This is a genomic window from Streptomyces sp. BK239 (genome assembly GCF_004217285.1).
In the GTDB taxonomy this organism is placed as follows: Bacteria; Actinomycetota; Actinomycetes; order Streptomycetales; family Streptomycetaceae; genus Streptomyces.
In genome coordinates this window covers 339,961-397,631 of record NZ_SHKS01000004.1, presented here as the reverse complement: position 1 = coordinate 397,631, position 57,671 = coordinate 339,961, and the positions used below count along the sequence as shown (strand labels likewise).

The 57,671-nt window shown below is 71.3% G+C and carries 44 protein-coding genes and 3 pseudogenes (2 of these 47 only partly in view); 24 read left to right on the top strand and 23 right to left on the bottom strand.

The genetic code is table 11. The annotated features are described in order from the left end of the window. Positions 1 to 258, top strand: the final stretch of a protein-coding gene (locus tag EV567_RS15185; RefSeq protein WP_130440210.1) for an acyl-CoA thioesterase II. It extends 609 nt beyond the left edge of the window; only the last 258 of its 867 coding nucleotides appear in the window; its start codon lies off the left edge, out of view; it ends in the stop codon at positions 256 to 258. 84 nt (positions 259 to 342) lie between these two features. Here the strand turns inward: EV567_RS15185 and EV567_RS15180 are convergent, their stop codons facing one another. Together EV567_RS15180 and EV567_RS15175 are read right to left on the bottom strand one after the other, a co-directional pair. Continuing rightward, complete coding sequence (locus EV567_RS15180) at positions 343 to 1,341, bottom strand: DUF6397 family protein (protein WP_130440208.1); 999 nt, start codon at positions 1,339 to 1,341, stop codon at positions 343 to 345. A gap of 137 nt (positions 1,342 to 1,478) precedes the next feature. Continuing rightward, positions 1,479 to 1,892, bottom strand: a complete 414-nt coding sequence (locus EV567_RS15175; RefSeq protein ID WP_130440206.1) for a roadblock/LC7 domain-containing protein — start codon at positions 1,890 to 1,892, stop codon at positions 1,479 to 1,481. A gap of 128 nt (positions 1,893 to 2,020) precedes the next feature. Here EV567_RS15175 and EV567_RS15170 point away from each other — a divergent pair, with 128 nt between their 5' ends. Next, positions 2,021 to 2,449, top strand: coding sequence for a PPOX class F420-dependent oxidoreductase (locus EV567_RS15170; protein WP_130440204.1), 429 nt, complete (start codon positions 2,021 to 2,023; stop codon positions 2,447 to 2,449). 53 nt (positions 2,450 to 2,502) lie between these two features. Here the strand turns inward: EV567_RS15170 and EV567_RS15165 are convergent, their stop codons facing one another. The 5 genes from EV567_RS15165 to EV567_RS15145 all read right to left on the bottom strand — a co-directional run bounded on the left by EV567_RS15165 (position 2,503) and on the right by EV567_RS15145 (position 7,945). Further along, on the bottom strand, positions 2,503 to 3,108 hold the full coding sequence (locus EV567_RS15165) for an ATP/GTP-binding protein (RefSeq protein WP_130440202.1): 606 nt from the start codon (positions 3,106 to 3,108) through the stop codon (positions 2,503 to 2,505). Positions 3,109 to 3,168: 60 nt separating this feature from the next. Beyond that, positions 3,169 to 3,579 (bottom strand): DUF742 domain-containing protein, encoded by a 411-nt coding sequence (locus EV567_RS15160; RefSeq protein WP_130440200.1) that lies wholly within the window; start codon positions 3,577 to 3,579, stop codon positions 3,169 to 3,171. A 22-nt stretch (positions 3,580 to 3,601) separates the two neighbouring features. Beyond that, entirely contained in the window at positions 3,602 to 4,039 is a 438-nt protein-coding gene (locus EV567_RS15155) for a roadblock/LC7 domain-containing protein (protein ID WP_130440198.1), read from the bottom strand. Next, positions 4,036 to 6,921, bottom strand: a complete 2,886-nt coding sequence (locus tag EV567_RS15150; RefSeq protein ID WP_130440196.1) for a sensor histidine kinase — start codon at positions 6,919 to 6,921, stop codon at positions 4,036 to 4,038. Before EV567_RS15150 ends, EV567_RS15155 begins: the two co-directional genes overlap by 4 nt. Positions 6,922 to 7,147: 226 nt before the next feature. Continuing rightward, the gene (locus tag EV567_RS15145) at positions 7,148 to 7,945 is read right to left on the bottom strand and encodes an MHYT domain-containing protein (RefSeq protein ID WP_130440194.1); all 798 of its coding nucleotides are present in this window, start codon (positions 7,943 to 7,945) and stop codon (positions 7,148 to 7,150) included. 152 nt (positions 7,946 to 8,097) lie between these two features. On the opposite strand from EV567_RS15145, the gene EV567_RS15140 reads away from it, so the two are divergent. Further along, on the top strand, positions 8,098 to 8,697 hold the full coding sequence (locus EV567_RS15140) for a class I SAM-dependent methyltransferase (RefSeq protein WP_130440192.1): 600 nt from the start codon (positions 8,098 to 8,100) through the stop codon (positions 8,695 to 8,697). Positions 8,698 to 8,743: 46 nt separating this feature from the next. Here EV567_RS15140 and EV567_RS15135 read toward each other — a convergent pair whose 3' ends face one another. Further along, on the bottom strand, positions 8,744 to 9,502 hold the full coding sequence (locus EV567_RS15135) for an alpha/beta fold hydrolase (protein ID WP_130440190.1): 759 nt from the start codon (positions 9,500 to 9,502) through the stop codon (positions 8,744 to 8,746). Positions 9,503 to 9,623: 121 nt separating this feature from the next. Here EV567_RS15135 and EV567_RS15130 point away from each other — a divergent pair, with 121 nt between their 5' ends. Beyond that, the gene (locus EV567_RS15130) at positions 9,624 to 10,148 is read left to right on the top strand and encodes a PadR family transcriptional regulator (RefSeq protein ID WP_130440188.1); all 525 of its coding nucleotides are present in this window, start codon (positions 9,624 to 9,626) and stop codon (positions 10,146 to 10,148) included. Here the strand turns inward: EV567_RS15130 and EV567_RS15125 are convergent. Further along, positions 10,134 to 11,042: an oxygenase MpaB family protein gene (locus EV567_RS15125; protein ID WP_165430398.1), complete on the bottom strand. Its 909-nt coding sequence runs from the start codon at positions 11,040 to 11,042 to the stop codon at positions 10,134 to 10,136. The genes EV567_RS15130 and EV567_RS15125 overlap by 15 nt on opposite strands. Positions 11,043 to 11,152: 110 nt before the next feature. Here EV567_RS15125 and EV567_RS15120 point away from each other — a divergent pair, with 110 nt between their 5' ends. Together EV567_RS15120 and EV567_RS15115 are read left to right on the top strand one after the other, a co-directional pair. Beyond that, positions 11,153 to 11,494: a hypothetical protein gene (locus EV567_RS15120; protein ID WP_130440184.1), complete on the top strand. Its 342-nt coding sequence runs from the start codon at positions 11,153 to 11,155 to the stop codon at positions 11,492 to 11,494. A 132-nt stretch (positions 11,495 to 11,626) separates the two neighbouring features. Continuing rightward, complete coding sequence (locus EV567_RS15115; protein ID WP_130440182.1) at positions 11,627 to 12,484, top strand: hypothetical protein; 858 nt, start codon at positions 11,627 to 11,629, stop codon at positions 12,482 to 12,484. 47 nt (positions 12,485 to 12,531) lie between these two features. Here EV567_RS15115 and EV567_RS15110 read toward each other — a convergent pair whose 3' ends face one another. Next, positions 12,532 to 12,714 (bottom strand): hypothetical protein, encoded by a 183-nt coding sequence (locus EV567_RS15110; protein WP_130440180.1) that lies wholly within the window; start codon positions 12,712 to 12,714, stop codon positions 12,532 to 12,534. Positions 12,715 to 12,955: 241 nt separating this feature from the next. Here EV567_RS15110 and EV567_RS15105 point away from each other — a divergent pair, with 241 nt between their 5' ends. The 4 genes from EV567_RS15105 (at position 12,956) to EV567_RS28490 (ending at position 18,025) form a co-directional block, all read left to right on the top strand. Beyond that, positions 12,956 to 15,871: a DEAD/DEAH box helicase gene (locus EV567_RS15105; protein WP_130440178.1), complete on the top strand. Its 2,916-nt coding sequence runs from the start codon at positions 12,956 to 12,958 to the stop codon at positions 15,869 to 15,871. A 47-nt stretch (positions 15,872 to 15,918) separates the two neighbouring features. After that, a complete protein-coding gene (locus EV567_RS15100) occupies positions 15,919 to 17,220 on the top strand; it encodes an SWF or SNF family helicase (RefSeq protein WP_130440664.1) in 1,302 nt (433 codons plus the stop codon). A gap of 219 nt (positions 17,221 to 17,439) precedes the next feature. Continuing rightward, the gene (locus tag EV567_RS28495; RefSeq protein WP_347400492.1) at positions 17,440 to 17,754 is read left to right on the top strand and encodes a methyltransferase domain-containing protein; all 315 of its coding nucleotides are present in this window, start codon (positions 17,440 to 17,442) and stop codon (positions 17,752 to 17,754) included. 37 nt (positions 17,755 to 17,791) lie between these two features. After that, positions 17,792 to 18,025, top strand: coding sequence for a hypothetical protein (locus tag EV567_RS28490; RefSeq protein ID WP_347400491.1), 234 nt, complete (start codon positions 17,792 to 17,794; stop codon positions 18,023 to 18,025). Between the two features lie 125 nt (positions 18,026 to 18,150). Here the strand turns inward: EV567_RS28490 and EV567_RS28175 are convergent, their stop codons facing one another. Together EV567_RS28175 and xylA are read right to left on the bottom strand one after the other, a co-directional pair. After that, positions 18,151 to 18,450, bottom strand: a complete 300-nt coding sequence (locus EV567_RS28175; protein ID WP_242620815.1) for a hypothetical protein — start codon at positions 18,448 to 18,450, stop codon at positions 18,151 to 18,153. Between the two features lie 429 nt (positions 18,451 to 18,879). After that, positions 18,880 to 20,046 (bottom strand): xylose isomerase, encoded by a 1,167-nt coding sequence (gene xylA / locus EV567_RS15080; protein ID WP_130440176.1) that lies wholly within the window; start codon positions 20,044 to 20,046, stop codon positions 18,880 to 18,882. Between the two features lie 149 nt (positions 20,047 to 20,195). Between xylA and xylB the strand changes: the two genes are divergently transcribed. The 4 genes from xylB (at position 20,196) to EV567_RS15060 (ending at position 25,982) form a co-directional block, all read left to right on the top strand. Further along, complete coding sequence (xylB, locus tag EV567_RS15075; protein ID WP_130440174.1) at positions 20,196 to 21,650, top strand: xylulokinase; 1,455 nt, start codon at positions 20,196 to 20,198, stop codon at positions 21,648 to 21,650. Between the two features lie 59 nt (positions 21,651 to 21,709). Next, positions 21,710 to 22,915 carry an ROK family transcriptional regulator gene (locus tag EV567_RS15070; protein ID WP_130440172.1) on the top strand — a complete coding sequence of 402 codons (1,206 nt, stop codon included), beginning with the start codon at positions 21,710 to 21,712 and terminating at the stop codon, positions 22,913 to 22,915. 148 nt (positions 22,916 to 23,063) lie between these two features. Beyond that, positions 23,064 to 24,332, top strand: coding sequence for a GAF domain-containing protein (locus EV567_RS15065; protein WP_130440170.1), 1,269 nt, complete (start codon positions 23,064 to 23,066; stop codon positions 24,330 to 24,332). A 126-nt stretch (positions 24,333 to 24,458) separates the two neighbouring features. Beyond that, a complete protein-coding gene (locus EV567_RS15060; protein WP_130440168.1) occupies positions 24,459 to 25,982 on the top strand; it encodes an aldehyde dehydrogenase family protein in 1,524 nt (507 codons plus the stop codon). Between the two features lie 184 nt (positions 25,983 to 26,166). Here EV567_RS15060 and EV567_RS15055 read toward each other — a convergent pair whose 3' ends face one another. From EV567_RS15055 to EV567_RS15030, 6 genes are all read right to left on the bottom strand, one after another. Continuing rightward, a complete protein-coding gene (locus EV567_RS15055) occupies positions 26,167 to 27,501 on the bottom strand; it encodes an RICIN domain-containing protein (protein WP_165430383.1) in 1,335 nt (444 codons plus the stop codon). A gap of 46 nt (positions 27,502 to 27,547) precedes the next feature. Then, positions 27,548 to 29,530 carry an alpha-L-fucosidase gene (locus EV567_RS15050; protein ID WP_130440166.1) on the bottom strand — a complete coding sequence of 661 codons (1,983 nt, stop codon included), beginning with the start codon at positions 29,528 to 29,530 and terminating at the stop codon, positions 27,548 to 27,550. A gap of 82 nt (positions 29,531 to 29,612) precedes the next feature. Then, positions 29,613 to 32,021 carry a ricin-type beta-trefoil lectin domain protein gene (locus EV567_RS15045; protein ID WP_165430382.1) on the bottom strand — a complete coding sequence of 803 codons (2,409 nt, stop codon included), beginning with the start codon at positions 32,019 to 32,021 and terminating at the stop codon, positions 29,613 to 29,615. Between the two features lie 149 nt (positions 32,022 to 32,170). Continuing rightward, entirely contained in the window at positions 32,171 to 33,598 is a 1,428-nt protein-coding gene (locus tag EV567_RS15040; protein ID WP_130440164.1) for an arabinofuranosidase catalytic domain-containing protein, read from the bottom strand. A gap of 361 nt (positions 33,599 to 33,959) precedes the next feature. Next, positions 33,960 to 35,096: an SGNH/GDSL hydrolase family protein gene (locus EV567_RS15035; RefSeq protein WP_242620844.1), complete on the bottom strand. Its 1,137-nt coding sequence runs from the start codon at positions 35,094 to 35,096 to the stop codon at positions 33,960 to 33,962. Positions 35,097 to 35,199: 103 nt separating this feature from the next. Further along, complete coding sequence (locus tag EV567_RS15030) at positions 35,200 to 36,639, bottom strand: endo-1,4-beta-xylanase (protein ID WP_130440160.1); 1,440 nt, start codon at positions 36,637 to 36,639, stop codon at positions 35,200 to 35,202. A gap of 705 nt (positions 36,640 to 37,344) precedes the next feature. Between EV567_RS15030 and EV567_RS15025 the strand changes: the two genes are divergently transcribed. The 4 genes from EV567_RS15025 (at position 37,345) to EV567_RS15010 (ending at position 42,996) form a co-directional block, all read left to right on the top strand. Continuing rightward, complete coding sequence (locus tag EV567_RS15025) at positions 37,345 to 38,811, top strand: non-reducing end alpha-L-arabinofuranosidase family hydrolase (RefSeq protein ID WP_130440158.1); 1,467 nt, start codon at positions 37,345 to 37,347, stop codon at positions 38,809 to 38,811. Between the two features lie 174 nt (positions 38,812 to 38,985). After that, entirely contained in the window at positions 38,986 to 40,203 is a 1,218-nt protein-coding gene (locus tag EV567_RS15020) for a metallophosphoesterase (protein WP_130440156.1), read from the top strand. Positions 40,204 to 40,405: 202 nt separating this feature from the next. Continuing rightward, on the top strand, positions 40,406 to 41,845 hold the full coding sequence (locus tag EV567_RS15015) for a hypothetical protein (RefSeq protein ID WP_130440154.1): 1,440 nt from the start codon (positions 40,406 to 40,408) through the stop codon (positions 41,843 to 41,845). Further along, complete coding sequence (locus EV567_RS15010) at positions 41,842 to 42,996, top strand: ARPP-2 domain-containing protein (protein WP_130440152.1); 1,155 nt, start codon at positions 41,842 to 41,844, stop codon at positions 42,994 to 42,996. Before EV567_RS15015 ends, EV567_RS15010 begins: the two co-directional genes overlap by 4 nt. Before the next feature lie 76 nt (positions 42,997 to 43,072). Here the strand turns inward: EV567_RS15010 and EV567_RS15005 are convergent, their stop codons facing one another. Then, positions 43,073 to 44,038 carry a helix-turn-helix domain-containing protein gene (locus EV567_RS15005; protein WP_130440150.1) on the bottom strand — a complete coding sequence of 322 codons (966 nt, stop codon included), beginning with the start codon at positions 44,036 to 44,038 and terminating at the stop codon, positions 43,073 to 43,075. A gap of 102 nt (positions 44,039 to 44,140) precedes the next feature. Here EV567_RS15005 and EV567_RS15000 point away from each other — a divergent pair, with 102 nt between their 5' ends. The 3 genes from EV567_RS15000 (at position 44,141) to EV567_RS14990 (ending at position 52,662) form a co-directional block, all read left to right on the top strand. Next, entirely contained in the window at positions 44,141 to 45,172 is a 1,032-nt protein-coding gene (locus EV567_RS15000) for a trans-acting enoyl reductase family protein (RefSeq protein ID WP_130440148.1), read from the top strand. Positions 45,173 to 45,280: 108 nt separating this feature from the next. Next, the gene (locus EV567_RS14995) at positions 45,281 to 51,199 is read left to right on the top strand and encodes an ATP-binding protein (protein ID WP_165430381.1); all 5,919 of its coding nucleotides are present in this window, start codon (positions 45,281 to 45,283) and stop codon (positions 51,197 to 51,199) included. Between the two features lie 5 nt (positions 51,200 to 51,204). Then, positions 51,205 to 52,662 (top strand): hypothetical protein, encoded by a 1,458-nt coding sequence (locus tag EV567_RS14990; protein WP_130440145.1) that lies wholly within the window; start codon positions 51,205 to 51,207, stop codon positions 52,660 to 52,662. Between the two features lie 84 nt (positions 52,663 to 52,746). On the opposite strand, the gene EV567_RS14985 is transcribed toward EV567_RS14990, so the two are convergent. Next, positions 52,747 to 53,925 carry a TerD family protein gene (locus EV567_RS14985; protein WP_165430380.1) on the bottom strand — a complete coding sequence of 393 codons (1,179 nt, stop codon included), beginning with the start codon at positions 53,923 to 53,925 and terminating at the stop codon, positions 52,747 to 52,749. Positions 53,926 to 54,164: 239 nt separating this feature from the next. Beyond that, positions 54,165 to 54,278 (bottom strand): annotated as a pseudogene (locus tag EV567_RS14980) (4-oxalocrotonate tautomerase); the annotation flags it as partial. Between the two features lie 218 nt (positions 54,279 to 54,496). On the opposite strand from EV567_RS14980, the gene EV567_RS14975 reads away from it, so the two are divergent. Continuing rightward, complete coding sequence (locus EV567_RS14975) at positions 54,497 to 55,252, top strand: ASCH domain-containing protein (protein WP_207228774.1); 756 nt, start codon at positions 54,497 to 54,499, stop codon at positions 55,250 to 55,252. 217 nt (positions 55,253 to 55,469) lie between these two features. After that, entirely contained in the window at positions 55,470 to 55,850 is a 381-nt protein-coding gene (gcvH, locus tag EV567_RS14970; protein WP_130440143.1) for a glycine cleavage system protein GcvH, read from the top strand. Between the two features lie 76 nt (positions 55,851 to 55,926). Here the strand turns inward: gcvH and EV567_RS28170 are convergent. Next, positions 55,927 to 56,058, bottom strand: a pseudogene (locus EV567_RS28170) (sugar kinase); the annotation flags it as partial. A 76-nt stretch (positions 56,059 to 56,134) separates the two neighbouring features. On the opposite strand from EV567_RS28170, the pseudogene EV567_RS14960 reads away from it, so the two are divergent. Next, positions 56,135 to 56,845: pseudogene (locus EV567_RS14960) on the top strand (MerR family transcriptional regulator); the annotation flags it as partial. Positions 56,846 to 57,048: 203 nt separating this feature from the next. Here EV567_RS14960 and EV567_RS14955 read toward each other — a convergent pair. Further along, on the bottom strand, positions 57,049 to 57,671 hold the 3' portion of the coding sequence (locus EV567_RS14955) for a glycoside hydrolase family 11 protein (protein WP_130440139.1). It continues 70 nt past the right edge of the window; only the last 623 of its 693 coding nucleotides appear in the window; the start codon falls outside the window, past its right edge; its stop codon occupies positions 57,049 to 57,051.

Sequence of the window (57,671 nt, the reverse complement as noted above, 5' to 3'; positions counted from 1 at the left end):
TACGCCAGCGACATGACGCTCCTGGACGCTGTCCGACTTCCCGTCGAACCGCTGTGGGGGCCGCGGAACTTCGACATGGCGTCGTTGGACCACGCGATGTGGTTCCATCGGCCGTTCCGCGCGGACGAGTGGTTCCTGTACGACCAGGAGTCGCCGATCGCGACGGGCGGGCGCGGTCTGGCCCGCGGGCGGATCTACGACGTTCAGGGACGCCTGCTGGTGTCCGTCGTGCAGGAGGGCCTCTTCCGCACTCTGTAGGCCGACGGTCTCAGCGTGGTGGGTCTCGGAACGACTGATCTCGGAAGGGCTGATCTCGGATCGACCGGGGCGGGACAGCGCTGTTCATGCGCCTCTGCGGCGAAGCCACCCGAGCAGACCGCCGCGCGAGTTCCGCCGCTCGTCGGGCGTCGTCACTCGCTCCACCGATGTGGGTGCCGGAGTGGCGACCGGCACCGGTGCGGTGCCGCTCTGCGGCGCGGGCCCCGATGCGGTGACGACCGCCGGGTCGGCTTCCGGTGGGGTGGCCTTCGCCGGGAAGGGCGTGGGTGTGGAGATGTTCGCCGGGCGTGGCGCCGGCTCGTCGGTTCGGGCCTCCTCCAGTGCCCGGACCAGGTCGGACCTCAACCAGCCGATCTCGTCGGGATCGTCCGCTGTCGTGATCTTCTCGACTAGATGCGCGGCCGGTGATCCCGGCGCCCCGTGTGCGGGCGGCGCGGGCCGGAAGCGGTTCAGGTGGCTTCGTTCGTAGGGATCGCTGACGATCTCCGCGACCTGCGCCGGGGCGAGGAACGCGGCCAGTGCTCCCGCCTGCTGCCACGGGCCCTCGGCCTGCCGCAGGAGGAAGCCCAGATGGCGTCCTCGCCAGTTGCGGGGCCTCAGGTCCTGCCCGGCCGCCAACTGCCCCCGGATCCAGTCGGGCGTGCGCCCCGAAAGCAGGAACGCGTTGTTCCCGTCCTGCGCGAACTGGCGCAGTTCCTCGGCCAGATACAGCCATACGACAGCTCGATAGCGGTTGAGGTAAAACTTCACCGGCACCACCAGCCCCACCTTTGCCAGGCGGGTGAAACGAGCGGGCGGCACCCCCACGATCTGAGCGCCCCCGGTGGTGCCGACGGCCCGGACGCTGTCGGCCAACGTCTCGGGAAAGCCGGGCGACCGCAGCAGCCGGTCGATCTCGGCGCACGCCACCCGGCGGCCCCCGCCGCCCTCGTCGGGCACGGTCCTGATACGCCCGAGGTTCACGGCGAGATCGGACTCGCTGCGCTTCAGACCCAGTTCTCGTGCCGCACGACTGAGGCTGCGGGCCGGAGCGTGCGCCGGCATGACGGTGTGACCGGACATGGTCGTCTCCCCCGTGGAGTACGGTGCCCCCGCGCCGTCCGCGGTGGCCTGGGAAAAACCGTATCCGGATTCACGCAGATCGCGGCAAGCCTGTGGATAACTGAGGAAAACTCCCCGAAAGTCGCGGAAAGCGCAGGTCAGAGGTCCGTGTACGGTGCCGACCCGGGTCGGCGTGCGTCGACGGTCAGGTGTTCTCCGACCCGGTTGACGAGCAGAGCCATCTCGTAGGCGATCTGTCCCATGTCGGCCTCCGCGCCGCTGAGCACGCACAGGCAGCTTCCGGTTCCGGCCGCGGTGACGAACAGCAACGCGTCGTCGAACTCGATCATCGTCTGACGCACCTGGCCCGCGCCGAAGTGCCGCCCGGAACCCTTGGCGAGACTGTGCAAGCCGGACGAGACCGCCGCGAGGTGCTCGGCGTCCTCGCGGCGCAGCCCCGTACTCGCGCCCGCCACCAGCCCGTCGTTGGACAGGACCAGCGCGTGACGGACGTGACCGACCCGATCGGTCAGATCGTCCAGCAGCCACCCCAGCCCCTGCTTCTGCGCCATGTCAGCGTCTCCCCCTGTCACGTGCCCCGTGTCGTGTCCCCCTGCCGGGGCGCGGGCACGCCCGCGGCCCCGAGAGCCTGTCCGCCAGCCTTCCCCACCATCGCCCGACGGGCAAGGAGTATGGGGTCATGGCACACAAGATGACCGATGAGGAATGGCGGGCGTTCGTCTCACACGGCACCCGCACCGGGAAACTGTCGACCGTCCGTGCGGACGGCAGTCCGCACGTGGCGCCCATCTGGTTCCTGCTCGACGGGGACGAGCTGGTGTTCAACACGGGCAAGGGCACGGTGAAGGGGCGCAATCTGGCGCGGGACGGCCGGGTCGCGCTGTGCGTGGACGACGACCGGCCGCCGTTCGACTTCGTGGTGCTGCAGGGCAACGCCGGCATCTCCGAAGATGTCGACGAGGTGCGCCACTGGGCGACGCGCATCGCGGCGCGCTACATGGGTGAAAAGCGCGCCGAGGAGTACGGCGCGCGCAACGGCGTCCCCGGCGAACTCCTCGTCCGGGTCACGATCGACAAGGTCCTGGCGCAGTCGGCCGTGGCCGACTGAGAGCAGCCATGGCCGACTGAGACCGGGCGGGTACCCGGTCGTGGCGTAAGTCGTCAGCTCACGGAGTCGAGCAGCCGGGCGGCGTGCATCCGCCCGGCGTACTCGACGAGTTGGATCAGCACCTCCTTCCCCGAGGCCCGGTCACGCGCGTCGCACATCACGACGGGGGTGCCCTCGTCGAGGTCGAGGGCGCGGGAGACCTCGGGGGCTGCGTAAGCGCGCGCTCCCGTGAAGCAGTTGACGGCCACCACGAACGGGATGTGCCGGTGCTCGAAGTAGTCGACGGCCGGGAAGCAGTCGGCCAGGCGTCGCGTGTCGGCGAGGACCACCGCGCCCAGCGCCCCCTGTGACAGTTCGTCCCACAGGAACCAGAAGCGGTCCTGGCCCGGGGTGCCGAACAGGTACAGGGAGAGACCGGAGCGGATGGTGATCCGGCCGAAGTCCATGGCGACGGTCGTCGTGACCTTCTGGTCCACGCCGTCGGTGTCGTCCACCGACTGGCCCGCTTCGCTCAGGAGTTCCTCGGTGCGCAGCGGCTTGATCTCGCTGACCGCACCCACCAGCGTGGTCTTGCCCACGCCGAAACCGCCGGCGACCAGGATCTTCAACGCCAGCGCGGCCGTGTCGCCGCCCGTGGCCTCGGAGTGCTCGGGGACCATGGATCACTTCTCTCAGGACGGTGTCGGTCGGTGGGTTTCGGGATCGGGCGCCGCGTTCGTCTACAGGGCCCGCAGCCCCGCGATGACCTCGCGCAGGATCCGCTCGTCGGGAAGCTGCGCGGGCGGCACCGGGCGGCTGACCGTGACGCGGCCGCGTTCCAGCAGGTCGCCGAGGAGGACCCGTACGACGCCCACGGGCAGGTCGGCGCCGGCGGCGAGTTCCGCGACGGACTGCGTCTCCGCACGGCACAGGTCGACGAGGGTCCGGTGTTCCGGGCCGAGCCCGGTGTCACCGGCGTCGGCTCCGCCGGGACACGGGGTGATCAGGGCGATCAGGTCGAAGTCGACTCCGGCGGGGCCGGATCTCGTCCGTCCGCCGGTCATGGCGTAGGGGCGGACGATCGGCCCGGCCTCGCTGTCGTACCACCGGCTGCCCTGTTCGTTCAGCGCGGCGGCTGGGTCCTCGGTCATCCGCACGGGTCGCTCTCTCGCCTCAGCCGGCGGTGGGCGGCCGCGAGGAGAATCGCGGCGGCGTGTAGAGGTGCTCGCCGACGCGTTTGACCAGCCGTGCCATCTCGTAGCCGACCAGACCGATGTCGGCGGTCACGGCGGTGAGGACGGAGAGGCAGGAGCCGTCGCCCGCGGCGGCCACGAACAGGAAGCCGTCGTCCATCTCGACCATGGTCTGCCGGACGCCCCCGACGCCGAAGTGGCGGCCGGCGCCCTTGGCGAGGCTGTGGAATCCGGAGGCCACGGCGGAGAGATGTTCGGCGTCCTCGCGGCTGAGGCCGCTGGAGGAGCCCACGGCGAGGCCGTCGTTGGACAACACGACCGCGTGCCGCACCTCGCTGACGCGCATCACCAAGTCGTCCAGCAGCCAGTCGAGTTCACCGGAGCGGCCGGCCGGTCTCGTGCTCGGGTCCTGGATCATGCGGAATCTCCTTCGCTGCTTTCGCTGCCCGGTTCGGGGTCCGGGGTGGCATCGCGGCCGGGTCGCCTGCCGCCGCCGCGCGCCCAGCCGTCCTGGTAGGCGGCCATCCGGTCGCGTACGAGTTCGGGGGTGCGCCGCTCGCCGCTGTGTCGGCCGGGTGCCGCCCCGGCGGGGTCCTCGGTCGGTGACCTGCGCAGTTGCGGGGCCAGACTCGCCTGCCGTACCCGGCGCGGGAGGTCGTCCGATCCGGCGGTCTGTCCTCTGGACGGCCCGGCGGCGGGTGGTTCGGCCTGTCCCCCCGGGGTCGGGCGCGCGGGTGCCCCGGCATGAGGGCCGTCCGACGGCCTCGCGGGTGGCCCGGCGTGAGGTCCCCTGAACGGTCCGGCGGGCGATTCGGACTGACGTCCCCCGGAGGGTCCCGCGGGCGGTTCGGACTGACGTCCCCCGGAGGGTCCCGCGGGCGGTTCGGGCTGACGTCGCCCAACGGCTCTCGCGGACGGCCCGGCCAGGCGCCCTCCGGAGTGTCCTGCGGCCGGTCCGCGCGGTCCGTCCGGTCCGTCCGGGGCACCCGGGTCGTCCGGTGGGCGGTGCAGGCGCAAGGCGGTGACCCCGGAAGGTGGGGTGTCGGCTTCCCCCGGCTCGGCGGCGGCCCGGCCGGCGGGAGCCTCCGCGGGGGCCGTATGGGCGGAGGCCGTATGGGCGGAGGCTGTCAGAGCCGGTCGTTCGGCGGTCGCGGGCACGGCCTCCCGGTGCCGCTCGGCACCGGGCACGCGCGCGTAGGCGCGTTCCTCGGGTTGTCCCGCGTCGGCCGCCTCGTGGGCGGGGCGTTCCGGGTTGCCGCCGTGCAGCAGGGCGGTCGGCAGCAGGACGACCGCCGTGGTGCCGCCGTAGGGCGAGGTCCGCAGGTGCACCCTGACGTCATGGCGGGCGGCGAGCCTGCTGACGACGAACAGTCCGAGCCGGTCGCTGTCGAACAGGTCGAGGGCCTGGGACTGGGCGATGCGCCGGTTGGCCTGCGCGAGGGTCTCCTTGCCCATGCCCAGTCCCCGGTCCTCCACCTCCAGGGCGTAGCCGTTGCCGACGGGCTCGCCGGTGACGCGTACGCGTGTGTGCGGGGGCGAGAACTGGGCCGCGTTCTCCACGAGTTCGGCCAGGAGGTGGGTGAGGTCGGCGACGGCGGCGCCGTCGACCGACGCCTCCGGGAGTCGGCCCACCTCCACGCGCGCGTAGTCCTCGACCTCGGAGACGGCGGCACGGACGACGTTGGTCAGTGACACCGGCATCCGCCAGGCCCGGCCGGGGGCCGCCCCGGAGAGGATGATCAGGCTCTCGGCGTGACGCCGCATGCGCGTGGTGAGGTGGTCGAGCCGGAACAGGTCGCTGAGCTCGTCCGGGTCGTCCGAGCGGCGCTCCATGCTGTCCAGGAGACTGAGCTGGCGGTGGACGAGGATCTGGCTGCGGCGGGCGAGGTTGACGAACACCCCGGAGATGCCGCTGGCCAGCTCGGCACGTTCCACGGCGGCCTTGAGGGCGGCACGGTGGACGGTGGCCAGCGCCTCGGCGACCTGGCCGGTCTCGTCCTCGGCGGGCGCCCCGGGCGGCGCCTCGGCACGCACGTCGATCTCCTCGCCGGCGCGGAGTCTGCGCATGGCCTCGGGGAGTTTGCGCCGGGCGATCTCCAGGGCGCTGTTGCGCAGGCCGACCAGTTCGACGACGAGGGCGCGGCCGATGCGCACCGAGATGACGAGCGAGGCGGCGACGGCGGCGAGACCGAGCAGCACGGCCGCGCCGGCCGGGGTGAGCAGGCCGCGGGTGAACGGGTCGGCACGCTCGGCGACCCGGCGCGCGGCATCCGCCTCGACGGCCCGCATGCCGTCCTGTACGCGCGCGTGTGCCTGGCGCCAGGCCGTCTCGGGTGCGGCGGCGACGGCCGGGGCGCCGGGCTCCGCCGCGAGCACCCTGTCCTCGGCGGCGTTCACGACGGCGTACGCGCCGCTGGTGGACAGGTTTCGCCAGGCCGCGCGCTCAGGGCGACCGAGGTCGGCCGTGGCCGACTCGGTGAGGGCGCGGCGCGTGTCGACGGCTCCGGCGAACAGGCGCAGCCGTGCGCCGTCGAGGCTGCCGGCCAGACGCGCGCTGCCGAGAACGACGTCCTCCTGGGCCAGCGCCTCTCCGGCTCGGCTGAATTCGAGCAGCACGCGTGCGTCGGAGCCGAGTTCGGCGTCCTGAATGCCGGAGAGGGAGCCACCGACGGAGAAGGCGGCCGAAATCGTCCGGGTGTAGGTCCCGTAGACCTCGTCCCAGTCCGCGTCGCCGTCGATCACGGTGGTCCGCAGGGCGGGCAGTGCCTCCGCCTTGGAGACGAACGCCTCCAGGCGTCGGGCGACATCGGCGGGCAGCTCCTGACCGTCGGCCACAGTGCCGTCGTCGCCGAGCCTGAGCCTGGCCACCGCACGGTCCGTCCGCTCCCCGAGCTCCTTCAGCTCGGCCTCCTGTGCGGCGGCGGGGCGGGTCGCATGGCGCACGGCGGCGGCCCGCTCGGTCTGCAGCGCCGCGACCGCGTCCGTGACGGGGGTGCGGAGCTGTGCGTCCACGCGCTGCACCTGGCGCAGTCGGGAGATGTCCTGGGCGGTGCTGACGGTGGCGTACGCCCACAGGGCCAGCAGGGAGACGACCGGCACCATCAGCAGGCAGACGATCTTGGCGCGGACGGTGCGCGGACGGAGCCGTCGGCGTCCCGCGCGTGTGAGGGCCGCGGTCGCCGGTGTTCCCGCCTGCCCGTCCGGGCCTTCGTCGGCGGGCGGTCCGGCATGGGCGCGGCGGCCGCGCGCGGGGGGTGGCGGCTCGGCATCGCCCATGGGGGTGCTCCGGGGTGTGCGCATGGCCTCCTCGCTCGGAGTCGTCGGGACGTGCGGTCCTGTGCGGACCCCGGCCCCGTGCGGTACGTGCGGTCGTGTGCGCGGACCACGGGCCCCTACGGAAGGTGCGGTCCGTTGTCGGACGTGCGGTGGGTTGGAGGACACGCGATCCGGCGGTGGGCCGCGCGGGTCGTACGTGAGTCGCGAACGTGCCGGTGGTGAGGGCAGCCGGCGGCACGGCCGGCCGCGGTCACACGGCCCGGGTCTGCCGGCCGCCGCCGGTGACGCGGTCAGGAAGCTGCTGGGCCGAGGCGGACGCCTCGCGTTCACCCGTGGTGGGCGACAGGGCGACGAACGCCGAGGTGAGGAAGAGGTAGGACCCGAGACCGACGGCGAGGGGGAAGATGAACTGCATCGCCGTGGCCCCGGGCAGCGCCTCGCCGGACGGAGTGACCCGCACGTGCACGGCGAACATCGCCGTGTAGTGCATGCTGCTCACCGCCGCGCCCATGACGAGGGAGGCCAGGGTGACGGCGACCGGGGACTTGATGTTCAGTGCCGCCCAGAGTGCCGCGGTCGCCGCCACGACGGCGATCAGGACGGAGAGCCCGACGCGCGTCGGGTCGTACGTCACGTCGCCGTGCAGCCGTACGGCGGCCATGCCCAGGTAGTGCATGCTCGCCACGCCCAGGCCTGTGGTGAGTCCGCCGATCAGCAACGCGCGCGTACGGCCTCGGCCGTAGCCGACGGCGAAGACGCCGGCGCAGACGACGATCATGGCGACGATGAGGCTGAGCACGGTCAGGGGGACGTCGTAGCGGATGTCGGTGCCGCTGACGGCGAAGCCGAGCATGGCCACGAAGTGCATGGTCCAGATGCCGGTGCCGATCGAAGAGGCGGCCGTCACCAGCCAGTTGCGGCGCGAGCGGCCCGCGGCGCCCAGCGCGCGGACCGTGCAGCGCAGCCCGAGGGCGGCGCCGACGCAGGCCATCGCGTACGACAGCACGGGGGTCAGCCAGCCGAAGGCGGCGTGGTCCAGGTGTCCCATGGACCCGGGACGCTAGTGGGGGCACAGGAGCGCAATGGGGGCGCATTTCGAAAGGTGCCGCAATCTGACATGGATGTGCACCGGCTCGATCGCCCAACGCTCGAACATGCGCGCCGTCATCTCCTCCCCGGGGGTGAGGAATCATGCGGTGCATGAGCGACGACCACACACGCGTGCAGGAGTTCTTCACCACCCGCGCCGCGGACTGGGACCGCAGGTTCCCCGACGACGGCCCCGCCTACGCGGCCGCCGTCACCGAGCTCGGTCTGCGCGAGGGCGACCGCGTACTGGACGCGGGTTGCGGTACGGGACGGGCCCTGCCACCCCTTCGCGCGGCCGTGGGGGCCTCAGGAGCGGTCCTCGGGGCCGATCTGACGCCGGCCATGCTGGAGGCCGCCGTACGCGCCGGACGCCACCGCGACGGGCGACTGCTGCTCGCCGACGTCGCCGCGCTGCCTCTGCGCTCGGGGTCGCTCGACGCCGTCTTCGGGGCGGGCCTCATATCGCACCTGCCCCGACCGGAGGCTGATCTGCGGGAGTTGGCCCGGGTGGTGCGCCCCGGCGGCACGTTGGCGCTGTTCCACCCGATCGGCAGGGCAGCGCTCGCGGCGCGGCACGGCCGGCGGATCACCGCGGACGACCTGCGCGCGGAGGCGAACCTGCGTCCCCTGCTGGCCGGTTGCGGGTGGCGCATGACGTCATATGTCGACGAGGACACCCGTTACCTGGCCTTGGCCGTGCGGGAGGCCTGAGACCGCCGCGCACTTGCGCGCAGTCGCGCGCGTGACCCCGGAGGGCTCAGGCTCCTCCGGCGACCGCCTCGACGAAAGCGTCGGGGTTGTCGAACATGACGTTGTGCCCGGCGTCCCGGACCGTCACCACGCGCACACCCGCGCTCTCCAGGGCGTCCGCCCCTTCGAGCGGCCCGCTGAGTTCGCCCTGCAGGTAGACGCGGTCCACGGCGGTCAGCCCCGTCAGCATCTCCCGCATGACCGGCTCGGATCCGCGCCTGAGCCCGACGGCGCTGCGGTGCAGGGCGCGCGGGTCGGCGAGCCGCATGGTCGCCGCCCACAGGGGGCCGACGCTCTCCAGCACACGCGTGTGGCCACCGTCGACGAACTCGTCCTCGGAGTGGTTCGCGATGCCGCTGCTGCCCGCGGTCGGCGGTGGGAAGGCGTCGAGGTTGGCCTCCGTCAGGACGAGCCGGGAGACCAGGTCGGGACGGCGGTGGGCGAGCACGACGGCCACCGAGCCGCCCATGCTGTGGGCGACGAGTTCGGCGTCGGCGACACCCGCCGAGTCCAGCGCGGCGGCCAGCGCGGCGGCGTGGTCCTCGAGCGTGTAGCCGAAGTCCGCGGGCCGGTCGCTGATGCCGTGTCCGGGCAGGTCCACGAACAGGCTGCGCCGGCCCGCGAGTTCGGGCCGGGACGCCACGTGCGCGTGGTAGACGGCCGAGGTCGCGCCCAGCCCGTGGACGTACACGCGCGCGGGCTCTGCGCCCGGCGTCTCCGTCCACCGGATGTGGCTTCCCCCGCTGCCGAACTCTGCCTGCCGCATGACTGCCTCCTCGGAACATTCGCTCGACCGACTTCGCGATGACAATACATCGGTTGCGAGGTACAACGTCAACGCAATACCCGAGCTCCGAGATACCGCGAACGTGCGGCAGAATGCGGGCATGCTGGAGCTCTCCATCCTCGGTTTCCTGTACGACGCCCCCCTGCACGGCTATGAGCTGCGCAAACGCATCACGGCCCTGACCGGGCACGTACGTCCGGTCGCCGAGAGCACGCTGTACCCGGCGATCAAACGCCTGGAGAAGGCCGGTCTCCTGGCACGCACGACGGAACCGGGCGCCGCGGCCGCGCCCCGGCACGTCCTGAGCCTCACCGAGGAGGGCCGGCGCGAGCTGCGTCGGCGACTCGCCGAGCCCGGCGAGCGGGACGTCACCGACGAGAACCGCTGGTTCACCCTGCTCGCGTTCCTACGGCACCTTGACGACGCCGAGGCCCAGGCGGTCGTTCTCCGCCGTCGGCTCGCCTTCCTGGAGGAGCCGGCGAGCTTCTTCTACGACGGTGACCGGCCGCTGCGAGCGGAGGAGCTGGACGATCCCTTCCGGCAAGGGATGCTGACGATCGCGCGCGCGACCTCTCGTGCCGAACTCACCTGGCTGCGCGACACGCTGCGCTCACTGGGCGGCTGACCCGGCCTCACCGAGGCCGACATGGCGCACCGGGCACCCTCGCACGCCGGGCACCGGCCGGGTGCCCAGGTCCGCGAGCCGGTAGCCCTGCGGGTACCCCTTGATCTCCCGGTTCTGGCGCGCGAAGTGCGGCGCTCGGCGCGGCGGCAGCAGCCGGACGGCGCGCCCACGCGCGCGTACCGCCCGACGCACCAGCGCGCGCGTGAACGGACCGGGCGGGGTGTAGCGGAAGGCCTTCAGCAAAGGCTCGTCGAGCAGGGCGAGGGTCGTGGCGCGCAGCACGGGGGCGAGCGGCCGCGGGTACCAGGAGGCCATCAGCGCGAGCGTCGCGTCCGAGACCCGCCTGGCCCCCTCGTCCCATCCGAAACGAACCTCCTCGTAGGCGTCGAGACAGGCCTCGAACTCCTCGTAGCTCCCGGGGATGTCCTTGATCCCCATGCGCTGTCCGAGGGCGCGGTAGTGGACGGTGGAGGCGACGATCTCGTGGCGCGACAGCGGGCGCCATCCATAGGCGTCGATCCAGCGCTTGGGCATCACGACGAACGTGCAGAGCACGTAGCGCATGTCGTCGTCGGCGATGTCGTAGCTGCGGTGCATCTGGTTGATGCGGCGGACGGCCGTGCGGCCCTCGTCGCTGCCGAAGCCGTGCTCGACGATGGCGTCGAGGAGCAGCGAGGTGTCGTCGTAGCGTTTCTGCGTGCGGTCCGTGAGCTCCGCGGTACGCGCGAGCAGGCTTCCGATGCCGGGGACCGCGTAGGTGCGGTACAGGGCCAGTTCCAGGGCGCGTGCGAAGTCCCAGGGGAACTCGTACGCCACGGAGAGCCGGTAGATCTCGGAGGCGTTCTCGTAGGGGTCCATACGGCGGATCTGTGCGAGTCGCTCGTAGCGTTTCACCACGCTGTCCCCCTCCGCCCCGACAACCCCGACTTCCCCGACTTTACGTCGTCGAGCGGGAGATGAACGCCCCCGGATGGGGGAATCACGCAGGGGAAGGGCGGTGGAGCATGTCGGTAGGCATACGCAAAACCTGGGGAAGAGTCCTCGCCGGAACGCGTGCGCAGTCACGTCGGGACGGAGGGCGAACCGACGGAGGGCGCGAGGAGGGTGAGCGGCGCCCCGCCCGGAAGCGCGCGCACAACCTCTTCGAAGCGGCCGCCGTGTACGTCTCGGGCTGCGCGGAGAACGATCAGGACCGGGTCGACGAGGCGGCCGGCTGGGTGTCTCCGGAGGCGCTGTCCTTCGGGGTGAACGAACTGGCGTGCCGGGCGGTCATCGCGCTCGCGCGGGAGCGCGGCGAGTCCCCTCGGACGGTGGCCAGGGAGCTGCTGGGGCTGCCGCCCGCCTGACATTCGCCGACAAGCGAGGCGATTCGCCCCGTCGGAGGAAAACTGCAGCTCCGGGTGTGTCCCGGGGTCGTGACAAGCGCCTTCCCGCCGCACTAGGGTGCGCGCGATTGGACGAACCCTGGGGAGGCTGGGATGGCCGGGACGGACGAGGACGCCGTCGCCGCCGAGGACGAGGCGCTCTACGTGCTGACGGCGGTACTGCTGACGCCGGCGAAGTTCCCGAGTGTGCTGGGCGACGACTACCCGGAGGCCTGCGCGGCGCTCGGTCTTGCGCCGCTCGCCGACGGGTACGGCCTGGTGCTGGGCCAGGACGGCGAGGGCGCGCGGTGGACGGTCGTCGTCGACGACGTGTCGTTGGTGGCGGTCGCCATCGCGTCGTGGGACTGCGGCATGGAGTACGACCTGTCCCCCGACGACCGGACGGTGGTCGCGGCGCTGCCCGGCTGGCCGCTGGCGGTCGCCGTAGCCGCCCCCGGGGTGCCCGCGCCGCACGACCCCGACCCCGAGGTCGCGGACCGGCCCGCGCTCTCGCCGCCGGACACGACGGTCTGGGGCCCGGCCCAGCGGAGGCTGGGAGCCGACGAGATCGCGCTCCAGTGGGCCCAGTGGCGCGAGCAGATCGACGACTCCAAGTTCCCGCCCGCGCGGGACAGCTCCGAGGCCGCGGAGGGGACCAAGGACGCCGAGGGCGCGGACGGGGCCGAGAAGCCCGCGCCGCGGGGGCACAGTGGCGTCCGGCGCGTCCTCGCGGAGGCCCGCACCTATGTGGACACCCCGCCCCCGCTGGGCCGCGTGAGGTCCTCGTTCGCCCCGGGTGACGCACGCACCCTGCGCGCCGACGGCCCCGGCTGGTCGCTGGTGGCCCGCACCGACGACATCGCGTTCGTCCTGCTCGACGACGAGCCCGGCGAGGTGCTGCCGGTCGGCCGGGGTCCCGAACTGCCGGGTCTGCTCGAAGCGCTCGACAAGATGGCCGTGCGCCCGATCTGAGCTCCCGAGGGGAGCTGACGGACGGGGCCGCGCCGCGGCCCCGTCCGTCAGCGCCCGAGCTCCTTGCGGGTGACACGGCGCAGTCTGCGCCGCTGCGAGGGGTCCAGCGTGAGGTACGCCGCCGCGGGGACCCCGAGCACGATCAGAAGAGACGCCCACCAGGGCAGCCAGATGAGCAGAAGCAGCCCGACCGCCACACCTCCCGCGGCGATCTTCGCGTTCTTCGACATGTGCGTCGCCTCCTTCGCGGCCGTTGCCGCTCTCCGTCTGCGAAAACCGCTTCCTGTCTGTGAAACGGCTCCCCGCGACGCGCGGTTCCGGGCTCGCCCCTGAGCCTTCCCCGATCCCGTCCCCTAGGTACTCACCCGGGAAAGGTCGTCCAGGGGAAATCCGGTGCTCGTTCCCCCGCGGAATGCTGTACCCTCGGCGATCGACCTTCAGTAGTCAAATTTGAGGAGCGGGTTTATCACTGTGCGCCGGGTTCCAGCGGAAGCACCGCCCGAGACCTTCGAACTGGTTCACCGTCCTGTCGTCTTCCTGCCCGGCGTCCCCGCACGCACAGGCGTGTTCGCCTTCTGGGAACCGGACGGGAGCACCGCCCCGCCCGACGGGACACCATGGCCGCCCGCCGGCGCGTCGGTGCCGTCCACTCTGAAATCGGCGTCGTGCGGCGCGCTGTCCGTCGTCCGCCTCGCGGACGACGGCGGCGTGGAGCACGTACGCGTGCCCGCGCTCCATGTCCCCCTGGGCGAGGCACTGCCCCTCCTCACGCGCGCGTGGGCCGCGTCGGGCGCACACCGGGCCGTCGCCTTCTGGGGTGCGGCGACCTTGACCGCCCTGGAGTTCGTCGCCCGCGGCCTGCTGTTGCCGGGCCTGTCCGGGGACGATCACGACGCCTGGCGTGCGGGCCCCCTGGGCCCCGACGACGTCGACCGGGTTCGCCGTCTGGCCGCGGCGATGCCGCCCGAGGCGCACGCCGTGCCCCTGGACGACGGCCCGCCCTTGCGGCTGCCCGACCCGGAGCGGTTGCTGCGCGCCTTCCTGGACGCGGTCGCGGACACCCTCCCCCGCTCGCCCGCCGCCTCCCTGCTGACGGGCGGACCGGCATACTCCACACAACGGCCCGTACACGCACCGCAGTTGCGCGCGTGGGCCGCCGACGTCGCCGCCGGACACGACGCCGGGGTGCGCGTCTCGTTGCGCATCGAGGTGTCCGGGCTGTCCGCCTCGGCATCGAGCGAGGCGGCGCCGGCGTTCCGGGCCGTGCCGCAGGTGCACGGCGTCGGTGATCCCACCCTCGTCGCGGACGCCGCCGAGGTGTGGCAGGAAAGCGGTCCCGCGCACCGGGCGTTCGGTCCGCACGCGCGCGTGGACACGTTGCTCGCGCTGCGCCGTGCCGCACGCGCGTGGCCCGCGCTCACGCCCCTGCTGTCGGCGGCCGTCCCGGACGCCGTGGAGCTCCATGACGAGGAGGTCGCGGAACTCCTCGGAGAGGGCACGCGTGCGCTGGCGGGCGCGGGCGTCGAAGTGCACTGGCCGAAGGAACTGGCCCGCACACTGACGACTCACGCCCTGGTGGGACCTCCGGAGGACGGCGAGAGCCCGGACGGGTCCGGCTCCGCATTGCCGTCGTTCCTGTCCGCTGACGCCCTGCTCTCCTTCTCCTGGCGGTTCGCGCTGGACGACAGGGACATCACGCGCGAGGAGCTGGACCGTCTCGCGGAAGCCCATCGCCCGTTGGTGCGGTTGCACGACCGGTGGGTCCTGATCGACCCCGAGGAGCTGAGTCGGGCCCGGGCACGACAGGACGTCCAGATCACCCCGATCGACGCGCTGGCAGCCGCTCTGACCGGCTCCGCCGAGGTCGACGGCCGCCAGGTCGAGGTTGTTCCCACCGGCTGGCCGGCGACCCTCCGGGAGCGGCTGGCCCGCACCGACGGGCAGGAGCCGGTGGCACAGCCCGGCGCGCTCGACGCGACGCTGCGCGACTACCAGCGGCACGGACTCGACTGGCTGGCCCGGACGACGTCGCTGGGACTCGGCTGCTGCCTGGCGGACGACATGGGCCTCGGCAAGACCGTCACGCTGATCGCCCTGCACCTGCACCGCCAGACGGACTCCTCAGCCGCAGGACCGACCCTGGTGGTGTGCCCGACGTCGCTGATGGGCAACTGGCAGCGGGAGATCGAGCGGTTCGCGCCCGGCATCCCGGTGCGCCGCTTCCACGGGCCGCGACGCGACCTGGAGGACCTGGCCGAAGGCGAGTTCGTGCTGACGACCTATGGCACCCTGCGGCAGGACGCGCCGCGTCTCGCCTCCGTGCCATGGGGCCTGGTCGTCGCGGACGAGGCACAGCACGTGAAGAACCCGTACTCGGAGACCGCGCGGGCGCTTCGCACGATCGGAGCACGCGCACGCGTGGCGCTCACCGGCACTCCGGTGGAGAACAACCTGTCGGAACTGTGGGCGATCCTGGACTGGACGACGCCAGGCCTGCTGGGCCGGCTGGGTGCTTTCCGCGCGCGCTACGCGCGTGCCGTCGAGGCCGGCGGGGACCCGGCGGCGGCCGAGCGCCTGGCGCGACTCGTGGGCCCGTTCCTGTTGCGCCGCCGCAAGTCCGATCCGGGCATCGCCCCCGAACTCCCCCCGAAGACCGAGACCGACCGACCGGTGTCCCTGACACCGGAGCAGACGGGTCTGTACGAAGCCGTGGTGCGGGAGACGCTGGCGGCGATCGCCGAGGCCGACGACATGGCACGGCGCGGTCTGGTCGTGAAACTCCTGACCTCGCTCAAGCAGATCTGCAACCATCCGGCGCAGTACCTCAAGGAGGAACGGCCGACGACCTCGGGACGTTCGGGAAAGCTGGAGCTCCTGGACGAGCTGCTGGACACCCTCCTCGCCGAGGAGACGAGCGTCCTCCTCTTCACGCAGTACGTCGGCATGGCACGGATTCTCGAACGGCACCTGGCGGCACGCGGCGTGCCCACGCAGTTCCTGCACGGCGGGACGCCCGTGGCCGAGCGCGAGGCGATGGTCGCCCGCTTCCAGGCGGGAGAGGCGCCGGTGTTCCTGCTGTCCCTGAAGGCGGCGGGCACCGGCCTCAACCTCACGCGCGCCGAGCACGTGGTGCACTACGACCGCTGGTGGAACCCCGCCGTCGAGGCGCAGGCCACCGACCGGGCGTACCGCATCGGCCAGACCCGGCCCGTGCAGGTGCACCGGCTGATCGCGGAGGGGACGGTCGAGGATCGCATCGCCGCCATGCTGCGCCGAAAGCAGGATCTCGCGGACGCCGTCCTCGGCGCGTCCGGCGAGGCGGCGCTCACGGAGCTGACGGACGCCGAGCTGGCGGAACTGGTGGAACTTCGAGGGGGAACACCGTGAACCGGTACGAGGACCACGGGGACTTCGGGGACACCGGGAGCGGCGACCTGGATCGCCGTCACCACAGCGCCCACGACGGCGACGGGGAGCGCACGTTCGCCGCGCTGCCTCCCGCACCTGGGAGGGGGTTCGCGCAGACCTGGTGGGGGCGTGCCTGGCTGGCCGCCCTGGAGGACGGGGCGCTGGACGCCCAACAGGTGCGGACGGGGCGCAGGTTCGCACGCGCGGGAGGCGTGGGCGCGATGTCGGTGCGGCCGGGTCGCGTCACCGCCGTCGTCCAGGGTCGTGACGGCGCGTCGCACCGGGCCGACGTACTGCTCGACGTCCTGTCGGACGCGCAATGGGACCGGTTCCTCGACCTCACCGTGCAGCGCGCCGGTCATGTCGCCGCCCTGCTCGACCGCGAGATGCCGTCGCATCTGGTCGAGGACGCGGAGGCGGCCGGCGTCGATCTGCTGCCCGGCCTGGGCGATCTGGAGGCTCGGTGCGACTGCGGCGCCTGGGACCACTGCGGTCACACGGCGGCGCTGTGCTACCAGGTGGCGCGGCTGCTCGACCAGGATCCGTTCGTCCTGCTCCTGCTCCGGGGACGCCCCGAACAGGCGCTGCTGAGCACTCTCCAGGCCCGCGGCGCCACCGCCCTGACCGGGGCTGCCCCCGCACCGCCGGAGGGGGTGGACGCGGCGGAGGCGTACCGCGACGGGTGTGCCCTGCCTCCGCTGCCCGCCCTGCCCGAGCTGCCGGCGCAGGCCGGCCTGCCGCCCTCGTGGGACACGGACGTTCCGCCCCCGGCGGACGTTGACCCGGCGGCGCTGCGAGCCTTGGCGGCGAGCACGGCGGCGGAGGCCTGGCGTCTGCTGGCGGGGGCGTTGAGCGAGGGGCCCGAACGGCACGCGTGGGCAGCGGGGTTGACGACTGCTGAGGATGCCGTGCGGCTGGCGGCGGATCGTGCCGACGACGCCGTTCCGCCGGATGCCGTGACCCAGCGCCTGGCCGTCGGCTCGGGGCGCAGTCCCGAACAGCTGGCCTCGGCGGTCCGGGCCTGGCGGCTCGGGGGCGTGGCCGCCCTGTCGGTGCTGGAAGAGGAGTGGAGCGTCAAGGGCGAGACGCTCGCACGCGTGCGTGCCGCGTTCCGGTCCGCCTGGGACGACGACCAGCGGCCACCGCTGACGGCGAGGGCCAACCGGTGGACCGTCACCGGGACGTCCTCCCAGTTGAGGCTGGGCCGCGACGGCCGCTGGTGGCCGTACCGCAAGGAGCACGGACGCTGGACGCCGGCGGGCGGCCCCGCACTCGACCCGGCCACGGCACTGGCTTCGATCGACACCGAGGGCGAGGACGGCGGGTGAGGCGGAGGGCGCTGCCGCGCCCTGGATGACGACGGGCACGGGCCCCACGCGCTGCCCGTCGGGCAGGAGGCCGTGAACACGCCAAGATCGACCGACAGTGGCCGCCCGTACCCGCGACCGACGTCGGCCGGGATCGCGAGCGCCGGTGGTCCGCCGCCCTGGCCGAGGGCCGCCTGCTCACGGGGCGCGACGGTGACGGCCGTCGACGCGGAGCCCAGCATGATCGAGCTGGCCGAGCGGGCGGCGCCGACCGCACCCGTACGCGTGGCAGCCCTGCCCGAACTGCCCTTCGCCGACGACGAGTTCGACGCCGTGGTGGCCGACTTCGTGTTGAACCACGTGGGCCGCCCCCTGCTCGCCCTGGGCGAATTGGCGCCGTGTTCTGAAGCCCGGGGGCAGGATCGCGCTGACCGTCTGGGCGGCGCCGCCTGCCCCGGGGCAGGCTCTGCTCGGCCGCGCCATCCAGGCCGCGGGTGCGGAACGTCCGGCCCACCTGCCCACGGGGCTCGCCACCGAGGACGACTTCCGCCGTGACGAGAGCGGCCTGGCCGAACTGCTGACAGCGGCGGGGTTGCGGGAGGCGGGCTGCGAGACCCTGCGCTGGGACCACCGCACGAGCGTCGACGAGTGGTGGAGCGGTCCCGCGAGCGGCGGGGCGCTCGGCGGCCAGATGGTGCAGAGCCAGACCCCTGAGGTCCGCGCCGTGATCAGGCGCCGCTTCGAGCTGTTCGCTTCGGAGTTCGCCGACGACACGGGCGGCCTGACGCTGCCGCACGCCGCGCTCATGGCTCGCGCGCGACGCTGACGTCGTAGAGCGGCACGCATACGCTCGGGGCACGCGTACGCGTACGGCAGTCGCACGCGCGCCACGCGTGCGTGCAGGCCCGGCATGGCACGCGCGTGCGCGTCGATGCACCGGACCGCACTCGGCTACGGCAGTGATCCGCCCAGGGAGGGCAGAAGCGATTCGAGGTCGCTCGGCAGCTCGCTCGGAAGCTCTGTGGGCAGCTGTGTCGGCAGCTCGGTGGGGAAGCCGGACGGCGGCTGGGTCGGGAGGCCTGAGGGCAGTTCGCTCGGGAAGCCGCTCGGCAGTTCCACCGGGAGGCTGACCGAGGGCGCGGGAGAGGAACTGCCGCTCGCGGGAGGGCCGTCGTCCGGTGAGTCGCCGCCGCCGGTGGCCATCACCACCACGGCGACGACGGCCACGGCGAGGGCCAGCAGCGCCAGCACGGCGATGAGCGGGTTCCTCCGCCTGTCGGGGTCGTCAGGCGGGCCCGGCGGCGAGGAGGACGGCCCGAAGCCGCCCCAGGGCGGCGTGTCGTCGGGCCCGGAAGGCCCGGGCGGTCCCGACGACCAGGGCGGACCGGGAGGGCCAGGGGGGCCGGGAGGGCCCGGCGGCTGGGGCGGTACGGGCGGCGTGGCCATGCGTTCAGCGTCGCCGCGCACCGCCCGGCGCGCGACCCCCGCACGGAAGTTGGTACGCGCTCATGCCATGGAAGGCATGATTCCGGCGTATTCCGTGCGGAGACCGCCCTTTCCGTGCGGGAGGCGCCCCTTTCCGTGCGGAGGCCGCCCTTGACGGGCATCGGCCTCGCGGCCGGCTCACGGCGGCCGGCACGGCCCCTGGACCGACCGGCCCGCACGCACACGCGTGCGTGATCAGCCCCTGACGCCCAGCAGATGGTCCATGGCCAGCTGATCGAGCCGCTCGAAGGCCATCCCGCGGGCGGCGGCCACGTCGGCGTCGAAGTCCTCGAACGCCGTGCGGTCGGCGAGCAGGCCCTGCAGACCGTCGGCGGCGGTGGCCTGGGCCAGCTCGTCGAGGCGGGAGGCACGCAGGGCGTCCTGGACCTCGGGGTCGGCGCGGAAGGCGGCGGCGCGCTCCTTGAGGATCAGGTAGTTGCGCATGCAGCCCTCGGCCGACGCCCACACGCCGTCCAGGTCCTCGGTGCGCGGCGGCTTGAAGTCGAAGTGACGGGGGCCCGTGTAGCCGGCGCTCTCCAGCAGGTCGACGAGCCAGAAGGCGGAGCGCAGGTCGCCGGCGCCGAACCGGAGGTCCTGGTCGTACTTGATGCCGGACTGGCCGTTGAGGTCGATGTGGAAGAGCTTGCCCGCCCACAGCGCCTGCGCGATGCCGTGCGGGAAGTTCAGGCCCGCCATCTGCTCGTGGCCGACTTCCGGGTTGACGCCGTACAGCTCGGGCCGCTCCAGACGCTCGATGAACGCGAGCGCGTGGCCGACGGTCGGCAGCAGGATGTCGCCGCGGGGCTCGTTCGGCTTGGGCTCGATGGCGAAGCGCAGGTCGTAGCCCTGGGAGGTGACGTACTCGCCGAGGAGGTCGAACGCCTCCTTCATGCGGTCGAGGGCCGCCCGCACGTCCTTGGCGGCGCCGGACTCCGCGCCCTCACGGCCGCCCCAGGCGACGTAGATCTTCGCGCCGAGCTCGACGGCCAGGTCGATGTTGCGGATCGTCTTGCGCAGGGCGTAACGGCGCACGTCACGGTCGTTCGCGGTGAACGCGCCGTCCTTGAAGACGGGGTGGGTGAACAGGTTGGTGGTGGCCATCGGCACGGTGAGGCCGGTGGTGTCCAGGGCCTGGCGGAAGCGCTTGACGTGCTCCTCGCGCTCGCTGTCGGAGGACCCGAACGGGATCAGGTCGTCGTCGTGGAAGGTCACGCCGTAGGCGCCCAGCTCGGCCAGGCGCTGCACCGTCTCGACCGGGTCAAGGGCACGCCGCGTGGCGTCGCCGAACGGGTCCCGTCCCTGCCAGCCGACGGTCCACAGACCGAACGTGAACCTGTCCTGCGGGGTGGGCTGGTAGCTCATGCCACGGCTCCTTGCTCGAAGACTGTCTCGCCACTGTCTCGACGACTGTTCGCCGACTATTTCGTCATGGCCGTTTACAAATTAGTATGCGGACGCATCTCTGGGAAGACAGATCCCGCAGAGCCGCGCAAAAACTTGAGGAGAGCCCGATGTCAGCAGCCGAGGGTCCGCTCGTCGTCGGCGTGGACACGTCCACCCAGTCCACCAAGGTGCTGGTCGTCGACGCGGCCACCGGACAGGTCGTCGCGAGCGGCCAGGCGCCGCACACGGTGACCTCCGGCGCCGGCCGGGAGAGCGACCCCCGCCAGTGGTGGGACGCGCTGCGGGAGGCGCTGCGTCAGTGCGGCGACGCGGCGCACGAGGTGGCCGCCGTGTCCGTCGGCGGCCAGCAGCACGGGCTGGTGACGCTGGACGAGCACGGTGAGCCGGTGCGGCCCGCGCTGCTGTGGAACGACGTGCGCTCGGCCCCTCAGGCGAGCCGGCTGGTGGAGGAGCTGGGCGGGGCGAAGGCGTGGGCGGAGCGTACCGGTTCCGTCCCGGCGGCCTCGTTCACGGTGACGAAGTGGGCGTGGCTCGCCGAGCACGAGCCGGACTCCCTGCGCGCGACGAAAGCCGTACGGCTCCCCCACGACTACCTCACCGAGCGGCTCACGGGCGAGGGCACGACCGACCGGGGCGACGCCTCGGGCACCGGCTGGTGGGCGTCCGGGACGGAGGGCTACGACGAGAAGATCCTCGCCCACGTAGGTCTCGACCCAGCGCTGCTCCCGCGCGTGGTGCGGCCCGGCGAGGTGGCGGGCACCGTACGCGACAGCCACGACCTGCCGTTCTCCAAGGGCACCCTGGTGGCTCCGGGCACCGGCGACAACGCGGCGGCCGCGCTCGGTCTCGGGCTGCGCCCCGGCGCCCCGGTGCTGAGCCTCGGCACCTCGGGCACGGTGTACGCGGTGTCGAAGCGGCGTCCCGCCGATCCCACCGGCACGGTCGCCGGCTTCGCCGACGCCCACGGCGACTGGCTCCCCCTGGCCTGCACCCTGAACTGCACGCTCGCCGTCGACCGCGTCGCGGCCCTGCTCGGCCTGGACCGCGAGGCCGTCGAGCCCGCCGCCGGACTCACGCTCCTCCCCTACCTGGACGGCGAACGCACGCCGAACCTGCCGAACGCCTCCGGCCTGCTGCACGGCCTGCGCCACGACACCACCGCCGGCCAACTCCTCCAGGCCGCCTACGACGGCGCCGTCCACTCCCTGCTCGGCGCGCTCGACCTCGTCCTGGAGGAGGAGGCGGACCGCTCAGCGCCGCTGCTCCTGATCGGCGGCGGCGCCCGGGGAGCGGCCTGGCAGCAGACGGTGCGCCGGCTGTCGGGACGGCCCGTGCAGATCCCCGAGGCCAAGGAGCTCGTGGCGCTGGGCGCTGCGGCGCAGGCGGCCGGACTGCTGACCGGCGAGGACCCGGCCGCGGTCGCCCGGCGCTGGAACACCGCCCGGGGCCCGGTCCTGGACGCCGTGGAGCGGGACGAGGCGACGCTCGCGAGAATCGCCGGGGTACTCTCCGACGCGTCCCCGCTGCTGGAGCGGTCCGAGCGGAGCACGACCGTCCGCTGAACATCAGACACACCGGTGAAGCGATAGGCACACCGGTAAAGCGATAAAGGTATGACGGTATGACCGCACCGCCGCACGACGCCCGCCCGACCGGCCGCGCCCGTGCGCTGCCCGACACCCAGCAGGGCATGCGCCGGCGCAACCTGGCCCGGGTGATGCACGCCGTCAGCGCCGAGGGATCGCTCTCGCGGGCCGCGGTCGCCTCGCGCATCGGTCTGACCCGGGCGGCGGTGTCGACCCTCGTCGACGAGCTCATACGCGCCGGCCTGATCGAGGAACTGGGCCCGGAGCGGCCCGGCCGCGTGGGCCGGCCGGGCTCGGCGCTCGCCGTGAGCGGGCACGGCCCGGCGGGCATCGGCGCCGAGGTCGGCGTCGACCACCTGGCGGTGTGCGCCGTCGATCTGCGCGGGGAGGTCCGTGCGCGTGCCGTGCGGCACGGCACGAACCGGGGCCGGGCCCCCGAGCCGGTGATCGGGGAGCTGACCGGCCTGGTGCGCCAGGTCGTCGCCGAGGCGGAACGCGAGGGGCTGTGGCCGGCGGGTCTCGCCGTGGCCGTCCCCGGCCTCGTCGCCCGGGACGGCCGCACGGTCGTCCGCGCGCCGAACCTCGACTGGAACGACGTGGACCTCGGACCGCTGCTGCCCGACGCGTACTCTCTGACGGTGGACAACGAGGCCAACTTCGGTGGGCTGGCCGAGCTCTGGCTCGTCGAGGACACCCCGCGGGACTTCGTGCACGTGTCGGCCGAGATCGGCATCGGTGCCGCGCTGGTCGTGGACGGCAGTCTGCTGCGTGGCACACGCGGCTTCGCGGGCGAACTGGGCCACGTGCCGGTCCGCCCCGACGGGCCCGCCTGCGTGTGCGGCGGGCGGGGCTGCCTGGAGCAGTACGCCGGCGAGGAAGCGGTGCTGCGCGCGGCCCGCCTGGAGCCGGGCGGGGACCGCGTGGGCCTGCTCGCCGGCCGGGCGACGGACGGCGACGAAGACGTACGACGCGCCCTGCGCGAGGCGGGCACGGCGCTGGGCATCGCCCTGACCGGGGCGCTCAACCTGCTCGACCCCGAGGTCGTCGTCCTGGGCGGCGCTCTGGCGGGGCTGGCGCCGTGGCTGCTGCCGTCACTGGAATCGGAGCTGGCCCGGCGCACGGCAGGCCCCCCGTGCCCCGTCCTGGTCTCCCGGCTGGGCCCGGAGGGACCACTGCTCGGAGCGGCGCACTCCGTGGTACGGACAGTGCTGGACGATCCGGTGGCGGTGTCGGGGCGGTGACAGGCCCCCCGTCAACGACACCTGCCGTGACGTGAACAGCGTACGGACAACGCAGTCGCGACCGGCGCCGCACACCCCCGCCCCGAACGGTTGTCTCGGCGCGCACTCGGAGTGACGATGTCCCCACCATCGCCTTCGGGAGGCCGACTTGACCGATCCCTGGGTGGCCCTGGAGCCGGGGGCCGACCCCGCCGAGCGGGTACGGACACTGCGGCGCGCCCACGAGACGTTCACCGCGGCGGGCACGGTGCCGCGGCCGGTGCGGGCCGTCGTGGCCGACTCGTGGCGGCGTTCGGCGCGAGCAGGCGTGGGCCCCGACGGCACGGCGGACGTGGAGTTGACCGACGGCGACCTCGGCGCCCATCGGGCCGAGCATCCGCTGGCGCGGGTGATGCCGCTGTTCCGCGAACTCATGGGCACGTTCGCCGCCGACGGGGAGCACCTCCTCGCGGTGTGCGACGCACACGGCCGGCTGCTGTGGGTCGAAGGCCACCCGGCGACGCGACGCCAGGCGGGGCGCATGAACTTCGTGCCGGGGGCGCGATGGGCGGAGAACGCGGTCGGGACGAACGCTCCGGGCACGGCCGTCGCCGTGGACCGTCCGGTTCAGGTGTTCGCAGCCGAGCACTTCATCCGCCGGGTACAGCCGTGGACGTGCGCCGCGGCCCCGGTGCACGACCCCCGCACCGGGCGGGTGTTGGGCGCGGTGGACATCACCGGAGGGGACGGGCTGGCGCACCCGCACAGCCTGGGTTTCGTCCAGGCGGTCGCGCGCGCCGCGGAGTCCCAACTCGCGTTGCTCGCGCCGGAGCGTCCACGGTCCACCATGCTCGAGCTGTCCGCGCTGGGCCGGGACGAGGCGCAACTGATCTTTGCCGGACGGACGTTGAGGCTGAGTCCCCGGCACAGTGAGATCGTGGTGCTGCTCGCGCACCATCCGGAAGGTCTGACCGGCGACGAACTGCTGTGCGCGCTGTACGAGGACGAGTCGGTGACGCCGGTGACACTGCGGGCCGAACTCGCCCGACTGCGCGGGGTGTTGGGTCCAGGGCTGTTGGCCTCCCGCCCGTACCGACTGACAGCGGCCGTCGAGTCGGACGTCACGGCCGTCGAACGGCGCCTGACGGCGGGAGCGGTGACGGCGGCCCTTTCCGCATACGCGGGGCCGCTGTTGCCGGCGTCGCGGGCGCCGGCGGTCGTACGGCTCAGGCGTCGCCTCGCCGACGCCCTGCGCGCGGCGCTGATCGCCCGCAGCGACCCGGATCTGCTGGCGGACTGGGTGTACACGCCGTGGGGCGAGGACGACCTCGTCGTATGGCGGGCGCTGGCGGCGGCCCGTCCCACGGCTGCGATCCGGGCGCGCCTGTGCGCGCTGGAGTCGGAACTCAGGGCGCCGGGGCACTGGCCGCGCGTATAGGCGGACCGCTGCCGCGGGGGCACGGGCGACCGCCGCCCTCGCAACGTCCCTGCAACCTCCGCTTCCCTAACCTCCGGCAAAGAGCTGCCCGACGGCGGGCAGCGCTGCTGAGGGAGGCAGGCCACCATGACCCGTTTCGCGGCGCCCGGCACCGAGGGCGCGATCGTCTCCTACCAAGCGCGTTACGACCACTTCATCGGCGGCGAGTACGTGCCGCCGGCTCGGGGGCGGTACTTCGAGAACCCGAGTCCGGTGAACGGGCAGCCTTTCACCGAGGTGGCGCGCGGTACGGCGGAGGACGTGGAACGGGCGCTGGACGCGGCGCACGCGGCCGCGCCGGCCTGGGGCCGCACCTCGGCGACCGAGCGCTCCGACGTCCTGTTGAAGATCGCCGACCGCATGGAGGCGCATCTGGAGTCGCTCGCCGTCGCGGAGAGCTGGGAGAACGGCAAGCCGGTGCGCGAGACGCTGGCCGCGGACATCCCGCTGGCCATCGACCACTTCCGCTACTTCGCCGGCGCGGTCCGCGCCCAGGAGGGCGCCCTCAGCGAGGTGGACGACGACACGGTGGCGTACCACTTCCACGAGCCGCTCGGTGTCGTCGCCCAGATCATCCCGTGGAACTTCCCGGTCCTGATGGCCGCTTGGAAGCTCGCTCCGGCACTGGCGGCGGGGAACGCGGTCGTCATCAAGCCGGCCGAGCAGACTCCCGTCTCGCTCCACTACTGGATGAGCCTGGTGTCCGATCTGCTCCCGCCGGGCGTCGTGAACATCGTCAACGGCTTCGGAGAGGAGGCGGGCAAGCCGTTGGCGTCGAGCCCGCGGGTGGCCAAGGTGGCCTTCACGGGTGAGACGTCCACGGGCCGGCTGATCATGCGGTACGCGGCGGAGAACCTGAAGCCGGTCACCCTGGAACTGGGCGGCAAGTCGCCGAACATCTTCTTCGACGACGTGTGGGACAGGGACGACGACCTGCGCGACAAGGCCCTCGAGGGGTTCACGATGTTCGCGCTGAACCAGGGCGAGGTGTGCACCTGTCCGTCGCGCGGCCTGATCCAGCGTGGCAACTACGGCGACTTCCTGCGCGCGGCCGTCGCCCGCACGGAACTGATCAAACCCGGCCACCCCCTCGACACCGACACGATGATCGGCGCCCAGGCCTCCGGCGACCAGCTCGCGAAGATCCTCTCCTACATCGACATCGGCAGGCAGGAGGGCGCGAAGGTCCTCACGGGCGGTGAACGGGCCGAGTACGACGGCGAGTTGAAGGGCGGTTACTACGTCCAGCCGACGGTCTTCGAGGGCCACAACCGCATGCGCGTCTTCCAGGAGGAGATCTTCGGCCCGGTGGTCTCCGTCGCCTCCTTCGACGACTTCGACGACGCGATCGAGATCGCCAACGACACGTCGTACGGCCTCGGCGCCGGCGTCTGGACCCGGGACATCAACACGGCGTACCGCGCGGGCCGGGCGATCCAGGCGGGCCGCGTCTGGACGAACTGCTACCACGCCTACCCGGCCCACGCGGCCTTCGGCGGCTACAAGCAGTCGGGGATCGGGCGCGAGACGCACAAGATGATGCTGGAGCACTACCAGCAGACGAAGAATCTTCTGGTGTCGTACTCGCCGAAGAAGCTGGGCTTTTTCTGAGAACCGGCCGTCGCCCGGTTCGGTCACAGCCGACCGCGGTGATGCCGGCCTGCACCGCGTTGTCGGCGGCGTCTGGCGGACAGCCGGGACGTCGACGTCCTCCTAGAAGGTGCCGACGCTGCGGTGGCGCCCCGGTTCGTCTGCGGGGCCAGGCCCGTAGGATGACGTGCCTGGCCCCGGTGTGTCAGTTCTCCAGGCGCCAGCGCTGGTTCGCGCCGCCCGAGCAACTCCACAGCTGGATCTTCGTACCGTTGGCGGTCCCCTGGCCGCTGGCGTCCAGGCAGAGCCCCGACTGCGCCGCGGTGATCGTGCCGTCGGGGCTGATGTTCCACTGCTGGTCCGCCTGACCGTTGCAGTCCCAGATCGCCGCCGGCGTGCCGTTGCCCGCCGCCTGGCCCACGCCGAGGCACTTGTTGCCGTAGACCACCAGCTGCTTTCCGGTGCTGTGGGTCCACCGTTGGTTGGAACCGCCGTTGCAGTCCCACAGTTGTGCCTGCGTGCCGTTGGTCGTCGTCGAGTTGTTGATGTCGAGGCAGCGCCCGGACTGCTGACCGACGATCTTCTGGTTGCCGGAGGGCTCCGGCGGCGTCGGCGTGTTCGAGCCGAACTGTGTGAAGAACTGCCACACCGCAGCCGATGTCCAGGTGCGCCAGCCGCTGCCGGTGGAGCCCTCCACGGGACCGGGGTCGTGGCCGCCGTCGAACGCGGCCCAGACGACGGGGTATCCGGACCGGCATCCGGAGTACGTGGTGATGGTGTGCGTCAGGCTTCCCTGACGGGGCTCGGGCGGGTTCTGCCGGATGCAGCCGTTGTTACGGACGAAGGTGTCGCGCAGTTCCCGTCCCAGCGAGATGGGCAGCACGTTGTCCCTGATGCCGTGCAGACCCATGTAGGCGATGGGCTGCGTGCCGCCGTTGCACCCGCTGAGGTTGGCGCCGGAGTAGACCGCGACCGCGCGGAAGACCGTGGCCCGGGAGCAGGCGAGGGCGTACGACATCCCGCCGCCATAGCTGAAGCCGCCGGCGAACAACTGGGTGGTGTCTACGCACAGGCCGGACTCGATCTGGTTGACCAGGGCGTCGACGAAGGCGAGGTCCTGGCCGCCGGGGTTGGCCCAGCCGTTGCCGTTGCCCTGGGGGGCGACGAAGATCGTGCCGTTGTTCGCGTTGTCCGCCAGGCGCCTGAGGCCGTAGTAGGACCAGTTGTACCCGTCCGTTCCGCCCGAGTCGACGTCGTTCGCGGTGCCGCCCCGCCAGTGGAAGCCGAAGACCAGCCGGTAGGGGCGGTTGCGGTCGTAGCCGGCGGGGACCCGCAGGATGTAACCGCGGTTCTGGCCGCCGCTCTGGATCGTGTGGTTTCCACTGGTCAGCGCCGGGGGCTTGCCACAGCCGGTGCTGGCCGCGGCGGCCCTCGTCACCGACGTGGATGCGGCGAGGCCACTGCTGAACGACGTGCCCGCGGCCGCCAGGACGAGAAGCAGCGCGGCCACGAGGGACACCAGGAGCGGTTTGCGTTTCATGCTCTCCTTCTTCCGTGGTCAGGGGAGTGACAGGGAGCGCCGGTGCTCATACCGGGGTGATGGTCCATTGGTTGTTGGTGCTGGAGTTCGGTGTCCACAGCACCGTGGTCGAGCCGGACGTGGTGCTGCCGCTGCCGTCGAGGGCGGTCCCGGTGGCGCGGTTGACGATCTGGTAGCGGTTGTTGCCCAGACTGTTCAGCGACCACTGCTGGTTGTTGCCGCCGTTCCACGCCTGCTGGCGGGCGGGAGCACCGTTGGCGGAGTTTCCGTAACTGTCGGCGGCCATGCCGTTGGTGCGGTTCACGATGCGGTGGTAGCCGTTGCCGAGGTCGATCAGCTGCCACTGCAGGTTGGGGCTGCCGTCCGAGTTCCACTGCTTGAGGTTGGATCCGGAGGCGACGTCGCCGCCGCTGTCGAGCAGCAGCCCGCTGGTCACGTTGGCGATCCTCACCCAGGTGGTGGAGCCGCCCGGCGCGCCCAGAACGGGGATCTGGCCGGAGAAGGTGAGCTTGACCGTGTACGCCAGGGCGCTGAACGGCGGGTTGGACGAGGGCATGGTGAGGTGCAGGCCCGAGGCGTCCTGAGTGGGGGCGGGCAGGTCGATGTAGGCGCCGGCTGTGTTGTCCAGCAGTTGCGCGCGCGTCAGGCTGCTGAGGTTGATCTGGTTGGAGTTGAGCGTCGTGATGTTCATGATGCCGCCCTGCCAGCCCAGCGCGGTGGCGTAGAGGACCTTGTTGTCCTTGCTGCGGGTGAACCGGATGTCCTGCGGTTTGCCGGCCACCGGTCCGCTGAACGACCCTCCGCCCATCTTGGTCGGGCCCTCGCCGTAGCTGGACCAGGAGCGGGTGGAGTAGACCGCCTCCCCGAAGCGGCCGAGCCAGTCGCCCATGGCGAGCAGGATGGACTGCTGCCCGGAGGGGATGGTGCCGTCGGCCATCGGGGCGATGTTCAGCAGCATGCTGCCGCCCTTGCTGACCCGGTCGATCAGCGAGTGGAGCATGGCCTGCGTCGAGTAGTAGCCGATGCCGACCGTGTAGCACCAACTCGAGGACGAGATGCTGTCGTCGGTCAGCCAGTAGGGGGTGAGCAGCCCCGCGGGGCCGCCGCGCTCGAAGTCGAAGACCTCACCCTTGTTGTTGAAGCCGTCCTTGTAGGTGGCGACGACGTCCTTGTTCCACGCGACCGCCTGGTTGTAGTAGTGCGCGAGGAACTGGAGCCGGTAGGACTCCTGCACCTGGTTCAGGGCGAAGTCCTGCCAGACCAGGTCGGGTTGGTAACCGTCGACGACCTCGATCAGCTTGTCGTACCAGAGCTTGTTCTCCGCGGACGCGCCCTGCTGGCCGTACAGGATGCGGAGCGTGGGGTTCGACTGGTACGGCACGTGGTCGTAGAAGCCGGTGAAGTGATAGGCGTGGTGCAGCGAGGCCATGAACTTCAGTCCCTGCGCGCGGATGGCCTGCGCGTGCAGCCCCACCAGGTCGAGCCTGGGACCGTGCTGGACCGAGTTCCACGGGTTGGAGCGGCTGTTCCACATGGAGAAGCCGTCGTGGTGCTCGGCGACCGGGCCGGCGAACCTGGCGCCCGCGGCCTTGAACAGCCGCGCCCAGGCGTCCGGATCGAACCTGCCGCCCTGGGAGGCGAGCTTGGGCGCGAACTGCACGTGGTTGCCGGCCTTGTCGCGGGCGCCGTCGATGAAGTTGCTGTACGGCCACACGGAGGGGTCGCCGTAGGTGGCGATGTGGTGCCGGTTCTCGGCCGAGCCGCCGATGTACATGTTGCGCGGATACCACTCGTTCCCGAACGCGGGAACGCTGAAGGCGCCCCAGTGGTAGTAGATGCCGAACTTGGCGTCCTGGAACCAGGCGGGGGCCGGGGGGTGCTGGTCCACGGAGGACCAGCTCGGGGTGTAGCTCTGGGGGCCCTCGGTCGCGGCGGCGTCGGGTGCGAACCGCAGCAGGCCGACGGCTGTCGCAGCGCCGGCCGCCGCCAGCAGACGGCGCCGGCTGAGCGGCACGGAGGAGGAAGACATGGCTGAAGGCCTCTCGGGGGACTGTCGGAGCGGGAATCTCGGAGGAGGTGCGGGCGTCGGGGAGCGTCGAACCGGCACCGGATCAGTCGCGTGTCCACTTCTGGCTGCCGCTGCCGTTGCAGGTCCACAGCCGCAGCGGCGTGCCGTTGGCCGTTCCGGCGCCGGTGGCGTCCAGGCAGAGACCGGACTGGACACCGGTGACGGTGCCGTCGGCGTGGAGCGTCCACTTCTGGTTGGCGCCGCCGTTGCAGCCCCAGATGGCGACCTTGGTGCCGGGGCTGGTGCCCTGGCCGGCCGCGTCCAGGCAGTCACTGCCGTAGACCCGCAGCTCACCGGCCGAGGTGTTCGTCCACTGCTGGTTGCTGCCGCCGTTGCAGTCCCACAGCGCCACCTGGGTGCCGGCCGTGTGCGACTGGTTCGGCACGTCCACGCAACGGCCGGAGGCGGCCCCGACGAGCGCGCCGGTCGTACCGCCGTCGTTCCCGCCGTTGCCGGGGGTGAGGGACAGGTTGTCGAACTGCGCCGTCTCGCCCTGGCTGGTTCCGTAGCCGATCTGCCCGGTCGCCCAGGTGCTGTCGTTCACCGAACCGACCGTGGCGCCGTCGACGACGGCGGTGATCCTGGTGCCGGAGAAGGTGAGACCCAGGGTGTGCCACCGGTTGGTGCCCAGCGCGGCGGTCGTGCCGCGGGCCAGGGTGGAGACGGCGCCGTCGGTGTTCGAGTCGAGGATCGACCAGGCCCCGGTGTCACTCACCCGCAGACGGTAGGCGTTCTGCCCGCCGGTACGGTCGTAGTCGTGCCCTCCCGCACGGCCGATCAGCTCGACGTAGCCGGGGTGTTCGAGCAGCACGTCCGACGAGAGCGTGTAGTCGCCCCAGCTCACGTCGCCGAGCAGCGCGTGCGGATCGGTCAGCGTGTCCCAGGTGATCGGCTTCTGCGGGCTCATCTGGCGCACGCACATCCCGCCGCGGCCACCGCCGCAGCCCACCGCCTCGAAGGCGCCCTGCCAGTCCATGAGGTACTTCGCCTCGGTGCCGGTGGCGTTGCCGTCGAAGGAGTCGCTGTACGGCAGCTTCAGCGGGGCCTTGGCCGGGCCGGTGGCGGTGCCCTTGCCCTGTCCGGTCGTGGTGGTCAGGGTGTACATGTGCCCGGGCCGGACGGTCAGGCTGAAGGTGCCGCCGGACGGGGTGATGTCGGTGGCGTGCACGAAGTGGTCGGCCGTGTTGCCGGACCTGACGTCTGTGGACCAGACGTGGACGGTTCCGGTGGACAGCCCACCGGCGACGTTGAAGTTCAGCGTCTGGTCGCCGCCGGCGTCCATGGTCTCGATGACCGTGGAGTAGTCGGAAGTGCTGGGTGACTTCAGCGACACGTAGCTTCCGTTGGCGCGGTTGCCGCCGATGTAGCCGCTGGAGGAGTCGAGGTATCGCCACCCCGGGGCGGTGAACTGGCTGGTGTGCGCCGTCACCCAGGCGTTCTTGCCGATCGAGTAGGCGCCGGACCACGGCTGCGAGGCCAGGGCGAGACCCATCGTGGGGTACGGCAGGTTGGGGGTGAGGGCGGCGACCACCGGCCAGTTGAGGTAGGCGGTCATCCGCCCGTCGATGTACCCGCGGTTGATGCCGCGGGCCACGGCCTGCGCTCCCCCGTTGTAGTCGTCGGAGCCGTTCTCGCTCGCCCACAGGGGCTTGCCGGACGCCAGGGCGGCCGACGGGACCGAGCAGTTGGACTGAGCCGACCGGTAGCCGCAGGGATAGTGCGTGCCGATGGCGCTCACCCCGGCGGCGAACGCCGGGTCGGAGTTGATGTCGTTCGCCACGGCCCAGTCCGAGTCGGCGGCGACGATCTTGACGTTGCCGTAGCCGTTGCTGTTGAGCGCGCCGCGCAGCTGCCGGTACCAGGAGACGTTGTAGCCGCGCTCGTTCCATCCGCCGAGGTAGTCGATGCTCAGCGCGTGCTTCTTGGCGCAACCGAGCCAGGAGAGCGCATAGTCGACCATGTCGGTGGACCAGAAGTTCCCGCCGCCGATCCAGCCGGGCGCGCCCCAGGCGAGCCCGTACAGCTTGATGCCGGGGTTGCGCGCCTTGGCCTGCTCCATCAGCCACCATTCGTAGCCTCGGTCGCAGTTGAGGTCGGACCGGGTGTGCTGGTGACTCGGTTCGGCCCCCGAGGTGGAGTTGGTGTCGCCCCCGATCTCCGCCTTGAGCATTTGGAGGGAGGCGCCGTAGCCGGGCCGGAACAGGTAGTCGAGGATCTGGCCGCGCTGGGGCTCGGGGTAGTCGATCAGGAGCCTGCTGTTGCCGCCCCCGCCGCTGATCGCGCCGACGCCGTCGAAGGTCCGGCCGCCGGACGCGCCGTTGATCGTGACGGAGGTGGCGGCCCGGGCCGGCGCGGCGGCCGTGCCGACGATGCCGCCGGCGGCCAGGAGGAGGCCCGCGAGCACGGCCGCTCCGGCGCGCAGGCGCCGTAACGGCCGTCCGAATGCTGACACGGTGGGTTCCTTTCGCAGGGTGGGGTGCCGTGGCCGGTGGGGGCGGGTCCGGCCGTAGGGGCCGATGACTGTGCGGTCAGCGGACGAAGTGCCGGTGTGTTCGCGCACTGCCACTGGTTCAGTTGCCGCCGGCGCCGTGGACGATGAGCTCAGCGGTAGCCGGCCGCGGTGACGTTGGCCTGTACGGCGTTGTCGGTCGCGTCGGAGGGGTAGCCGGCGACGATGGCTCCTTCATAGAAGGTGCCGGCGCTCAGGTTGGCGCCGCCACCGGGCTTGCAGCAGTCGCCGCCGCTGCCCAGGACGATGGCCCCTTGTTTCTTCATGGGGCTGTATCCGCCGGGAAGTCCGCCGTCCCACAGCGTGGTCAGGCCACCGGACTGCGCGTTGCCGCCCTTGAGGGCGAACCTCGACGTGCCGTTGTTCTTCAGCATCGCCGTCACGAACTTGCTGGGAAACGCCCGCTGGTCGGCGTTCCAGGACCGGCTGCCGCCGGGGTACAGGCCCCACTCGAGGTCGGCCTGCACCCAGGGGCCGCCGCCGGCGCACCCGCCGAACCAGCACTGGGTACCGAAGTTGATCGCGTCCATCGCCCCGGCGGCGTCGGCCTTCCGGCTCGTCTCGCTGTTGCCGTAGTCGAAGCAGCAGCCACTGTTGACGTGGGTGCCGCTGGTCACCATGTACGCCCCTTCGGGTGCGGCACCGGTCGGCACGCCCGTCAGGTGGCCGTCCCGCCAGTAGCTGTTCCCGGGGTTGATGTACAGCGAGTAGGCCTTGGTGCCCCCGGCCGTGAGCGACTCGGAGGTCGCCTTCGCGGGGCTGCTCTGACTCGACCCGGGGACCTGGGCCGATCCCTGGTACCACAGGTCGTTGCCGTGTCCGGACTGGTCGCGTACGACGGTGATCACGCACGAGGTGTTGGCGCAGAACGAGTCCTGCGCCGCCGCGTCGGCGAAGCCGCCGGGCGCCAGCACGCCGATGTCCCTGGTGGCGTTGTCCGAGGAGCGCCTGACCTGGTACAGGGAGCCGTTGTACGAACGCTGCAGTGCGCGCACCGTGCTGTGCGCGGCCACGCACGGCGTGCCGCCCGCGGCGTAGATGTCGCAGGGGCCGGACCCGCCGGGCGGAGGCGGAGGCGCCGGGGTGCTCCACTTCTGGTTGCTCTGGCCGTTGCAGGTCCACAGGACGACCGCGGTGCCATTGGCCGTTCCCGCTCCGCTGACGTCCAGGCAGAAGCCGGATGCCGCACCGGTGACGGACCCGTCGGAGTTCCGTCGCCACACCTGGGCCGGCCGGCCGTCGCATGCCCGGATGACCACCGGGGCTCCGGGAGTCGTCCGGTTGTCGTAGGCGTCCACGCACCGGGTGCCGCCCATCGTCCTCAGCTCACCCGCCGACGTGAACTCGAAGGCCTGGTTGACCTGGTCGTTGCAGTCCCAGATGTCCAGCGCCGTTCCCGGCGTGTCGACGTTGCCCTTGACATCCAGGCACCGCCCCGACGCCGAGCTCACCAGGGGCGCCGCCGACGCCGCTGACGGCCAGGACGGCGACGTCGCGAGCATGATGGCCAGCAGTGCCATGACGCATACGGTGGCGGCCGCCGGTAAGCGTCGTCCGAGAGCCGCTGGGCTCCGGGGCGGAACGAATGAAGGCTGCATTCTGTTCCTTGGATATGTGGGGGGAAGGGGACAGAGAGTGCCGTACCTGTCCGAAGGGGCCAGGACGCTCTGAGCATCCACAGGGACCCTCAGACATCCCATGTCGATAGTGATTCCATACGCCTCTCGCGCTGTCAATAGACGTGTCGCTCTATGCCAGAACCCCATCCATCCCATGTATACGCGGGACTGAGCCGCTGTCAGGGCGTGGCGGAACCCGCGTCCGGCGACGGCCGCCGTGCCGGGCGCGGGTGTTCGTCCACCTCACCTGAGGTTCACCGGGTCAGGAGACCGGCAGAGCCGTCCACTGTTGGTTGGCGCCGCCGTTGCAGTCCCACAGGACCAGTTGCGTTCCGTCGGCGGCGGACGCGCCGGGGATGTGGAGGCAGCGGCCGGAGACCGGGTTGCGGTAACCCGCGTTGTACGCCTGCCACTGTTGGTTGGTGCCGCCGTTGCAGTCCCAGACAGCGATCTTCGTGCCGTTGGCGGTACCCCGGCCGGTGGCGTCGAGGCACTTGCCGACGGCCCGCAGGGTGCCGTCGGAGCGAGCGGACCAGAGCTGGGCGTAGGAGCCGTTGCAGGACCGGATGTCCACCGCGGTCCCGTTGGCGCTGTTGCCGCCGTTGACGTCCAGGCACTTCCCCGCGATCCCCGAGCGCACCTCACCGCCCGCGGAAGCCGGCGGCTTGATCCAGCCGGCCGCGTCCGCGGCCTGGATTCCGGCGTTGAAGGCGTCCGCCATCTTGCGGTAGCCGGTGTCGTCGGGGTGCAGGGCGTCGGCCAGGTCGGCTCTGGTCAGGGCGCTCATGTCCACCAGGCGTACGTGCTTGCCGGCGGCCTGCGCGGCCTGGACGATCCCGGGGACCCTGGCGTTGAACGCGGGCCGGTTGGCCTCCTCCGTGCCACTGGTGGAGATGATCACGGTGCCGACCAGGACGGTCGCGTCGGGGGCGGCGCGGGTGATCCGGTCGATGAGCGCACGTAGCCGGTCGGGGGCGGTCGGGATCTGGTAGTTGCCGTTCAGGTCGTTGGTGCCGATCTCCAGAGTGACCACGTTCGGGCGGTGACGGTTCAGCACGGAGTCCGCGATGCCGGTGATCTGGTCGATCCGCCAGCCGGAGTGGCCTTCGTTGTCAGGGTCGGACATGGTGCCGTTCCGACCCGAGCCGACGAAGTCCAGTGCGTGTCCCTCGGCCGCCAGCTGGTTCCGCAGGAAGGCGCGGTAGCCATTCCCTGACGAGCTGCCGACGCCCCAGGTGATGGAGTCCCCCAACGGCATCAACCGCAGGGGGGTGGGCGCGGCGGCCCGTACGGCGGAGGGCGGCGACCCGGCGCCGGTGGCGGCCGCCGCGGGCAGGGTGGCGCCCAGACCGAGCGCGGGCGCCGGCGCCGCGACCCAGGGTGCGAGGGTCGCCGCCACCAGGGCGGCGACCCGGGACCACCAGCGACGCCGTGGCGGAGGGGCGGGCGAGACCGCACCGTGGGTCTTCATCGATTCACCCTTTCGTTCGTGTCAGGTCCGATCAGGTGCGGGTCCAGCGCTGGTTGCTGCCGTTCGAGCAGGAGTAGAGCTGGATCAGGGTGCCGTTGGCGGTGCCGCCCCCGACGGCGTCGAGGCAGAGGCCGGACTGGACGCCGACGATGGATCCGTCGGAGTTGAGGCGCCATTTCTGGTTGTCGCCGCCCCAGCAGGCGTAGATCTGGACCTTGACGCCGTTGCCGGTGCCGGCGGCGTCCAGGCACTTGTCGCCGTAGACCCTGAGTTCGCCGGCGGCAGTGTACGTCCACAGCTGGTTCGTGCCGTTGTGGCAGTCCCACAGATTGAGCTGGGTGCCGTCGGTGGTACTGGTGCCGGGCACGTCCAGACAGCGGCCCGAACCGACGCCCCGGACCGGTCCGGAGTCCGAAGGCGTGGGGGGGTTCGGGGTGGAGCCGCCGTTGAGGGCGTTGAGGACGGCGGTGTAGGCGGGCTTCTTGCTGCCGTTGCCGTTGAACAGCAGCGGCGTCTGCTCCGATCGCCAGGAGTCGGTGTCGCGCACACCCCAGACGGTGATGCCGAGGCAGCGCGAGACGGCCAGGCAGTCGTTGGTCACGTTGGCGTAGGTCGTGGCCGAGGCGCCCTGGATGTCGAGCTCGGTGATGGCCACATCGACGCCGAGGGCGGCGAAGCTCTGCAGGGTGGTGCGGAAGTTGCTGTTGTACGGGCTGTCGTTGTTGAAGTGCGACTGGAAGCCGACGCAGTCGATCGGCACGCCGCGCTGCTTGAAGTCGCGGACCATGTTGTACACGCCCTGGGTCTTGGCCCAGGTCCAGTTCTCGATGTTGTAGTCGTTGTAGCAGAGCTTGGCGGCCGGGTCGGCGGCGCGCGCGGTGCGGAAGGCGACCTCGATCCAGTCGTTGCCGGTGCGCTGCAGGTTGGAGTCGCGCCGACCTCCTGAATTGCCGTCGGCGAACGCCTCGTTCACGACGTCCCACTGGGCGATCTTGCCCTTGTAGTGGGCCATCACGCCGTTGATGTGGTTGATCATCGCCTGGCGCAGTGCGCTGCCGCTGAGGCTCTGCATCCAACCGGGTTGCTGGGAGTGCCAGGCCAGAGTGTGGCCGCGCACCTGCTTGCCGTTCTGCACCGCCCAGTTGTAGACACGGTCGCCGGCGCTGAAGTTGAACTGGCCCCGCTGTGGTTCGGTGGCGTCGATCTTCATCTCGTTCTCGGCCGTCACCGAGTTGAACTCACGGCTCGCGATCGTCGTGTAGGCCGAGTCGCCCAGCCTGCCCGAGGCGATGGCGGTACCGAAGTAGCGGCCGCTCTGCGCCGCCGCGGCGCCGAGCGTGTTCTCGGCGGCGTGTGCGGTCGGCGGCGCGACCAGTGCGGCGACCACTGCGAGGACACCGGCGACCAAAGCCCACAGCAGGCCGCGGACCTTCCGGCGGACAACTGGTCTGGCAAGGGCATACGAACCCATGAATGTGCCTCCAGGGTAGGCGTCGAAGAAGGACTGAACTGCGGCGGCCGGCGCGTGGTCCGACGCATCGTGAGGGAATGCGTCGCCGCTCCCACTCGGAGACGGACGGGGCGGTCCGAAACCAGGGCAGCTCGGAACCACCGGACACCGCGCTCAGGGGACGGGACGATCTCGACCGGCACGGACGGCACTCGGCCGGTCGTCGGGTGACGTACGGCGGGTGGAACGTGAAGGGGTGGCGCAGGCTTTGGTGTGCTGATCTGTCGTGCAGCTGTGCCTGGATCTGCTCTGCGGCACTGAATCGGTTCGACGTCGCGAACTGTGAGCGGCTCCTCAGCCAGGGATGATTGAGGCATTGACGATGCATCGTCAATACTCACCGCAGAAGAAATTTCGATCCCTCGACCGAAACTTCCGGGATCTCGGCAAGCCGAGGGGCGAGCCCAGGGCGGCGTCGTCGACGGATACCGCCGGGCCGGGGCCGCGTTGCCGGCCGGTTCGACAGCTTGCCCGGCCGAAGGGAGGCGCTTTTTGTGGACAGATCCGCGACAGACCTTGACCAGAGGGCCCAACATTCCTAGCTTGTGACGTCAAAGCTTCCGGGAGATTTTCGAATGTTTCGAGATCCCCCCTCCTCGTCCCGGGAGTCCGCTCCGTGGTTCATCGGGGTCACCTCACCCCGCCCCCACAAAAGGAGGCCCTCTCATGTGGTTTCGCCACCCACCGGTCCGCATGAGGCGATTACTCGCCGTTCTCGCGCCTTTGCTGCTCGTATCCACCTTCCTCGGTGCCCAGCCCGCCGGCGCGGCGACCGTAGACCCCAACGCCTCGTACGTGCTGGTCAACCGCAACAGCGGCAAGGCCTTGGACGTCTACAACATGGCGACCGGCGACGGCGCCCGCATCACTCAATGGACCAGGAACGATCAGAACCAGCAGCAGTGGCAGTTCGTCGATTCCGGGGGCGGCTGGTACCGCATCGTGTCCCGCCACTCGGGCAAGGTCCTGGACGTCCAGAACAGGTCCACCGCCAACGGGGGCCCGATCGTCCAGTGGGCCGACCTGAACGGCACCAACCAGCAGTGGCGGCCGGCCGACAGCCCGGACGGCTACGTTCGGCTCATCTCGCGCCACAGCAACAAAGCCCTCGAGGTGCAAGGCGCCTCCACCGCCGACAACGCGAACATCGTCCAGTACGACGACTGGGGCGGCACCAACCAGCAGTGGCAGCTCGTCAAGGTCGGCGCCGGCACCCCCGGCCCGTGCGATCTTCCCTCGACATACCGCTGGACGTCGACGGGCGCGCTGGCCCAGCCCAAGCCGGGGTGGGTCTCGCTCAAGGACTTCACCGTCGTCCCCTACAACGGCAGGCAACTCGTCTACGCGACGACGCACGACACGGGGACGCGTTGGGGCTCGATGAACTTCGGCCTGTTCACCGACTGGTCGGAGATGGCCTCGGCCGGCCAGAACACGATGTCGGCTTCCACCGTCGCGCCCACGCTCTTCTACTTCGCGCCGAAGAACATCTGGGTGCTCGCCTACCAGTGGGGCGGAACCGCCTTCTCCTACCGGACGTCGAGCGACCCCACCAACCCCAATGGCTGGTCGGCCCAGCAGGTGCTCTTCTCGGGAAGCATCCCCGGCCCGGGAACAGGACCCATCGACCAGACGCTCATCGGTGACGGGACGAACATGTACCTGTTCTTCGCCGGTGACAACGGCAAGATCTACCGGGCCGGTATGCCGATCGGGAACTTCCCGGGCAGCTTCGGCTCCACCTCGACAGTGGTCATGAGCGACACGACGAACAACCTGTTCGAAGCCCCGCAGGTCTACAAGCTGCAGGGCCAGAACCGCTACCTCATGATCGTCGAGGCGATCGGCTCGCAGGGCCACCGTTACTTCCGCTCGTTCACGGCCACCAGTCTGAACGGCTCCTGGACACCCCAGGCCGCGACCGAGAGCAACCCCTTCGCCGGCAAGGCCAACAGCGGCGCCACGTGGACCGACGACATCAGCCACGGCGAACTGATCCGCACCGGCCCCGACCAGACCATGACCGTCGATCCCTGCCATCTGCAGTTGCTCTACCAGGGGCGCAGCCCCAACTCCGGCGGCGACTACGGCCTCCTGCCCTACCGCCCGGGCCTGCTGACACGGCAGCGCTGACGGCGTGACACGAGTCCGGCTCCGGTACGGAGCCGGCGTGGCGGGCTCGGCCGAAGGCCGGGCCCGCCCGGTCACGCTCGCCGGTGCCGGGGCTGCCCATGAACGCCGGTCCGGACGGGTCGGGGGCGACCGGATACAGTGCGCGGGACGGCGGCCTCGTCAGGGAGGGCAAGCGTGACCGACACCAGCAGCACCCGGCCCGGAGAGGGTGAGGCGCCAGCGCTGCGGAAGAGCCGACTGCACCGCCTGATGCGCTACATCCCCCTGATCGCCCCCGTCCTGCTGTGGGCCGTGCCCTGCTGGGTGCTCCTGCACAGCGGCCAGCACTGGCCGCTGCCCGTCTCTCTGACCGGCACCGCCCTGTTCGCCCTGGGCCTCATCGGTATGCCGCTCGCGATGGCGCGCGGCCACGGCCGGCGCCAGCAGGACCGGGCGGCGATCACCGGTGACACCCTCCTGGGCGCCAGTTGGGTCTTGTTCACCTGGTCCGTCCTGCTCGGCGTCCTCCTGAGGCCGGCCCTGGCCGTGGCCGGCGTCGGCGAAAGCCAGGACCGGGCCCGGATCGTCGCCTGGGCCGTCCTCGGCGTGACCGCCGTACTGCTCGCATGGGGGTACGCCGAGGCCCGCCGCGTGCCACGCGTGCGCCGGCTCGACGTGCGACTCCCCCGGCTGGGCCCCGGGTTGGACGGCCTCCGCGTCGTCCTCATCACCGACACCCACTACGGCCCACTCGACCGCGCCCGCTGGTCGGCACGGGTGTGCGAGACGGTGAACACCCTGCAAGCCGACCTGGTCTGCCACACCGGCGACATCGCGGACGGGACGGCCGAACGCCGCCGCGCCCAGGCCGCCCCACTCGGTGCCGTGCGGGCGACCCGGGCCCGGGTGTACGTCACCGGCAACCACGAGTACTACAGCGAGGCCCAGGGCTGGGTCGACCTGATGGACGAACTGGGCTGGGAGCCGCTGCGCAACCGCCATCTGCTGCTGGAACGCGGAGGCGACACCCTCGTGGTCGCCGGCGTGGACGACGTCACCGCCGAGTCCTCCGGCCTGGCGGGCCACCGCGCCCACCTCGCCGGAGCCTTGCACGGCGTCGACCCCGGCCTGCCCGTCCTGCTCCTGGCGCACCAGCCCAAGTTCGTCGACCGGGCGGCAGCCGCCGGCGTCGACCTCCAACTGTCCGGTCACACCCACGGCGGCCAGATCTGGCCCTTTCACCACCTGGTCCGCATCGACCAGCCCGTCGTCGCGGGCCTGAGCCGACACGGCAGCCGCACCCTCCTCTACACCAGCCGCGGCACCGGCTTCTGGGGCCCGCCGTTCCGCGTCTTCGCCCCCAGCGAGATCACCCTGCTCGTGCTCCGCACGCATCTGCCCACCTCGCCGTAGCACCAGGCGGCCGATCGACCCGTCGCCGAGCAGGGGGCCCGGCGGTGACGGAAGTCAGTGGAGGCCCTGTCACCCGCTCTGTTACCGTCCTGTCGCCGGCCGCGGGACTCCGGTGCGACTTCCGGAACCTGCCTATGAAGCAATGATTCGCAGCTCGTGCCCCCATTCCCCGGCCGGCATCGCACGCGTGAGGAAGATTCGGATGGATTCGTACGGGGACCTCATCGCCGCTGAGGACGTGCTGCTCTTCGTCAACGCGGCGATCACCTCGACCGGCCAGCGTGAGTTCCACGGCGACGCGGACGAGCAGCGACTGTCGTTGGACTTTCTCCATGCGTACATGCTGGGCAACTACCGTGACCTCTACGCCCGGGTCCTTGCCCTCGACATCAACGACCACAACGCGAGCCTCATCATCCGGCGTCTGCTGGAGACCGCCCATGAGGCCACCGCCGGCCGGCGTCGCAGCGAGGGCCGTCTGATCGCGGCCCGTCTGGCGATGCTGCCGCCGCAACGCGTGTACCGGCTGTTCGACGCACTGCGCCGGGCCAGGGTGAACAACCGCCGCACCCGCGCGATCATGCGTGACTGGCTGTCCGCCCGCCCGGACCTGGCGTTCGATGCCGTGAAGTACCGCAGCGGGCTCAAGCAGGCGCTTCGCCACGCACATCTGGTCCCCGCCGCCGAGGAGTTGGGACCGTTCGTCTTCGCGCCGCTGACCCGCACGCGCTATGCGACACCCCTCCTGGAGACATGGCGCCGCGCGCACTACGAGAAGGCTGCGCTGTACGAGCTGCCCTTCACGGCCGCCGAGGGCTTCGCCGCCAAGCACGGCATCCCCCGGGACGTCTTCCTCCAGCGCATGGCTCCCCGCATGACCCGACTGGAGACCCTGCGGCTGCAGGAGTCCGCGCACCAGCGCGGGGCCACAGATGTACAAGCGGACCTGACCCGAATGCCCCTGACCAGGCTGGCAGCCTATGTGCTGGCGCTGTCGGTCGCGGACCGCCTGCGCCGACGCCATGAGCTGACCCACGCCCTTCAGTCGGCCGCGGCTCGGGTGGCCGGCTCGCACAAGGGCAGCTGGGGCAAGGTCACCGCCGTCCTCGACGACAGCTTCTCCGCCTCCGGCTCCGCCCACAAGCGTCGTCGACCGCTGGCCGTTGCCCTTGCCTGCCACTACCTGCTCGCAGCCCTCGCCGACGACTACACCGCGCTGTGGACGTCGGGGCGGACCGACGCCCTGCTGACCCGTCCGTACGGCCCGACGCCGCTGGGGCGGCGGATCCTCGACGCGCTGGACACCGCCCCGTCCAGGCTGGTGATCGTCTCCGACGGATGGGACAACGCACCCCCCGGTCTGGCGGCCGAAGTGCTGCGCGTCTGGCGGACCCGGCTCGACCCCGAGCGTCGCACCAGCGTCGTGCACGTCAACCCCGTCCACGACGCGGTCGGCTTCGACGTGCGCCGACTGTCCGCGACGGTGCCCACCGCGGGCATCCGTGACGCCGAGGACCTTCCCGCTCTTGTGGAACTCGCCCAGTTCGCGGAAGGCCGGACCGGTCCGGCCGAACTGATCACTTACATGGACACCCGTGCTGCCCGCATGCTGAGCGGCCACGACCACGAGCAGGCGCGATGACCACGCTGGACCTGACCGGACTGGAAACGCGCCCCGCCCAGGTCTGGGGCGCCGTCCGCCTGGTGCCGCTCGTACGCGACGAACCTCTCGACGATCTCCGTCTTCGCCCGGAGCTCTACGGCGACGCGGCAGGTCTGGTCGAGGTCGGCCCACGCCATGCCTATGTCTCCTACATCCCGCACGGATTCGTCGCCACGTGGACCGATGACGGTACGCCGGCAGCCGCCTACGGCACCCAGATGTCCGCCGGCGGCAACGCGGCTCCCGCCGCCATGATGCGCCTGCGTTTCCACCGCAGAATGGCCCGTCGCCAGGCCAAGGACCGGCTGCGGTTCCTCCCGGTGCACCTGGCGCTGGAAGGTTACCTGGCACTGCACTTCGGCGGCCCCTCGATCGCCTGGGAGGAGTGGTCGCAGCGGGCGATCCGCCAAGGGCTCTCCCCTCGCGTCGAAGAAGCGTACGTGGGCGCCGAAGTACACGGACTCGGCGACGCACTGCGCGTCTTCGAGATCCACCCCGGCCAGTGCGGCGTGATGCTCTACGTCGCCGACGCGCTCGCGGCCGTGTTCGCGGTCCCGCATCCCGACGACTACCGCGCGCTCCACCCGACCCTGCTGCAGGATCTGTACGGCGAACTGATCCACCACTACGCCACGCTGATGCCGCTGGTGCAGGAGTTCCGGGCTCGCATACCCGACGCGCAGATCCGCTCCCTCGCCCACCTGCGGAAGGCAGTCGCCGACCAGGAACGCGCCTGGACGCGTTTTCACGACACGGCCATGGCCGCCGGCCTGCTGGAGCACACGTACACCTGGCAGACGGTCCACCGGATGGAACGCTTCACCCTTTCCCGCTTCCTGCCGACGTTCCGTCCCAAGCAGGAGAACCACATCGGTGAGGCCATCACCGACGACAGGGGCAGGATCGCCTACCTCAAGACGTTCCGGCTGTCGGAGAACCAGGTCCGTCGCGGCCACCTTCTCAGCCGGCTGGCGGCCAGGGACTGGCATCTGGCGGACACCGCAGCCGACTTGGGTGTCGACGAGGCTCAACTGGGCCTGCGACTGGAGTCCGCGGGCTTCGGCTTCCTGCTCCGCCAGGACGTCCTGGACGCATACCGCAAGCAGGAGCGAACCCGGTTGCGGTGTTGAGTGCTCAAGTGGGTTGCCAGGAAACGCTGTTGCCGCCCAGGCGATCCCGTGCGGCAACAGTGCCCGGCATCCGATGTCAGTACGTCACTCCGGGGGAAGGGGCGGTCCGGGAGCGGAAGGTGCGGCGGTAGGTGTCCGGGGGCACGCCGAGGGTGCGGTTGAAGTGGCGGCGCAGGGTCGTGGCCGTGCCCATGCCGGTGGCCGCGGCGATGGCGTCGATGCTCTCGTCGGTCTTCTCCAGCAGTTCCTGGGCGTGGCGGATGCGTTGGGTCAGCAGCCATTGCAGAGGTGTGGTTCCGGTCGCCGCCTGGAAGTGGCGGCCCAGGTGGCGTGAGCTCATCCGTGCGTGGCGGGCCAGGTCCTCCACGGTCAGCGCCTGGTCGAGCCGTTCGATGATCCAGGGGAGCAGGGCGGCGAGCGGGTGGTCGTCCTGGGTGGGCACCGGGGCGGTGACGAACTGGGCCTGGCCGCCGGCTCGGTGCGGTGGTACGACGAGGCGGCGGGCGACGGCGTTGGCGATCGACGAGCCGTGGTCGAGGCGGACGAGGTGCAGGCACAGGTCGAGTGCGGCGGCCTTGCCCGCGGAGGTGAGCACGCTGCCGTTGTCCACGTAGAGGACGTCCGGATCGACCTCCACGTCGGGGTGGCGGGCGGCCAGGACGTCGGTGTGCGCCCAATGGGTGGTGGCGCGCCTGCCGTTCAGCAGACCCGCGGCGGCCAGCACGAACGCACCCGTGCACAGGGAGACCACGCGGGCGCCCGCGTCGTGGGCCGCGCGCACCGCCTCGACCAGTTCGACGGGCGGGGCCACGTCGACGTCGGCCCAGCCGGGGACGATCACGGTGTCGGCGCCCCGGAGCCGGTCGAGGCCGTGGTCGGGCTCCAGCCGGAACCGGCCGAACCGCACCGTGGCCGGCCCGCAGACGGAGACGTCGTACCAGGGGACGGTGACTCCGGCCGGGGCGGAGCCGAAGACTTCGTGCGCCACGGACAGTTCGAAGTGCAGCATCCCGTCGGTGACGGCCAGCGCGACAGTTTTCATGTCCGGAATTGTATGGGGCATGTCGTTCCAGACACTCACGGTTGCGTCTTCGAACCCGCCAAGATCCTCGTAGTCGATCGGTTCGAGCACAGGGGAGACGTCATGGCGGCGGGGCAGACGGTGACGGTGTACGGCGCGTACGGGCACACCGGACGGTTCGTGGTGGCACATCTTCGGGAGCGCGGGTTCGTCCCGGTGTTGTCCGGCCGCGACGCCCACAAGCTGAAGGAGCTGGCGGACGAGTACCCCGGAGTCGAGGTCCGCCCTGCTTCGGTCGACGACCCGGCGTCCCTCGACCGGGCGCTGGCAGGTGCGGCAGCCGTCATCAACTGTGCGGGTCCCTTCGCCACGACGGCCGCCCCGGCGATCGAGGCGGCCTTGCGTGCCGGGATCCCGTACGTCGATGTGGCGGCCGAGATCGAGGCCAACGCCGACACGTTCGCGCAGTTCGCGGACCGTGCCCGCGACGCGGGGACGGCGATCGTCCCCGCGATGGCCTTCTACGGCGGTCTCGGCGACCTGCTGGCCACCGCGGCGATGGGCGACTGGACCGAGGCGGACGAGGCCCACATCGCGTACGGACTGAACGGCTGGGCCCCCACGGACGGGACGCGCGCCGCAGGCAAGGTCTCCGTCGAGCGGCGCAACGGCCGCCGTGTCCGTTTCACGAAGGGACGGCTGGAGTACCACAACGACGACCTGCCCACCCTGCAGTGGCCTTTCCCCGACCCGCTGGGGCCCCGGGACGTCGTCGGCGAGTTCACCATGGCCGACGTCGTCACCGTCCCCAGCCATCTGCCCATCCCCGAAGTGCGCACCTACATGACGACCGAAGCGGCCAGGGGCGTGTCGGCACCGGACACGCCGACTCCCACCGCGGTCGACGAACACGGGCGGTCCGCCCAGACCTTCCTCGTCGACGTCGTCGTACGCCTGGGCGGCACCGAACGGCGCGCCGTGGCCGTCGGCCAGGACATCTATGCCGTCACCGCACCCCTCGCCGTCGAAGCGGTCGACCGCGTCCTCACGGGCCGGACGAGGACAGTCGGCGTCGCCTCCGCCGGCGAGATGTTCGACGCGGCCGACTTCCTCCGCTCGCTGTCCCCGCACATCGCCCTGGAACTGCGTTCTTAGGACGGCAACGCTGCTCGTTCCACTCCCCCATACAGCTCCGGTTCCGGGAAGCCGCCGAATTCGGCAGAAACCGCGTGCGGTCGCGTGCCGCTCTGCAAAGATCCGTCCATGCACACCAAGGGGGAGGGGCTCCGCGCCTGGGTGACAGGGCTGGACGATCGCGCGGTCCGTGAACTGCTGATGATCCCCGGCATGTTGGCTCACATTCCCGGGATCGCCACCACCGTGAAGAACACGCTGACGCCGCGTCCGAGGAGACGTGAGGTCCTGGCGGCTCGTACCTGGCTGAGCCGCGCGGGCGCGGGCAGCCTCACGGCGATCGCACAGTACGCGTCGGTGTGGGCGGTGTACCGCCTGGAGCGGTGTTACGGACATCCGGCGGAGCAGTTGTCGCGACCTGCCACGGACGATCTGCGGCAGATGCTCCGCGACCTCGATCCCGTGCTGGCACAGATCACCCTGTACGGCATCCTGGGCAGTTCCATCGCCGCCGACACCTCGGTCGAGGAACACTGGGACGACCTGTGGGCGGCCGCCACCGCCGCCGGTTCGCCTTGCGTGTGCGCGCGTGGCGACGGAAGGTGCCGTCCGGTCGGCCAGGGCGAGGACACATCGGGCGCGGACGACGAAGGCGTCGAGACAGATGCCGTACACGGAGAAGAGCACAAGCCGTTGACCATGGGAATCAGCGAGGAACAACTGCTCGCGGCACGACAGGAATTGAGCGCGCGGTCTGCGGAACTCGGCCCGTTGCTGGAGGAGGTGCTCGCCCAGGTTCGCGCCGGGCGGGCCGTTTCAGACCTGCCTGCCGTGCGATTGGAGGAGTGGCGGCAGGCCCGCTCGCGCATCGTGGACGCGCTCGCCGTCGACAGCCGGGTATGGCCGGAGGAAGCGGGCTTCGCCGAACTCGACGCTGTCGTGCAGGAGTTACGGGACGCCTCGGCGGAGCGCGCCGAGGAACTGCGCAGGCTGGACGAGGACCGCGAAGGAATCCGCGCCGTACTGGACAGGACCGCGTCCGACGCCCCGCACCGCATCCATCTGCAGCAGTCCCTGTCCGCGCTGGAGGATCGTATACGTGAACTCCTGGCGGCAGGGGCACACGCCCCCGCACCGCCGGGCGGCGCTCCGTCCGACGCCGCGCCCGACCCGGACCGGGCCACCGACTCGGGCGCGGACCCTGTCCCGACGGTGGAAACCGGGCCTGAGTCGGCCCTCGAGGCCGAACCCGCCGATGCACCGGTTGAATCCGGCGACTCGGATCCGCAGCCCGAACGAGAAACGGTCCCGGACGCGGTGTCGGACGCGGTGTCGGATCCGGTGTCGGATGCGGTGTCGGCCGCAGCGCCATCGCTTGAGGCCGAGCCTGCCACGGCGCCGACGTCTGACTCGCCCGCGGCTCCGGCCGCGCAGCCCGTCGCAGCTCAGGAACTCGCCCCGGCACCCGGAGCGGAGGACCTTCCGGAGGCGGACAACCTTCCCGAGAGGGCCGCGACCGAACCCGCGCCGCGCGCGGAGGAGTCGCGGGCCCCGCTCCCGGAGCGGACCGGTGAGGGAGCCCCGCCTCCGGAGCGGCCCGGTGAGGCAACCCCCGGCACTCCTGCCACCCCCACGGACACGGCAGCCCCGGACACGGGTCCGAAGGCCGCCCAGAAGTCCCGCTTCACACCCTGGACGTCTTCGGCGACCCCCGGCCACGGCAACCGGGAAGGCAACCACGACGGCGACGCCGTGGTGGCCCGCCTCATCGGTCAGGGCCGTTTCCAGGAGGCCTACTGGGCGACGGTCGGCTCGGCGGAGCCCGCACACCGCGCCGGCTGTCTCGCCTTCGCCGAGGCCGCCTTCACGTGCGACGACGAGGAAGAAGCCGCGGCTGTGATGACCGGCTTCGCCCCCGAGATCCAGTCGCTTCAGGACGACAGGCCCGCCCTGGTGCTCGCCGCGGTCGCCTCGCTGCGGGCCGGTCTGCTGGTGGGCTGGCCCAACGACTTGCTGATCCAGGCGGACCTCTCCACCGCAGTGCCCGGCAACTGGGGCAAGCTCCTGGAGCGGGCCGTCGAGGCGTTGCGCCGCTACCACCGGCTCGACCTCAACACGACCCGCCTGACCACCGACAACACGGGACTCACCCCGGACCTGATCGCCTCCGAAGCCGCCACCCTGCGGGACGCCCTGCGCCGCCAACGCATCGGCTACACCCGCGCGACCCAGGTCAGAACCCGTCTGATCGACTCCGACCAGCCCCTGGGGAAGGCCCTGGAGGGGGTCAGCGCCTGGGCGGCCGGCACGGCCGGGGCGGCCGACCTCGACCAGGTCTGGGAGCTGTTCCGCAAGCGCGGTGCGGCGGAACGCATGATCGAGGAGGCGGACGCCCAGATCCGCACGCCGAAGCAGGCGAAGGAACCGATCGAGGCCGCCGCCAAACGAGCTCTCCTGCGCAGCATCGAGCAGGTGTCCGACCTGCTGTCCCGTGCCCGGGCGCTGGCCGCCCCCGTCGTCGACGAGCGAGCGGACAGCGCCACCGGTCTGCGCCACGCCCTGGAGCAAGTACGCCACGAGACGCCCCCGCCGGGCGTCGAAGGGGCCGCGGTGCTGCGGCTGCGCACGTGGCTCCTCGACGGCGACCGTTCCCGCGGGGCCACCGCCCCGGCGCGCGACCCCGACGCCGTACGGGTGACGGACCCGCCCCGGACCGAGGCCCTGCTCGCAGCGCCGGGACTGCCGCGCTCGGCCGAAGGGGCGCCCCGGCCCGAGGAGGACGGTTTCGCGGAGGCGGTACTCGCGCTGCTGGAGCCGGTGGACGCGCGCGCGGTGCTCCGGCGGTACCTCGAGCAGGGCGACCTGCATCTCGCCGACGCCCTGGTCTCCGCGCTGGAACAGGACCTCGTCCCCGCCCTTCCCGACGGTCTCGACGCGGTGCCCCGCGACTGGAGGCAGATGCGCGACCCCGAGTGGACGCGTTGGAGCACCGTTCATCGCAAGGCCCACACCGCGGCGAGCACCCTCCTGGCCGAACTGCGCACCCAACAGCTCGACATGCAGACGGAACGTGAACTCGTCGGCCGCCTCGAAGAGTTGCGGCGGCCCGCTCCCGAGGGAGCGTTCGGCCGGGCCTGCGCCGGCATCGCCGTCCTCGAGGCCGAGATCCGGGCGAAGGTACAGGAGTACGTGAAGCGCCTCCGTGAGGGCTTGACGGCGTTGAACCCCCCGGAGGAGGAGCTGCGACGCCTCGCCTCGCTGCTCGACGCGGGGGACACGGTCACCGCCGAGGAGTGTCTTGCCCTCCTGCGCGAGGGCAAGCCCCTCCCCGACTGGAGCGGTACGGACTCGGGAGCGGAGCTGAAGCGGTTCACCGCCGGCATCGAGCTGGCCTCGGTGCGCAAGTCCTCCGGCGCCCAGGGCTATTCCGCCCGTCCGTGGGCCGAGTCGTACCTGGACGGCAAACCCCTCACCGAGGGCGCGCGGAGCGGGCTGGACTCGTGGGACGCGCTGTGCCGCCCCGCCACCCGGGGCTCGGAGTGGCAGCGGCACATCCCGTCGGTCCTGCGCGTACTGGGACTGGAATGCCCGCAGACGCCGGTCCGCAACCAGCAGCGCGAGGTGCGCGGCGTCATGCGTCTCACCGCCCGGGCGCGGGCGAGCGAGTCGGCTCCCGGTTACGTGGCCGCTCTGGGGTCGGCCGCGTCCGCGTACACGATCCTCGTGGTCTCCGACGAACAGCGCGGCCGCAGTCCGCTGGAACTGCTGGACAGCAGTGACTCCGGCGCCTGCCTGATCCTCTATCTGTATCCGCTCGGACTGAACGGGCGCCGGGAGATGGCGGCCCGGGCGCGCACCGCTTCGTCCCAGCAGGCGCTGGTGGTGGACCCCGCCGTGTTCGGCTGGGTGGCGGCACGCTCTCCTCGGTCCTTCCGCGCCACTCAGCGGGTGACGCTGCCCTGGACGGCGTACAACCCGTACACGCCCTTCGTGGCCGGGCTCGTGCCGCCGGAGGTCTTCTACGGCCGGCAGGAGGAGATCGCCGCCGTCACCGACCCACTCGGTGCGCTCTTCCTCTACGGTGGCCGCCAGTTGGGCAAGTCCGCTCTGCTGCGCAAGGTGCAGGCGTCCTTTCCCGGCTCCCCGGGCCGCAAGGCCATCTACGTCGACCTCAAGGCGCGCGGAGTGGGTGAGGCCGAACCGGCCGAGCGTATCTGGGCGGTGCTCGAGGACGAACTGAAGCGCGTGGGGGTGCTGGAGGAGTCGGCGGACTCGGCCGGCGTCCCGGACGCCATGCTCGCCCAGGTGGAGAGGTGGCTGGACGAGGGTCACGACCGGCGGGTGCTGGTGCTCGCCGACGAAGCCGACGCCTTCCTGACCGCGGACTCGAAGGCCGTGCGTGGTCGGGGCGGAGAAGCCACCTTCGCCAACGTGCTGAGGCTCAAGGGGCTGATGGACCGCACCGACCGCCGCTTCAAGATCGTCTTCGCGGGTCTGCACCAGGTCCAGCGCTTCAGTCATCTGTCCAACGTCCCCCTCACGCACGGCGGTCCGGACGTGCTGATCAGCACGTTGAAGCCGGCGGAGGCGCAGCGCCTGGTCGTCGAGCCGATGGCGGCCTTCGGGTATCGCTTCGAGCGGCCCGAGCTGGTCTGGCGGGTGCTCGCCGCGACGAACTACCAGGCGTGCCTGGTCCAGATGTTCTGCGAACGGCTCGTCGCGACCCTCCGCGCGAAGGCGCTCGCCTCGGCGAACTGGCCGATCACCGTCACGGACGAGGACGTCCGCTCCGTGACCGGATCCGCCCAGGTCCACCGGCACATCGCCGAGCGGCTGCGCATCACCATCAACCTGGAGGACCGTTACCGGGTCCTCGCGCTGGTGATCGCGTTGCGCAGCCAGGAGGACCGCTACCGGTACGGATACGACGCCGACGAGCTTCTGCGGGCGGCCAGGGAACGCTGGCGGGAGGGGTTCCACTCGCTCACCGCGAGCGATGTGCGGATCTACCTGGACGAGATGGTCGGCCTGGGGCTGCTCATCCAGCTGGCCGACGCCCGGCGTTACGCCGTCCGCAGCCCGAACGTCGTCAGCATGCTCGGAACCCGGGAAGACCTCGAACTCGAACTGCGGCAGACCGAGTTCGATCTGCCCTACGACTACAACCCGCGCTTCTCGCGGCGGTTCGTCGGGGCGGACGGGGAAGGGATCGCCCGTTACAGTCCGCTGACGGAACATCAGCTCCACATGGTGACGGCCCCCGGTGTGGCAGCGGTGTGTCTGACCGAGGCCCACGGGCCGGCGCTCGTGAAGCACGCGGTGAGGTCGTACTCCACCGCGCGCGGACTGGACTTCCGGGAGGCGGCCGTCGCCGATCCGCCGCAGGTTCTGACGGAGGACGCGGACGGCCGGCCGTTCCTGATGCTGGCCGACGTCCGGGGGCGCGGGCCCGACGCGGTCGCCGCCTGGGCGAAGACCTTGCACGCCCACACCTGCGCGCCGGAGGGCGGTGCGTCCCATCGGACGGCCGTCCTGCTGGTGGACCCGGCCCCGCTGGGTCACAAGGACGAACTCATCACGTGTGTGGTGCGTCCCGAACGCTGGACGCCGGACAGTCTCCGCGCCTGGCCCGAGTGTCCGTTCGACACCCCTGACAAGCGGCGGCAGGTCATCGAACTCACCGGCGGCTGGCCCCACCTCCTGGAACGGACCGTGCACCGCATCACCCGGGAGGGGTCCACGCTCGAAGCCGCATTGGAGGCCGCGCGCGGCTTCGTCGGGCAGCGCGACTTCGCCCGGGTGCATCTGGAGCGGGTCGGGTTGGACCCCGGTCTCACCGAGGTGCTGACCGAGTGGAGCCAGTACGTGGAACCGGGCGAAGGATGCACGTACACGGACATCGCGTCCGTCACCGGGATGCGGCTCGATGACGTCAGAACACTCGTGGGCCGGCTGCTGGACCACGGTGTCCTGGACGACGGACCGGAGGGCTGCTCGCTCGACCGGATCACCTTCAGGGCACTGCAGGTCCTGTCGGAACCGTCGTGAATCCCGTGTCGCACGGGTCCTTCGGCATCCCGGTGAGCACCCTGCCGGGAGTGCGGTTGTGGATGCGGCGGTTACTGGACGACCTGCGCTCGGGGAAGAGCTGTCTCTGCCTCTTCCCGCAGGCCGGGGTGACCGGTGCGCCCGCGGCTGCCGAGGCCCTTCTGGACGAACTGCTCCACGAACTGGCGGACTTCGTCCTCGTTCCCGCACCCGGCGACGTCGTGGCGCGCGGAGACCTTGCCCGTTCCGCGCCGCCTTCACCGCCTCCCGTGCGGTCGTCGCTGTGGGGCGGTATGGACCCGATACTGGACTACGACGACGGGTTGGCCGCGTTCTCGACCGCGCGGACGGGGAGCACGGCGGTTGCACCGCATCCCGCGGCGGTTGCACCGCCTCGCGCAGCCTCGGCGCCGGAAGTCCAGTCGGAGGAGCCCGGCGTCGACTCCCTGGCCGACCGGATCGTCAAGGAACTCGGCGACGCGGGCTCCGGCGGGAGCCGGGAGCGCACCGGGATCGAGGGGCTCCTCGACCTCCTGACCACGGCGGGCGGCTCCGCCATGACCCGGGTGATCGTCGTGCGCGGCTGGGAGGAAGCTGCTCCGACCGCCGCGACCGACCTGCTGAGAAGGCTGTCCGCCACGGTCAAAGCGGCCGGCCTGCCCCCGGGGCACCGCCCGCGGCTGCTGTTGCTGTCCGGCTCGACGGGGCTGCCCGTGGAGCTGCCGGAGCAGATCGCGCGCGAGGACACCGGCGTGCACTGGTGGTGGGGCGCCCTTGGCCGACTGGACACCGCAACCGTGGTCGCCATGGCCAGGCCCTGCCCGTCCGGTCCGGCCGCCCGCCGTCAGCTCCTCGAAGCGGTGGCGCAGGCCACGGTCGTCGAAGTGTGCGGGCCCTTCCTCGATCTGGCGGCACGGCTGGCCGTCGAGTGGGACGGACTCCCCGACAGCCTTCCCGCCCAGTTGGGTCGTCTCACGGCGGGGCCGGTGGCCGACCGCTCACCTGTGCCCGGCCCTCGACGGAGGGAGCCGACCGCGGCCCCGCCACACCCGAACCCGTCCCTGCGCGCCGAATGGGACCTGGGCACGCTAGACAGATGGGAGGGTCGGCTGCGCCGCCGTCCCGGCGGCGCAGCCGACCATGAGCACAGCGTGCGCACTCGTGTCTGGCTGGCTCAGAATCACGCCCTGCTGCCCCTGCTCGACGAGGCCCGAGAGCAGTTCACCGAGGTGATCCGGGCTCGTTCCCGCGTCTCCGCGACCGAGCTCGCCGCTCTGTACGGTCGACGCGCCGAGATGGAGCTCGGTGCGATGTGGCGCGCGCACTTGCAGGGACATGTGCGGCTCACTCTTGCCGAGGCCGACCGGCTCCGAACCCTGTGGATGTCCCGCAACAAACTGGCCCACCGCACGGCACTCGACAATGCGGCCCTGGAGTCGCTGATCCATGTGCTGTGCTCGTGAGGTGGTGCCAGGCGATGCCGAGGGGCACCTCGCATCCCGACGTCGGGACGTACGTCCGTCCGCGTAGCGCCCGCGCGCCCTCTGTCATTTCCGTTCGATCGTCCACTTCATGCCCCACCCGTAGGCCTGATCGATGGCCGGCCCCCAGGTGCCGTCAGGGACGATGTAGCGGGCCTCTCGCTGAACGACCAACTCCGAGCCGGTGTTGGTGAGGAGAGCGAGTGCGCACACCGGTGACTCGACTGTGCATTCGTCGAGCGAGAAGTCGATCGGCAACCCGTGCTGCGGCTGGAGCGTCACCGTGGCGTGCAGACCGGCGAAGGAACTCGCGCCTTCGTAGATGCTCACGAAGACGAGGATGCGGCGGAACTTGTGTTTGTGGTCGAGATTGATGGTGAGGTTCTCGCCGGTGTCCACGGCTCCGGTGCGGTCGTCGCCGTCGAGATGGATGTACGGGGGTTGGTGCAGGGCACCGAAGCGGTTGCCCAGGGCCTGGACGCATCCCTTGGAGCCGTCGACCAGTTCGTACAGCGCGCAGAGGTCGAGGTCGAGCTCGGACATCGCCGCGTTCCGGTCCCGCGTCCCGCCCCCGCCGGGGGATTGCTGACGCATCTGCCAGTTGAGGTTGACCCGCATGACGCCCGAGGCTCCGCCCTGCTTGGTCAGCGAGACCGAAGGGGCCTCTTTCGTGAGGGTGACCTTGGTGAGCACCGGCGGCGCGGGGGCCGGCGGGGACGTGTGCTGAGGCTCGTCGACCGTGATGCCGTAGTCCGTCGCCAGTCCTTCCAGGCCGCTGCCGTACCCCTGGCCGATGGCGCGGAACTTCCAGGCGCCCTGGCGGCGGTAGAACTCGCCCAGCACGAAGGCGGTTTCGACGGTCGCGCCGGTGCTGTCGAAACGGGCGATCTCCGTACGTCCGTCGAGTACCCGGACGTGAAGGCCCGGCACCTGGCCGAAGGTGCCGCCGTCGGCGGACGCGGCCAGGACGACCGACTCGATGGCCGGTTCCACACGCGTGAGGTCGACGGAGAGGGTGTCGGTCACCTGGCCGCCGGAATCCCGCTTGTCCTCGTGCCTGACCGCGCCCGAGGAGTGCACCGGTTGGTTGTAGAAGACGAAGTCGCCGTCGCCGCGCACCTTTCCGGCGACCAGCAGCAGCGCCGAGGCGTCCACGTCCGGGACGTCCGGCCCGGTACGCCAGCCTAACTGGACACGAAGCCCGGTCGTCGGCACCGGGATGTTGGAACCCTTCGGCATTGTCATGGCCGCCCCCTGGGATGTCGCGCACCGACCGCACCACCGCGGTCCTGCTCGCCGGTCGAGGGCAACTATCCCTCTCGCTCGCACAGAACTCACGACCTTCGCGCGCCACATTGCCCGCAGCCGTCGCCGACTCGCCGGTCACCAGGGGAAGACGCTTCTGACTGCGAGGGGTCGCGGGCCGTGCCGTGACTTCAGGTCAGCGACTGACCATCGCGGTTGCTTCGGGGCCCCTCGGCACATCACGCCTCGCCGTGTCGCCCCTTGGCGATGGCCACGAGGTCGGCGTAGCGCACGACTGATCCGCTCGCGCCCCAGGTGCCGTCGGGCTGCTCGTGCACCAGGACCCACACCCGCGAGGTAGCTCCACAGCTGGGCGCGGAAGACGGCCACGGTGCGCCCTCGCGCAGCAGAATCGTAGCGCTTTCAACTTCCGTGCAGGGTGAGCCGAAACCCTGTGGAGCCCACCTGCACGGCGTGGAATGCTCTTGGGCCACTGCTGATCGAAGGGAAGGTTGGGAAGGTGTACGTCCCGTCATCTGCACGGTCTCTCGATGATGACGAGCGTGAGCTCGTGGAACTGGCACGCCGCACCATAGACGCGCAGACCGACGCCGGGCCCAACGAAGACGGGGTCCACACGATGGGCGCCGCGGTCATGGCCGCCGACTACCGGATGTTCGTCGGCGTGAACCTCTACCACTTCACCGGCGGCCCCTGCGCCGAACTCGTGGCTCTGGGAGCCGCGCGAGCCCAGGGCGCCCGGCAGATGCGCTGCATCGTCGCCGTGGGAAACCACGGGCGCGGGGTCATCGGCCCGTGCGGGCGCGATCGGCAGGTGTTCGTGGACCACTACCCCACCATGCGCGTCATCGTGCCCACGCCTGCGGGGCTCAGATCCGTTCTCGCCGCCGACCTGATGCCGCTGGTCCAGCGATGGACCCCGGAGGCGGGCATGAACGGTCTCGACCCGTCGCTCTACCAGGACCCCGAGACAGCAGGTCCCCCGATCATTCGGTTCAACCCCCGCTACCTCGACGTCGTCCGCTCCGGCGCCAAGACCAAGACCACCCGCTTCCGTGACCCGGCCCGGCCCGGGCCGGCACGGCTGGTGTTCGAGAGCGACCCCGAAGTCGTCCTGTCGGCGGAGGTGACCGACGTCAGACACTGCCTGGTCAGCGACCTCACCGACCAGGACGCCCGAGCCGAGGGCCTGACGACCGCAGCCGAACTCCGGGAGGTCCTCAAGGGCCACTACCCGGATCTGGCGGGAACCGACGAAGTCGACGTCATCACCTTCCAGGTCAACGACCAGACGGGCGGTGCCTGAACCCGTCCGTTGATCTGTCTCGGACGGGTCGCTCCGGCACGTGCGCTCACGCCTGGTGGAAGGTGAGGAGGCCGACTGGGGCGGGCGTCACCCGGGCGGTGGAACCTGCGGCTCGAAATACACGCCTTTGCGGGCCGACGGCGCAAGGCTGTCCCTGTCGGTCGTCGACACGGCGGCCGCTTCGCACCGCGTACCCCCACGGCCTGATGGAGCTGAGATGTCCCACGTGCCCAGCGATCTCAAGTACACCGACGAACACGAGTGGGTCCGCACCGAGGGCGGGACCGTCACCGTCGGCATCACCGATCACGCCCAGAAGACCCTGGGCGACATCGTGTTCTTCGATCTGCCCTCCGTCGGCAAGGTGGTCGAGGCGGGGGACCCCGTCGGCACGGTGGAGTCGGTCAAGGCGGCTTCCGACCTGTTCAGCCCGGTCGGCGGGGAGATCGTCGCGGTCAACGAGGAGGCCGTGGACAATCCCGAGGAGGTCAACAGCGACCCGTACGGGATGTGGCTCTACAAGATCAAGGCCACTCCGGGCCCCTTCGACAACCTGCTCGACGCCAAGGCGTACCAGAAGCTCGTCGGCGGGGAGTGACCCCCGCGGTGCCCGCGCCCGGCGGCCGGCGCCTCCCAGCGCCGGCCGCCCCGGGTGAAGCCCATCGCCTCCGGGGTCAGCGGATGGTCGTGCCGTCGGGCTCGTCGAACAGGCCGAGTTCGTCCCGGGTCGGCAGGCCCTGCCAGTCGCCCCGGGTGGCGACGGCGAACGCCGCGGTGGTGACGGCGCGGTGCAGACGGGCGGGGACGTGGATGAGGAGTGGTTGCCTGCTGGCAGGCTAAGGGACTTGAGTCTCCAGTCGGGGGAGAGACAAAGGTGGGGGCATGGACGGTGACACGCTCTACTCGATCGGCGAACTCGCTCGACGGACTGGTCTCACGGTCAAGACCATTCGGTTCTATTCCGATCGCGGAATCGTGGCGCCGACGGACCGCAGCCCGGCCGGCTACCGCCTCTACGGCATCGACGCCGTCGCACGCCTGAGCCTCGTACGGACCCTGCGCGAGCTGGGACTGGACCTTCCCACGATCCGCAAGGTCGTGGACCGCGAGCTCTCGCTTCCCGAGGTCGCCGCGGCGCACGCCGAAGCACTGGCAGTGCAGATCCGCGTCCTGCGCCTGCGGCGCGCGGTGCTGATGACGGTGGCCGAGCGCGGGTCCACACCTGAGGAGACGGAGCTCATGCACCGGCTTGCCCAGCTTTCCGAGGACGAACGCAGACGTTTGATCGACGATTTCCTCGACGCTGTCTTCGGCGGCTTTGACGCCGCCTCCGCATTCGCGGGGGTCATGCGCGCCCTCGTCGACGACGTGTGCTGTGCGGCGTCCGTAGGGCCCGTGCTCCCCGGGCTGCCCGAGCACGTCCAGGCGACCGTGCGCGAGGGCGACGGCGGGCGGTTCGTCTTCCTGCTCAACCACGGCCGTGAGGAGGCGGTGGTCACGCTGCCCGAGCCGATGACCGACGCCCTGGGCCCGGGCGGGGCCCCGTCCGACCGCGTCACGCTGCCCCCCGCCGGAGTGGCCGTACTGACCGCGCCGTAGACCGAGCACAAGGGACGCACATGGGGTCCGTACTGCGGTGAGGCGCAGGGGCGTTGGCCGTACCCCCCGCGCCCACCGCCTGCGGCCGAGCGTCGGACGCACCAAGCGGCGGGACCGGCCATGACGTGGAGCGGGCCGCACGCCTGGCTCCGGGGAACCGCGCCGCCCAGGATCAGCGCCGGGCTACCGAAGCCGGTTCAGCCGGTCACCGTGAGCGTGGAGTTGCCGCTGCTCCGGTAGCCCTCGGTGGCGAGGATCATGTAGTACCGGAAGCTGCCGAGAGGCATCCCGGCCCTCGCCCAGGCGTCGAAGTGGTTGCCGGTGGTGATGCTTCCGCCCGTCCTTCTCGACTGGCGGACGCTCCAGTACTGGTCGAACGTGCGGACCCCCTCCACCGAGGGGGCGTTGTAGCGCGTCGTGCGGTAGATGTCGTACGTGCCGCCGTCGCTGGTGACGGTGCCCCGGTAGGTGCCGGTGGGCCGGTATGAGCCCCAGTTGTCGACGATGTAGTACTCGACCAGCGGGTTCGACGTCCAGCCGTAGAGGGCGAGGTAGCCGTTGCCGGACGGGGAGAAGCCGCCCGAGTAGCGGACCGTCCTGCGTCCGCCGTTGCTCCAGCCCTTGCCGCAGACGAAGTTGCCGCAGTTGGTCCACGAGGTCCGGTAGGAGCCCCCGGACGACAGCGTCATGGAGACCGCACCGCCGCCGTCGGTCCAGAACGAGTAGTAGTAGCCGTTGTCGAAGCCCGTCCGGTTGGTGGTGATGGTCGTGTCCGCGCGGGCCGTGCCGGGCAGGATCAGTCCCGACGTGACGGCGAGCG

Bases quoted from the DNA above. Each gene is read 5' to 3' on its own strand.
- EV567_RS15180 (WP_130440208.1), bottom strand. From the start codon at position 1,341: ATGTCCGGTCACACCGTCATGCCGGCGCACGCTCCGGCCCGCAGCCTC.
- EV567_RS15175 (WP_130440206.1), bottom strand. From the start codon at position 1,892: ATGGCGCAGAAGCAGGGGCTGGGGTGGCTGCTGGACGATCTGACCGAT.
- EV567_RS15170 (WP_130440204.1), top strand. From the start codon at position 2,021: ATGGCACACAAGATGACCGATGAGGAATGGCGGGCGTTCGTCTCACAC.
- EV567_RS15165 (WP_130440202.1), bottom strand. From the start codon at position 3,108: ATGGTCCCCGAGCACTCCGAGGCCACGGGCGGCGACACGGCCGCGCTG.
- EV567_RS15160 (WP_130440200.1), bottom strand. From the start codon at position 3,579: ATGACCGAGGACCCAGCCGCCGCGCTGAACGAACAGGGCAGCCGGTGG.
- EV567_RS15155 (WP_130440198.1), bottom strand. From the start codon at position 4,039: ATGATCCAGGACCCGAGCACGAGACCGGCCGGCCGCTCCGGTGAACTC.
- EV567_RS15150 (WP_130440196.1), bottom strand. From the start codon at position 6,921: ATGCGCACACCCCGGAGCACCCCCATGGGCGATGCCGAGCCGCCACCC.
- EV567_RS15145 (WP_130440194.1), bottom strand. From the start codon at position 7,945: ATGGGACACCTGGACCACGCCGCCTTCGGCTGGCTGACCCCCGTGCTG.
- EV567_RS15140 (WP_130440192.1), top strand. From the start codon at position 8,098: ATGAGCGACGACCACACACGCGTGCAGGAGTTCTTCACCACCCGCGCC.
- EV567_RS15135 (WP_130440190.1), bottom strand. From the start codon at position 9,502: ATGCGGCAGGCAGAGTTCGGCAGCGGGGGAAGCCACATCCGGTGGACG.
- EV567_RS15130 (WP_130440188.1), top strand. From the start codon at position 9,624: ATGCTGGAGCTCTCCATCCTCGGTTTCCTGTACGACGCCCCCCTGCAC.
- EV567_RS15120 (WP_130440184.1), top strand. From the start codon at position 11,153: ATGTCGGTAGGCATACGCAAAACCTGGGGAAGAGTCCTCGCCGGAACG.
- EV567_RS15115 (WP_130440182.1), top strand. From the start codon at position 11,627: ATGGCCGGGACGGACGAGGACGCCGTCGCCGCCGAGGACGAGGCGCTC.
- EV567_RS15110 (WP_130440180.1), bottom strand. From the start codon at position 12,714: ATGTCGAAGAACGCGAAGATCGCCGCGGGAGGTGTGGCGGTCGGGCTG.
- EV567_RS28495 (WP_347400492.1), top strand. From the start codon at position 17,440: ATGATCGAGCTGGCCGAGCGGGCGGCGCCGACCGCACCCGTACGCGTG.
- xylA (WP_130440176.1), bottom strand. From the start codon at position 20,046: ATGAGCTACCAGCCCACCCCGCAGGACAGGTTCACGTTCGGTCTGTGG.
- xylB (WP_130440174.1), top strand. From the start codon at position 20,196: ATGTCAGCAGCCGAGGGTCCGCTCGTCGTCGGCGTGGACACGTCCACC.
- EV567_RS15070 (WP_130440172.1), top strand. From the start codon at position 21,710: ATGACCGCACCGCCGCACGACGCCCGCCCGACCGGCCGCGCCCGTGCG.
- EV567_RS15060 (WP_130440168.1), top strand. From the start codon at position 24,459: ATGACCCGTTTCGCGGCGCCCGGCACCGAGGGCGCGATCGTCTCCTAC.
- EV567_RS15055 (WP_165430383.1), bottom strand. From the start codon at position 27,501: ATGAAACGCAAACCGCTCCTGGTGTCCCTCGTGGCCGCGCTGCTTCTC.
- EV567_RS15050 (WP_130440166.1), bottom strand. From the start codon at position 29,530: ATGTCTTCCTCCTCCGTGCCGCTCAGCCGGCGCCGTCTGCTGGCGGCG.
- EV567_RS15040 (WP_130440164.1), bottom strand. From the start codon at position 33,598: ATGGCACTGCTGGCCATCATGCTCGCGACGTCGCCGTCCTGGCCGTCA.
- EV567_RS15030 (WP_130440160.1), bottom strand. From the start codon at position 36,639: ATGGGTTCGTATGCCCTTGCCAGACCAGTTGTCCGCCGGAAGGTCCGC.
- EV567_RS15025 (WP_130440158.1), top strand. From the start codon at position 37,345: ATGTGGTTTCGCCACCCACCGGTCCGCATGAGGCGATTACTCGCCGTT.
- EV567_RS15015 (WP_130440154.1), top strand. From the start codon at position 40,406: ATGGATTCGTACGGGGACCTCATCGCCGCTGAGGACGTGCTGCTCTTC.
- EV567_RS15010 (WP_130440152.1), top strand. From the start codon at position 41,842: ATGACCACGCTGGACCTGACCGGACTGGAAACGCGCCCCGCCCAGGTC.
- EV567_RS15005 (WP_130440150.1), bottom strand. From the start codon at position 44,038: ATGAAAACTGTCGCGCTGGCCGTCACCGACGGGATGCTGCACTTCGAA.
- EV567_RS15000 (WP_130440148.1), top strand. From the start codon at position 44,141: ATGGCGGCGGGGCAGACGGTGACGGTGTACGGCGCGTACGGGCACACC.
- EV567_RS14995 (WP_165430381.1), top strand. From the start codon at position 45,281: ATGCACACCAAGGGGGAGGGGCTCCGCGCCTGGGTGACAGGGCTGGAC.
- EV567_RS14985 (WP_165430380.1), bottom strand. From the start codon at position 53,925: ATGACAATGCCGAAGGGTTCCAACATCCCGGTGCCGACGACCGGGCTT.
- gcvH (WP_130440143.1), top strand. From the start codon at position 55,470: ATGTCCCACGTGCCCAGCGATCTCAAGTACACCGACGAACACGAGTGG.